A 55,478-nucleotide genomic window follows, 5' to 3' on the forward strand; every position below is an offset into this window, starting at 1 on the left:
CTTACGCTTTCTTAACGTTTCCGGGACTTGTAGACGCTAAACTGTCGGCGCATTCAGACAGGAGTCCCTCTTTTGGAAAGATTCAAAGGCGCGCTGATGATCGCCTTCCTGCGCCTTTTCGCCCTGCTGCCCTGGCCATTGGTCCAGCGCCTGGGTGGATTCATCGGCTGGTGCATGTGGAAGCTGCCGACCCGCGCCAGCAAGGTTACCCGCATCAACCTCGCCCACTGTTTCCCCGAACTCGATGCCGCCGGCCTGGAGCGGCTGTCGCGCGAGTGCCTGCGCGGCATCGGCAAGACCCTGACCGAGAGCGCCTGCGCCTGGATCTGGTCGCCCCAGCGTTCCCTGCGCCTGGTGCGCGAGGTGGAAGGCATGGACGTCCTGCAGGAAGCCCTGGCGTCCGGCGATGGCGTGGTGGGCATCACCAGCCACCTGGGCAACTGGGAGTTGCTCAACCACTTCTATTGCTCCCATGCCAAGCCGATCATCTTCTATCGGCCGCCCAAGCTGAAGGCGGTGGACGACCTGCTCAAGCGCCAGCGGGTCCAGCTGGGCAACCGCGTGGCGCCCTCCACCCCGGAAGGCATCATCAGCGTGATCAAGGAAGTCCGACGCGGCGGCGCTGTGGGGATTCCGGCCGATCCCGAGCCGAGTCGCAGCGCCGGCCTCTTCGTGCCCTTCCTCGGCACCACCGCCCTGACCAGCAAGTTCGTGCCCTCGCTGCTGGCGCGCGGCAAGGCCCGCGGGGTGTTCTTCCATGCCGTGCGCCTGGCAGACGGCAGCGGCTACAAGGTGATCCTGGAGGCCGCGCCGCCGGCCATGTACGACCCGGACCCGGAAGTCTCGGTGGCCGCCATGAGCGAGGTGCTGGCCGGCTACGTACGGCGTTATCCGACCCAGTACATGTGGAGCATGAAGAGGTTCAAGAATCGCCCGGATGGCGAGGAGAAGTGGTACTGAGGTCTTTCGCCCGGGTCCTGCCCAGGCGCTGAGGGGCAGGCGGTGGTCCTACGACCTATCGCTCGGCGCTTCGCCAGGACCGTTCGGTCGGCGCGCGGCTGACAGCCGCTGGGCTTTGCCGGAAGCTGACCGGACCTCTAGGGAACGCCCAAGCCAGGGAGTCAGGCGATGAATTCGCGCGATCAGCGCCAACATACCCGTACCCCACTCAAGTGCCGGCTGTGGATCGCCTATCCGGATGGCGAGATCGTCGGTGAGACCCGCGACCTGTCCGATGGTGGCGTCTATGTGGTGCATCCCGAGTTGACCCGGCTACCGCAGGGCACCCGCGTGGTCGGCCAGGTACTCGACCTGCCGATCGAGGCGCCCAAGGTGACCATGGAAGTCATGCGCACCGACGCCGACGGCGCGGGCCTCAGGTTCCTGCGCGATCAGGACTGAGCGCGGCGCGCCAGGCGCTTGAGAAACACCGTCATTTCCTTTTCCGCCTGCTTGTCGCCCTTGGCCTGCGCCGCCTGCAGGCCCTGGGTCCAGGCCGCCTCGGCGCTGGCCAGATCGCCGCTCCCCTCATGGGCCTTGCCCAGCAGCTTCCAGGCCGCCGAATAGGCCGGATCGAATTCGACGCAGCGCGCCAGGTGCTCGATCGCCCGCGCCGGCTCCCCGGCATCCAGATAGCCCTTGCCCAGACCGAACCTGAGCAGGGCGTTGTCCTGGCCGCGAGCGAGCATCTTCTCCAGGGATTCGAGCATGGCGGGATTCCTACTTGGCGATCTTGATCAGTTTGCAGTAATAGAAGCCGTCGTGGCCGTCGGGCTGCGGCAGGAGCTGGCGGCCATGGGGCTGGGCGAGGCCCCAGGGGGCGAGGATATCCAGTTCGCGGGCGCCCGGGGTGCGGGCGAGAAAGGCGGCGAGGTTGTCGCTGTTTTCTTCCGGTAGCACCGAACAGGTGGCATAGACCAGGATGCCGCCCACCTCCAGCGTCGGCCAGAGGGCGTCCAGCAGTTCGCCCTGCAGCTGCACCAGGGGCGCGATGTCGCTGGCCTGGCGGGTCAGCTTGATGTCCGGATGGCGGCGGATCACCCCGGTGGCGCTGCAGGGGGCGTCCAGCAGGATGCGCTGGAAGGGCGTGCCGTCCCACCAGTCGGCCACGGCGCGGCCGTCGGCGGCCAGGGTGCGGGCGGTAAGGCCCAAACGGGCCAGATTCTGCTCGACCCGCTGCAGACGGCCGGCATCGGCGTCCAGCGCCACCACCTCGGCCAGCCCCGGTTCGCGTTCCAGCAGGTGGCAGGTCTTGCCACCGGGCGCGGCACAGGCGTCCAGCACCCGCTGGCCAGGCGCCAGTTCCAGAAGTTCGGCGGCCAGCTGGGCGGCTTCGTCCTGCACGCTGAGACGCCCCGTGGCAAAGCCCGGCAGGGCGGTGACGTCCTGGGGCTGCAGCAGGCGGATGCCGTCGGCGCTGAAGGCGCAGGGCACGGCCTCGATGCCGGCGGCGGCCAGATCGGCCAGATAGCTGTCGCGACTGCCCTGACGGCGATTAACCCTGAGAATCAGTGGCGGATGCAGGTTGTTGGCCGTGGAGACGGCTTCCCACTGCTCCGGCCAGCGTGCCTTGAGCGTCTTCTGCAGCCAGCGTGGATGGGCCAGGCGCGCGGCCGGATCATGCTCCAGGCCTGGCAGCAGGCTGTCGTATTCACGCTGGGCGCGGCGCAGCACGGCGTTGAGCAGACCCTTGGCCGAGGATTTCTTCAGTTTGTCGACGCAGCCTACCGTCTCGCCGATGGCGGCATGGGCCGGGATGCGGGTATGGAACAGCTGGTAGAGCCCGATCAGCAGCAGGGCTTCGAGATCGCGGTCGCCGGCCTTGAAGGGTTTTTCCATGAGCTTTTCCGCCAGCAGCGACAGGCGCGGCTGCCAGCGGGCGGTGCCGAAGGCCAGATCCTGGGCCAGGGCGCGGTCACGCGGATCGACCTTGGCCAGTTGCTCGGGCAGGCTGCTGCCCAGGGAGGCACGTCCGGCAAGGACCGCCGCCAGGGCGCGGGTAGCCGCCAGTCGCGGATTCATAGACCCAGCACCTGACCGGGGGCGAAGCGCTCGCGACGGGCGTTATAGAGATCGGCGAAGCCCAGTGGCTTGCCACCGGGCAGCTGCAGGCGGGTCAGGCGCAGGGCACCCTCGCCACAGGCGACCAGCAGGCCGGAGCGATCGGCATCCAGCACCATGCCCGCCACACCCTGCCCTTCGGCCAGTTCCGCGGCCCAGACCTTGAGTGGCTCGCCGGCCAGGGCGGTGTGGCACAGCGGCCAGGGATCGAAGGCGCGGATACGGCGCTCCAGTTCCGCCGCCGGACGACCCCAGTCCAGCCGGGCCTCGTCCTTGTTGAGCTTGTGGGCGTAGGTGGCCAGGTTGTCGTCCTGCGCCTCACCCGGCAGACTCCCGTCGGCCAGACCCGGCAGGGCCTGGACCACGGCAGCGGCGCCCAGGGCGGCCAGGCGATCGTGCAGGCTGCCTCCGGTGTCCGTGGCGGTCAGCGGCGTGGTCACCTTGCTCAGCATGGGGCCGGTATCCAGACCGGCTTCCATGCGCATCACGGTGACCCCGGACTCGGCATCGCCGGCCTCCAGGGCGCGTTGGATGGGCGCGGCGCCGCGCCAGCGCGGCAGCAGCGAGGCATGGCTGTTGATGCAGCCCAGACGGGGGATGTCGAGCACCGCCTGGGGCAGGATCAGGCCGTAGGCCACCACCACCAGCAGATCGGGTTCCAGCGCCGCCAGGGTGGCCTGGGCGGCGGGATCGCGCAGGGTCGGCGGCTGCTGCACGGGGATGCCGTGGCTCAGCGCCAGCTGCTTGACCGGACTCATGGCCAGTTTCTGGCCACGCCCGGCGGGGCGATCCGGCTGGGTGTAGACGGCGGCGATGGGATAACCGGCGTCGATCAGCGCCTGCAGGTGCACGGCGGCGAATTCCGGGGTTCCGGCGAAGACGAGGCGAAGGGATCTGGACATGGCGGACCTGGCGGAAAGGGCGAGCGGCGGACGCCGATGACGCCGTCCGCCAGGGCGATCAGGCCTTGTGGCGCTGCTGCTTTTCGAGCTTCTTCTTGATGCGATCGCGCTTGAGCGGCGACAGATAGTCGACGAACAGCTTGCCGTCGAGGTGATCGATCTCGTGCTGGATGCACACCGCCAGCAGGCCGTCGCATTCCAGCTCGAACGCCTTGCCGTCGCGGTCCAGGGCCTTGACCCGGACGCGCTCGGGGCGGCAGACCTTTTCGTAGAAACCGGGGATCGACAGGCAGCCTTCCTGGTACTCGCCCAATTCCTGGGTGAGCGGCTCGGCCTCGGGATTGATGAAGACCAAGGGTTCGCTCTTGTCTTCGCTGACGTCGATCACCACCAGGCGACGATGGACGTTGACCTGGGTGGCTGCCAGACCGATGCCGGGCGCTTCGTACATGGTCTCGAACATGTCTTCGATGGTCTGGCGCAGGGCGTCGTCCACCGTGTCGATGGGCTTGGCGACGGTGCGCAGGCGGGGATCGGGGAATTCGAGGATGTCTAGGATCGCCATGGCGTTGAGGGCACTTGTGGAATACAGTCAAGGGGCGCTGCTAAGATGCCGCAGCGTTGTTTCCACCCGGCTCGGGCTGGTCCCGAACGGTGGATGACGTCGGTCGACGGGGATGAGCGCCTGCGCCGCCCGGTGCCGACAGAGGTGGCGATCAGGGCACGACTGGGGCGATTCCCCGACGTTTGCGTGAAGACGGTTCTTCAAAGCTAAGTGTAAAGGGATTCGACGCATGAGGAAATCTTTGTTCGCCCTGCTGCTGGTTGCAGGGGGCGCCCTGCAGTCGGCGTACGCAGCGGTCACCCTGCGTCAGGATCACCCGGAAAGCTATACCGTGGTCCGCGGCGATACCCTCTGGGACATCTCCGCCAGATTCCTCAGCAAACCCTGGGAATGGCCGGAGATCTGGCAGGCCAATCCGCAGATCAAGAATCCCCACCTCATCTATCCCGGCGATACCCTGGTGCTGAGCTATGTCGACGGCCAGCCGCGCCTGCAGCTCAACCGCGGCGCCTCGCGCGGCACGGTCAAGCTGTCACCCACGGTGCGCAGCACGCCCATCGCCGAAGCCATCCCGGCCATTCCGCTGGAAGCGGTCAACAGTTTCCTGCTGCAGAATCGCGCCATCGATTCGGCCGAACAATTCCAGGCGGCGCCCTATGTGGTGGCCGGCAACGCCGAGCGCGTGGTGAGCGGCGCTGGCGATCGCATCTATGTGCGCGGCAAGCTGCAACCGGGCGTCTCGGCCTATGGCATCTATCGCCAGGGCAAGACCTATGTCGATCCCAAGACCGGTGCCTTCCTCGGCATCAACGGCGACTTCATCGGCAGCGCCGATCTGGTTACCCAGGAAGGGGACATCGCCACCCTGCGGCTGACCCGGACCACCCAGGAGGTCCGCCTGGGCGACCGGCTGTTCCCCACCGAGGAGCGGCTGGTGAATTCCACCTTCATGCCCAGCGCGCCGGCGCGTGACATCAGCGGCCTGATCCTCGACGTGCCCCGTGGCGTCACCCAGGTCGGCCAGTTCGATGTGGTGACCCTGAACAAGGGCACCCGCGATGGCCTGACCGAAGGCAATGTGCTGGCGGTCAACAAGACCGGCGAGACGGTGCGCGATCGCATCACCGGCGAGCTGGTGAAGATCCCCGACGAGCGCGCCGGCCTGCTGATGGTGTTTCGCACCTACGACAAGATCAGCTACGGCCTGATCCTGACCGCCACCCGCCAGCTGGAAATCATGGACAAGGTGCGCAACCCCTAACCCCTCCCGGGTCGCCAGGACGGCGACCGGCCACCCCTCAAGGATGACACCATGGCCAGCTTCTCCCCTGCCGAGCTGGACGCCCGGCTTCGCCTGCATGCCCTGCCGGAACTCGGCGCGGTGCGCCAGCGCCTGCTGCTGGATGCCTTTGGCAGCGCCGCTGCCGCCCTCAGTGCCCCCGCCTCGGCCTGGCGCGCCCTGCGCCTGCCGGCGGTGGCCGCGGATGCCCGTCGCAGCCCGGCGACCCGCGAGCGGGTCGATCAGGCGCTGGCCTGGCTGGACGGCTCCGAACGCCACCTGCTCTGCCTGGGTGACGAGCGCTATCCGGCGTTGCTGGCCGAGATCGCCGATCCACCCCCGCTGCTGTTCGTCGAAGGACAGGTCGCGTTGCTCGAACGGCCGCAACTGGCCCTGGTCGGCAGTCGCCAGGCCAGTGCCCAGGGGCTGGACAATGCCCGGCGTTTCGCCCACAGCCTGGCCGCGGCCGGCTTCTGCATCACCAGTGGCCTGGCGCTGGGCATCGATGGCGCGGCGCATCAGGGCGCCCTGGAGGCCGGCGGCGGCACGGTCGCCGTGCTGGGTACCGACTTGCGGCAGCTCTATCCGCGCCGGCACCTGGGTCTTGCCCGGCGCCTGCTGGCCGAGGGTGGCGCGCTGGTTTCGGAGTTGCCGCTGGACTGCACGCCCCAGGCGGCCAACTTCCCGCGGCGCAATCGGATCATCAGCGGTCTCAGCCTGGGTACCCTGGTGGTGGAGGCCAGCCCCTCCAGCGGTTCGCTGATCACCGCGCGGCTGGCTGCCGAGCAGGGCCGCGAAGTGTTCGCCCTGCCCGGCTCCATCCATCATCCCGGCGCCCGCGGCTGTCATCAGCTGATCCGCGAGGGCGCGCAACTGGTGGAGAGCGTGGAACACATCCTCGACGCCCTGCAGGGCTGGCGCAGCCTGGCCCCGCTCGCCGCGGCCGCGGCAGTGGAGGATCATCCCCTGCTGCGCCACCTGACCGCCGGACCGCTCAACAGTGAAGAGCTGGCGCGGCTCTGCGGCCTGTCGCTGCCGGAGGTCCTGGTCCAGCTGACCGAGCTGGAGCTGAAAGGCCGGGTGGTGGCGCAGCAGGGCAGCTGGAGTCGTCTCGGCTAGCGGCGGATGACTGGCATCGGCAGCGCGCTCGGGTAGACTTCAGGGATTTGGCGGAGGCTAGGCGATGCATAACAGCTGGCGAGTGCGGCAGGCGGCGCGAATCGTGCGCGAGGGGGGCGTCCTGGCCTACCCCACCGAGGCCGTCTGGGGCCTGGGCTGCGATCCCTGGGATCAGGCCGCGGTCTATCGCCTGCTGATGCTCAAGCGGCGGCCGATGGAAAAGGGTCTGATCCTGGTGGCCGACAACATCCGCCAGTTCGACTTCCTGCTCCACGATCTGCCCGAGGCCTCCCTGGCCAAGCTGGCCAGCACCTGGCCAGGACCCAACACCTGGCTGGTGCCGCACCACAATCGCCTGCCCGGCTGGGTGACCGGCGCCCACGCCACCGTGGCGTTGCGGGTCTCCGAGCATCCCCTGGTGGGCGAACTCTGCGCCCTGACCGGGCCGCTGATCTCCACTTCGGCCAATCCCGCCGGCCGCCCGGCCGCGCGCACCCGGCTGCGGGTCCAGCAGTACTTTCCCGATAACCTGGACGGCATCCTCATGGGCGAACTGGGCGGGCGCAAGAATCCCAGCGTGATTCGCGACCTGGTGACCGGCAAGGTTTTCCGGCCCTAGGCCCTAGGTCAATCGAGCAGCTGGCGCAACAGCCGCGCCAGTGCATCGATCTGGAACGGCTTGGCCAGCGAGAGCTCGCCATTCGGGGTCGGCCGCTCGGCGTGACCACTGACGAACAGCACCGGCAGCTCCGGCCAGCGCTCGCGCAGACGCCCTGCCAGCTCGGCACCGTCGAGATCCGGCAGGCCGAGATCGGTGATCAGCAGGTCACAGGGCAGATCGCCGTCGACCAGGGTGAGCGCCGCCGAGGCACTGGCGGCGGTGCGCACGCGATAGCCCAGCTCGGTGAGCATCTCGCGTAGCAGCAGTCGCACCGAAACATCGTCTTCCACCAGCAGCAGGCGTTCGCCCCGACTCTGGGCGATGGCCGCCTGGGGCGTGTCGCTCGCCGCCGGCCGCTCGGGTGGGGCGCAAGGCAGCCAGAGGCTGACGCGGGTGCCACTGCCCATTTCGCTCTCCAGGGTCACATGGCCACCCGACTGCTTGATGAAGCCATAGAGCATCGACAGACCCAGGCCGGTGCCCTGGCCAATGGGTTTGGTGGTGAAGAAGGGATCGAAGGCGCGATCCACCACCTCGGCCGGCATGCCGCTGCCGGTGTCGGCGATGGTCAGGCGCACATAATCGCCTGGCGGCAGGTCATGCTCGGCGGCCAGGTCGGTGAGGTGATCGACGGCGGTTTCGAGAGTCAGCTGGCCGCCCTCGGGCATGGCATCGCGAGCATTGATCACCAGATTCAGCAGGGCGTTCTCCAGCTGGTTGGTGTCGGTGCGCGCCGGTGGCAACTGCAGCGCGAGGCTGCTGCGCAGGCTGATGCGTTCGCCCAGGGTGCGCTGGAAGAGTTCTTCCAGGGACAGGATCAGGTCATTGACGTTTACCGGCCGTGGATCCAGCGTCTGCCGGCGGGCGAAGGCCAGCAGGCGATGGGTCAGGGCAGCGGCGCGGGTGGCGGATTGCTCGGCGGTGTCCAGGTAGCGCTGCAGGTTGTCGTGGCGCCCCTGATCCAGGCGGCGGCGCAGCAATTCCAGGGAGCCGCTGATGCCGGTGAGCAGGTTGTTGAAGTCATGGGCGATGCCGCCGGTGAGATGGCCGATGGCTTCCATCTTCTGCGCCTGGCGCAGCGCGGCCTCGGCGTTCTGCAGGGCCAGGGCGGCGTCGTGCTCGACGGTGACGTCGCGACCGAAGACATAGATGCGTCCGTCGTGATCGGCGGTGGCCTTCCACATCATGTGGCGCCAGTGACCGTCGCGGGTGCGCAGGCGCCCGGGCAGATCGCTGAGCACCTCGCCGTGGCGCAGGGCGGCCAGGCGCGGAAATACCGGCGGATCGTCCGGATGCTCCAGCGAGGTCGGCGGCTGATGACGCAATTCCTCGTCGTCCCAGCCCAGGGTCCGGCCCCAGGCGGGATTGCGGCTGAGCCAGCGTTGCCCCTGGATGACGCCGAGCAGGTCGTCGGCGACCCGCCACATGCGGTCACGCTCGACGGTGCGTTCGTGGACGCGCTGTTCCAGCAATTCGGCCAGGCGCCGCAGGCGGTGCTCGGCCATGCGGATCTCGCTGACGTCGGTGTGCACGCCCACCCATTCGCAGACCACGCCATTCTCCCGCACCGGCAGGGCGCGCACGCTGAAGGTGCGCCATTGACCATCGCGACAGCGCAAGCGGTGCTCGTCGTGGAAATCCACCTGCTGCTGCACCGCCAGGCGCCAGCGACGCAGGGTGCGGGGGGCATCCTCGGGATGCAGGGCATCGGCCCAGCCGTCCTGCTGATACTGCGCATAACTCTGCCCGGTCAGGGTGCTCCAGGCGAGTTGTTCGCCGAGCAGATGGCCCTGGGCGTTGCTGGTCCAGACCACTCCCTGCACTGCCTCCACGGCATTGCGGAAGCGCTGGTTGGACAGGTGCAGCGCGGCTTCGGCCTGCTTGCGCTGGGTGAGATCCACCACCACCAGACTCACCGACAGCGCCTGGCCGACTTCCGACTGCAGCGGTGAGCCGTGCAGGCTGACCCAGACCACCGTGCCGTCGGGGCGCAGGAAGCGCTGGTCCAGCTTGAAGCTGTCGCCCCGCTCGCGCAGGGTGTCGAGGTGGCGCTCCAGGATGGCCCGATCCTCGGGATGGGTCTGGGCCTGCAGGGTCTGCTCCAGCACCCCGACCTCGTTGCGATCGAGCATTTCGCAATAGCGACGATTGGCGAGCAGGATGCGCCCGCGGGCGTCGGTCTGGCAGATGCCGACCGCCGCCTGGTTGATCAGGCTGGCCAGGCGCGCGCTGTGTTCGCGCAGGGCGGTTTCCGCATCGACGCGCTGCTGGACGTCGTCGAACAGGGTGACCGAGGCGATCACCTCGCCGGTGGCGGAGCGGACCGGGGCGCTGGAGACCTCCAGCAGCCGGATGCTGCCGTCGGGTCGCCGATAGCGCATCAACTCGGGCGCCACCGCCTGGCCGCTGCGCAGCACCCGTACCGTGGGATAGTCGTCCACCGCATAGGGCTGGCCATTGGCGTGCAGGGCGCCGATGGCGCCATAGCGTTCGTCCAGCGTCTCGCCGGCCGGACGTCTGCCCAGCAGGGTATCGACGCGGTCGTTGAGCATCACCGCTTCTTCGCTGCCGGCCTCGGTGATGGAGATACCCAGGGGCGCCTGCTGCAGCACGCTGGCCAGCAGCCCCTGTTCCAGCGACAACCGCCGTTCGAGGTGGCGGACCTGGTCCTGGGTCTGCTGCCGCATGAGCAGGGCGCCCAGCAGCAGGGCCAATTGATCCAGCACCAGCCGGGTATCCGCCTCGACGGCGCCGCCCAGTTGCAGATAGCCCAAGGGCTGAGTGGCAGGACCGAAGGGGATGAGCAACTCACCCACCGGCGGACTGCCCGCCTCGGCCACGGACAGCAGCCGCGCCTGGGGATCGTCAGCCAGGTCCCGCAGGGCCTGGGTGGCGCACAGTCGCAAGGCGGCCAGATCCGTGGTGCCGCCGAGGCGCCGTGACCATTCGCCGAGCGCCTGCAGGCGTTGCGGCAGCTCCCGCTCGGCGCTGCGCCGAGCGGCGAAACGCGCACGGCTCGCTGGGGCCTGCCAGACATGCAGCAACCAGCCCACGGCGACATCGGCCCGGCGCAGCGGCACCAGATGCAGGTCGAGGCGTACCAGGTAACCGTCGCGGTGGCGCAGGCCCTGGGTCTGGCAGCGTTCGAGGGCGGTCAGCCAGCCGTCGGCCGGCGGCTCCGGGAGCAGCAGGCCGACGATGGATTCACCGAGCCAGTCCTGCGCCGTCCAGCCCAGCAGCCGGGCGACGTTCGGACACCACTGCCCGATCCGCCCTTCGGCGGTCAGGGTGATGAGCGCCGTGTCCGTGGCGGTGTCGAGCAGGCTGGCGAGGGGGCTGGAGATAGGCATGACGAGGGCAGCGATCCGGCCGATTCTGGAAAGAACGTCGAGGCCGAGGCGACCTGACTGTCCGAGATAGACCGGCGTTTACCCCCGTCGTGCCGCCTGGGTGCGGGAAACTTAATGGCCGTCACGATTTACCCGGCCAGGCATCCGGGTGCTTCGCCTCAGGGCAGCAGGATGGTCGAGCCGCTGGTCTCGCGACCCGACAGCGCCCGGTGCGCCTCCTGCACTTCGGCCAGTGGATAGCGTCGGCCGATGTCCACCTGGATGCGGCCATCGCTGATCAGCTCGAACAGCTGATCGGCCATGTCCTGCAGGGCTTCGGGGGAGGCGGCGTAGGTGGCCAGGGTCGGCCGGGTCACATAGAGCGAGCCCTTCTGCGAGAGAATGCCCAGATTGACCCCGGTGACCGCGCCGGAGGCGTTGCCGAAGCTGACCATGAGACCGCGTGGGGCCAGGCAGTCCAGCGACATCTCCCAGGTGTCCTTGCCGACGCCGTCGTAGACCACCGGCACCTTGGCGCCCTCGGTCAATTCACGGACCCGCGCCGGGACGTCTTCCTGGCGGTAGTCGATCACCGCCCAGGCACCCAGCGCCTTGGCCTTTTCCAGCTTTTCCGGGGAGCCGGCGGTGCCGATCAGACGCACGCCCAGAGCCTTGGCCCACTGGCAGGCCAGGGAGCCGACGCCCCCGGCCGCGGCATGGAACAGCACGGTGTCGCCGGCCTGCAGCGGATAGGTCTGGCGCAGCAGGTATTGCACGGTCAGCCCCTTGAGCATGACCGCGGCGCCCTGTTCGAAGGAGATCGCCTCCGGCAGGTGCACCAGATGCCGCTCGGGCAGCACATGGACCTCGGCATAGGCGCCCAGCGGCCCGGTGGCATAGGCCACGCGATCGCCGGCCTTGAAGCGGGTGACGGCGCTGCCGACCGCTTCCACCACCCCGGCACCCTCGGTGCCCAGGCCCGAGGGCAGCGCCGGCGGCGGATAGAGGCCGCTGCGGTAATAGGTCTCGATGAAGTTGAGGCCGATGGCGTGGTTGCGCACCTGCACCTCGTCGGGGCCGGGCGCGGCGGGTTCGAAATCCACAAGTTCGAGTACTTCGGGACCACCGGTGCGGCTGAACTGGATGCGCTGGGCCATGCTTGCGTGTCTCCTGGTTGGAGCCCTTGGCCGGGCTCTCTTGGGGTGAGCCTTCATCCAAGCCGCAACCGCGGGCCACGTCAACCGGTCGGATACGGGTGTTATGCTCTGCGCCCTCCCCGCCTGTTGTGGAAATCCTTGCGATGAATCCCTCCCTGGAGGCCGTCAAGGCCTATCTGCTCGATCTGCAGGAGCGCATCTGCGCCGCACTGGAAGCCGAGGATGGCAGCGCAGCTTTCGCCGAAGACGCCTGGACCCGGCCGACCGGCGGTGGTGGCCGCACCCGGGTGATTGCCGACGGCGCCCTGCTGGAAAAGGGCGGCGTGAACTTCTCCCATGTGCATGGCGACAGCCTGCCGCCCTCGGCCAGCGCCCATCGTCCGGAACTGGCCGGGCGCAGCTTCGAGGCCATGGGTGTCTCCCTGGTCATGCACCCGCGCAATCCCCATATCCCCACGGCTCACGCCAATGTGCGCTTCTTTCTCGCCGAGAAGCCCGGCGAGGCGCCGGTCTGGTGGTTCGGCGGCGGTCTCGACCTCACCCCCTACTACGGCAACGAGGCCGACTGCGTGCACTGGCACCAGGTCTGCCATGACGCCTGCGCGCCCTTCGGCGCCGACGTCTATCCGCGCTACAAGGCCTGGTGCGACCGCTATTTCCATCTCAAGCACCGGGGCGAGCCGCGCGGCATCGGCGGTCTGTTCTTCGACGACCTGAACGATTGGGACTTCGACACCTGCTTCGCCTTCCAGCGCGCCATCGGCGATGCCTTCGTCGACGCCTACCTGCCCATCGTCCAGCGCCGCCGCGACCAGCCCTACGGTCAGGCCGAGCGGGAATTCCAGGCCTATCGCCGCGGCCGCTACGTGGAATTCAACTTGGTCTATGACCGTGGCACCCTGTTCGGCCTGCAGTCCGGCGGGCGCACCGAGTCCATCCTCATGTCGCTGCCGCCCGAGGTGCGCTGGGGCTATGACTGGAAACCCGTGCCCGGCTCGCCGGAAGCGCGGCTGACCGATTTCTTTCTCACCGACCGCGACTGGCTCGCGCTCGCCCCGACGCCCGCAGGATAGAGCCCATGGATCGCTACGCCGTCTTCGGCAATCCCATCGCCCACAGCAAGTCGCCGCTGATCCACAGCCTGTTCGCCGACCAGACCGGGCAGCGCCTGCACTACGGGACGCTGCTGGCGCCGCTGGACGGCTTCAGCGAAAGCGCCCGCAGCTTTTTCCAGAGCGGCCTGGGCGCCAATGTCACGGTGCCCTTCAAGGAAGAGGCCTATCAGCTGTGCGATGAACTCACCCCGCGCGCGCGGCGGGCCGGGGCGGTCAACACCCTCAAGCGCCAGGCCAATGGTCGCCTGCTCGGCGACAACACCGACGGCGCCGGCCTGGTCCGGGATCTCACGGTCAACGCCGGTCTGCAGCTGGCCGGCCAGCGCGTCCTGGTGCTGGGCGCCGGCGGCGCCGTACGCGGCGTGCTGGAGCCGCTGCTGGCCTGCAACCCCGGACAACTGGTGCTGGCCAATCGCACCGAACTCAAGGCGGTGCAACTGGCGCGGGAGTTCGCCGAGCTGGGGACCATCGAGGTGGCCGCCTTCTCCACCCTGAGAGAGCCCTTCGACGTCATCATCAACGGCACCTCGGCCAGTCTCGGTGGCGGTCGCCCGCCCCTGTCGGAGGCGGTCATCGGCCCGCAGACGGTGACCTACGACATGATGTACGGCAAGGATCTCACCCCCTTCAACCGCTGGGCGCAGGACGAGGGTGCCTTCCACACCCTGGACGGCCTGGGCATGCTGGTGGAACAGGCCGCCGAGGCCTTCGAACTCTGGCGCGGCGTGCGTCCCGACAGCGCCCCGGTACTGGCGGAGTTGCGGCGGCAGCTGGGTTAATCCCGCGACGCTGTTGGGCTTCGCTGCGCTCAGCGCCAACCTACGGGAGCCTCGTCGTAGGTTGGGCTGAGGCGGTTCTATCGCCGAAGCCCAACGAGCAGGGGCACGAGGCCAGAGATACCGGCCACGCCTGGGCGACGCCGAAGCCGATTTCGACTACCAGGAACATTGCCAGCAAGGGACTGGCGCCCTGGTACAGCGCCCAGGCCTGCCAGAGGGCGAATAGGCCCCTGGCCACGGCGTCGTAGCGTCCCAGCAGCAGCGAAGGCCTGACCAGGCGCAGCACAGACCAGACGCACACCAGGGAGCCCAGCAGATTGCCCAGCAGCAGGGCTTCCGGCGGGAACTCCGCCAGGGGCGCCAGGCCCAGTGCCTGGCCGAGATCGTCGAGCTGCCGCAGCAGCCAGGCGAGACTCCAGGGGGTGGCGAAGGGCGCGGTAACCAGCAGATCATAGAGGGCGCTGGCACGGACCAGCCGCAGATAGGGCGCAAGCTTCCACATGGACGGACTTCCTTGAACGAGAGGAAGTCCAGTGTCGACCCTGGAGCTAGGTCCAGGGTCAAGGAGAACGGATGCGTATCGGCACCCTCGCCCAGGCCACCGGCCTGAGTCGCGACACCCTGAGATTCTACGAGCGCCAGGGGCTGCTCAAGGCGCGGCGGCGGGCCAACGGCTATCGTGACTATCCGCCTGAAGCCGTGGAATGGCTGGGCTACATCCGTACCGCCCAGCGACTGGGTTTCAGCCTGCAGGAAATCGCCGCCAACCTGGAGGACGTCGAGCGCGCTGCCGATCCCGATGCCTATTTGCAGGAACTGCTGCGCGACAAGCTCAGGGTCATCGAGGCGCGCATCGACGAATTGCAGGCGTTGCGTGGGGTGCTATATTCGCGCCTGGGTGAAGCCTGTCCGCTGCGGGGTTGGCAGATCGCGGCCGACGCGACCGCTCCTAGGGGCTGGGTCATAACAGCTGATCGCGATCGGGTCGGAGATGTGGAAGATGACCCCCCGCTCGGATAGCCCCGTCTTCCTTTGGGAGAGGGTTGTGGTGAGGGTGAGCCTCGCGCCACGAAGTCACCTGTGGAAAAGGCTGCGCCGTTTTCCACGCTACGGCGCTCGCTCTGCGGCTGAGGCGGCTTTGTCTCCGAAGCCAACGAATGCGGACGCCTAGGCACCCTCCTCCCCATAGCCTTCGGCCAGATGCTGGTCCTTGAGCTTCACGTAGTTGCCGGCGCTGTAGGTGAAGAAGGCGCGTTCCTTCTCCTCCAGCGGGCGGATCTGCTTGACCGGGCGGCCGACGTAGAGGTGGCCGCCTTCCAGCCGCTTGCCTGGCGGGACCAGACTGCCGGCGCCGATCACCACGTCGTCCTCCACCACCGCGCCGTCCATGACGATGCTGCCCATGCCCACCAGCACCCGGTCGCCAATCGTGCAGCCGTGCAGGGTCACCTGGTGGCCGACGGTGACGTCGTTGCCGATCAGCAAGGGATAGCCGTCCGGATTGAAGGGGCCGGCGTGGGTGATATGCAGCACGCTGCCGTCCTGGATGCTGGTGCGGGCGCCGATGCGGATGCGATGCATGTCGCCGCGGATCACTGTCAGCGGCCATATCGAGCTGTCTGCGCCGAGCTCGACATCACCGATTACCACCGCGGTGGCATCGACGAAGGCGCGTTCGCCCAGGTGCGGGGTCTTACCCTGGAAGGTCCTTATGGTCACGATAGATACCTTTTCTCGTCGGAAGGGTCTTGAGACCTATTAGGATGGGCTCCATATATAACTGTCAAAGCCATCGCCCCGAGGGGAACGCCGTGAGCGCCAGCAATCCGCTGCTTCAGTCCTACGACCTGCCGCCCTTTTCCGCCATCAAGCCCGAGCACGTCGAGCCGGCCATCGATACCGTCCTGGCCGAGAACCGTGCCGCCCTGGCCAAGTTGCTGGAGACGCAGAAGGAACACCCCACCTGGGCCGGCCTGGTGCTGGCGATGGACGAGCTGAACGATCGGCTGGGCCAGGCCTGGAGCCCCATCGGCCACCTCAACGCCGTGTGCAACAGCGCCGAGCTGCGCGCCGCCTATGAGGCCTGCCTGCCCAAGCTGTCGGCCTATTCCACCGAGATCGGCCAGAATAAGGACCTCTTCCAGGCCTACAGCCGCCTGGCCGAAAGCGAAGAAGCCAAGGGCTTCGACGCCGGCCAGAAGACCACCCTGGAACACGCCCTGCGTGACTTCCGTCTGTCCGGCATCGACCTGCCGCCGGCGGAGCAGCAGCGCTATGCCGCCATCCAGGCGCGCAAGTCCGAGCTGGGCAGCAAGTTTTCCAACCAGTTGCTCGACGCGACGCAGGCCTGGACCAAGCACCTCACCGATGAAGCCGCCCTCGCCGGCCTGCCCGAGTCGGCCAAGGCCCAGCTGCAGGCCGCTGCCCAGGCCAAGGAGCTGGACGGTTGGCTGGTGACCCTGGAATTCCCCAGCTACTACGCGGTGATGACCTACGCCGATGACCGCGCCCTGCGCGAGGAAGTCTATGCCGCCTACGCCACCCGCGCCTCCGAGCAGGGCCCCAACGCCGGCCAGTTCGACAACGGCCCGGTGATGGAGGAATTGCTCGATCTGCGTCAGGAACTGGCACGTCTGCTGGGCTACGCCAACTATGCCGAGCTGTCGCTGGCCACCAAGATGGCCGAGAGCAGTGATCAGGTGCTGGGTTTCCTGCGCGACCTCGCCGTGCGCTCCAAGCCCTTCGCCCAGCGCGACCTGGAAGAACTGCGTGCCTTCGCCGCCGAACAGGGCGTGCAGGATCTGCAGAGCTGGGACACCGGCTATTTCGCCGAAAAGCTGCGCCAGCAGCGCTATTCGCTGTCCCAGGAAGAGGTCCGCGCCTGGTTCCCGGTGGACAAGGTGCTCTCCGGCCTGTTCGCCACGGTGCAGAAGCTCTATGGCATCGAAATCGCCGAATTGCGCGATTTCGAGAAGTGGCATCCGGACGTGCGCCTGTTCGAGATCAAGGAAAACGGTACCTCCATCGGCCGCTTCTACTTCGATCTCTATGCCCGCGCCAACAAGCGCGGTGGCGCCTGGATGGACGGTGCCCGCGACAAGCGTCGCGATGCCCAGGGCCGGCTGATCGATCCGGTGGCCTACCTGGTCTGCAACTTCACCCCGGCCAGCCCCGGCCAGCCGGCGCTGCTCACCCATGACGAGGTGACCACCCTCTTCCATGAATTCGGCCACGGCCTGCATCACCTGCTGACCCGCGTCGAGCACGCCAGCGTCTCCGGCATCAACGGCGTGGCCTGGGATGCGGTGGAGCTGCCCAGCCAGTTCATGGAGAACTGGTGCTGGGAGCCCGAGGGCCTGGCGCTGATCTCCGGTCACTACGAGACCGGCGAGCCGCTGCCCCAGGCGCTGCTAGACAAGATGCTGGCGGCGAAGAACTTCCAGTCCGGCCTGATGATGCTGCGCCAGCTGGAATTCTCGCTGTTCGACTTCGAATTGCATGCCAGCCACGGCGACGGCCGCAGCGTGCGCGAGGTGCTGGAAGGCATCCGCGACGAGATCTCCGTGGTACGGCCGCCGGCCTACAACCGCTTTCCCAACAGCTTCGCGCACATCTTCGCCGGCGGTTATGCCGCGGGTTACTACAGCTACAAGTGGGCCGAGGTGCTGTCCGCCGATGCCTTCGCCAAGTTCGAGGAAGAAGGCGTCTTCAATCCGCAAACCGGTCGGGCCTTCCGTGAAGCCATCCTGGCCCGCGGCGGCTCCCAGGCACCCATGGTGCTGTTCGTCGACTTCCGCGGCCGCGAACCCAGCATCGATGCCCTGCTCCGCCATTCCGGGCTGAGCGAGGAGGCGGCGTGAGCGAGCCGATCCGCAAGAGGTTCATCGCCGGGGCGGTCTGCCCGGCGTGCCAGGCGCAGGACACCCTGAAGATGTGGACCCAGGACGGCACGCCCAACCGCGAGTGCGTCTCCTGCGGCTACAGCGACACCCTGGACGAGCGCGGCAATTCGGTCCCCAAGGAATTGCCGACGCGGGTCAACATCAGTGCGCTCAAGCCCAAGAAGCCCGATCCCAAGGTGCAGGCCGTGCAGTTCTTTCCCAATCCCAAGCTGAAGAAGCCGGAATAGGGAAAGGCGACCTCCGGAAAAGCCGCGCCCGGTCATTCAGGCGCGGCTTTTCCGTTTCCAGGCTGGGGAAAATCGCTCCGCGCAGGGCTTGAGTGCAGGCGAAAATGGACGTCAGCATAGGGGGGTCCCAGGCTTTATCCACAAAAAGCGGATTCGATAGCCAGCCGATCATCTTTTTAAGATATTGATAATAAAGGATTTTTATTTGGTCCCTAACAACGTTTGGGGATTTATCACGGAGTTATACCGCTTTTATCCCCGATTTATCCACAGGCTATAAGTCCGGGAATGACCCGGGAGTCTTTTTCAGTAACCAGACTCCAAGTGGATAACCGCTGCCATCGTCTTCTACGAGGAAGCCGCCGATGCGTACCCTTCTTTCCACTGCAGCCCTCTGTCTGATCGGCAATCTGGCCCTGGCCGCGCCTCCGGATCACGGACCCGGCGGGCCCAAAGGTCCGCACGGACCGGGCTGGCAGGAACAGGGTGGCCCCCATGGCCAGGGACCGGGGCCCGGGTCGCGCGGCCCGGGTCGCCCGGGTGCCGGACCGGCCGCCGGTGGACCGCCGGATCTGGGACCGGCGCGGGAGCGCATCCAGGCACTGCGCGGCCAGATCGGCCGCGGTGGCGACCTGCCGCCAGGACTGCGTCTGGAACGCGGGCACCCTTTGCCTCCCGGGTATGGCCGACCGCTGCCGCCGGGTATCGCCCGCCAGCTGCCGGATTATCCGGGCTACGAATGGCGCCGCCTGGGGACCGACATGGTGCTGGTCGCCGTGGGCACCGGGCTCGTCTACGCCATTCTGCAGGGCGTGCTGGACTAGCCTGACCAATTCTTTTACCGGCAGCCCCCGGACACTGCCGAGTTCACCGCAGGCTCTGGCGCGGTCTCCTCGCGCCGGTTGACCCGACGTAGACCGCCAGCGCGCCGGCGCAGGCGATAAATGGCGAAAGGCCTCTGGCACAGTGCCAGCCCGGATTTCAGTAGAATAGCCGCCGCGCACGGCCGCCTTCCGCCTCCAGACGGTAGGGAAACCGGGCCGCTCCGCATCGGTCTCAACGCCCACCGCTCGCCAAGGATTTCCCATGAGAGCTCTGCCCCGTCTGCTGCCGCTGGCCCTGTTCGCCCTGCTCGTGGGGCACAACGCCCCGGCCCGCGCCGAACCCGGTCTGTTCAATCTGCTGGTCGGCAGCTACACCGCGGGCAGCAGCCAGGGGCTGTATGTCTATCGCTTCAACAGCCGCAATGGTCAGATCGATGGCCCGCTGCGCATCGTCAAGGCGTCCAACCCCTCGTTTCTGACCCTGTCGCGGGATGGCCGGACCCTGTTCGCCGTCAACGAGAATGGCCGGGGTTCGAGCGGCGACAGCATCGGGCGGGTCACTTCCTATCGTTTCGAACCCGGCAATGGCCGCCTGCAGCAGATCAGCCAGGTCAAGAGCCTGGGCGACGAGCCGACCCATTCCAGCCTCAGCACCGACGGCAAGTTCCTGTTCGTGGCCAACTACTCCAGCCTGCCGGAGGGCTCGCTGGCGGTGCTGCCGATCCAGGACGGCGGCGTGCTCAGTCCGGTGGCGCAGATCGAATTCCACCAGCCCAGCGAACAGCACCCGCGCCAGCAGTCCAGCCATGTGCACGCGGCGGTGACGACCCCGGACGGCCGCTTCGTCTTCGCCCCGGATCTGGGCGCCGACAAGGTATTCGTCTATCGCTATCTGCCGCAGCAGCCGGAGCGACCGCTGGTGGCCGTCGAGACGCCCTTCGTGCCGGTGCCGGAAGGTAGCGGGCCGCGCCACCTGGTGTTCAGCGCCGATGGCCGCTACGCCTACCTGACCCTGGAGCTGGCCGGCCAGGTGATGGCCTTCGCCCATCAGGACGGCATGCTACGGCAGTTGCAGAGCTACAGCCTGACACCCCAGGAATTCACCGGCGAGCGGGATGCCGGGGCCCTGCACCTTTCCGGCGACGGACGTTTCCTCTATGTCGCCAGCCGTGGCACGGACAACCAGCTTGCCGTGTTCGCGGTGAATCCCGACGGCACCCTGACCTTTGTCGAGCGCCATCCGGTCAATGGCCTGTCGCCGCGGGAATTCGCCATCGATCCGTCCGGGCGGTACCTGCTGGTGGCCAACCAGAAATCCAACCAGCTCAAGGTCTTCGCCCGGGATCCCGACAGCGGCAAGCTCGGCGATGAACTGCAGAGCCTGGACGTCGGTGCTCCGTCCGACCTCAAATTCGTCGCGGTACCCTGATGACCCACTTCGACCGTCTGCACCATGTGGCGCTGATCTGCGCCGACTACGAACGCTCCCGGCACTTCTATACCGAGATCCTCGGGTTGCCGGTGATCGCCGAGACCTATCGCGAGGCCCGGCGCTCCTGGAAGCTGGATCTGGCAGTGGGCACGCATGCCCAGCTGGAGCTGTTCTCCTTTCCCGATGCCCCGCCCAGGCCGTCGCGCCCGGAGGCCCAGGGCCTGCGCCACCTGGCTTTCGCCGTGGCCGACCTGGACGCCACCGTCGCCCACCTGCAGGGCCATGGCGTGGTCACCGAGCCGATCCGTACCGACGAGCTGACCGGCAGGAGATTCACCTTTTTCGCCGATCCGGACGATCTGCCACTGGAAGTCTACGAGCGCTGAGTTCGGCTCAGGTCGCCAGCCGTGCGCCGGCCAGGGACTCGCGCGGCATCTCCAGCTCTTCCAGCAGCCAGTCGAGAAAGCGCTGCACCAGCCGCTGGCGCCGCTTGCGCTCGGGCAGGATGGCGTAATAGCCATAGCGCGAGGTGGCCAGTCCGGCGAAGGGGCGACAGAGCAGTTCCTGCCGCAGCAGATCGTCCACCAGGTGACGCCAGCCGATCGCCAGCCCCTGGCCGGCGATGGCCGCCTGGATCACCAGGGTGTAGTTGTCGAAGCTCAGCACCGCGCCGGACGGCGCCGCGGGCAGGGGCGCCAGGTCCAGCGCCGGCAGCAGGGTCTTCCAGTCGTACCAGCGGCTGTTGGGCGCCGCCTTGAGATGTAGCAGCGGCCAGCGCCCCAGCTCCATGGCGGGCAACGGCGGCTGCCGACCCTGGAGCAGGCGCGGACTGCACACCGGAAAGACCTCTTCGCGAAACAGCGGCCAGGCTTCGCCATGCTTGAAGCGGCCGTCGCCGAAGCCCAGGGTGATGTCGATCTCCGGACCGGGCAGCGGCACCCGGTCGCTGGTGACCAGGCTGACGTCCAGCTCCGGGTGGCGGGCATGGAAGCGCGGCAGGCGCGGCAGCAGCCAATAGGCGGCGAAGGCGAAGTCGGTAGCCACCTGCAGGACTTCATGGGCAGGCCGGGCGGTAACCAGCCGCACCCCCTCGTCCAGGGTGGCGAGACCGGCCTCGACGTATTCCTGCAGCAGCCGTCCGGCCTCGGTGAGCAGGATGCCGCGATGGACCCGGTCGAAAAGGCGGACCTGCAGCTGGGCCTCCAGGCGCTTGATCTGCTGACTGATGGCCGGCTGGGTGGTGCCCAGTTCGCTGGCCGCCGCGGTAAAGCTCAGGCGGCGCGCCACCACCTCGAAGGTGCGCAGGCTGTCCAGCGCCAGGGCAGGGCGGTCGGCTGGGAGGGTGGCGTCCAAAAGGGCTTTCCCGTGGCGATCAGACATAAGTCCAGCTTATCCGAAACATCACTCCAGATGGCCTTCACGCAGATTTTTCGGCATCGGATGATGGACTACCCATAAGCAACCTTGATCCTAGCGGAGACGCTCTTGTCCAAGCCGATGAACATCCTCTTTCTCATGGCCGACCAGATGGCGGCGCCCATCCTGCCGCTGTACGACCCCGCCTCGCCGATCAAGCTGCCGAATCTGCAACGCCTGGCCGAGCGCGCCGTGGTGTTCGATTCCGCCTATTGCAACAGCCCGCTGTGCGCACCCTCGCGCTTCACCCTGGTGAGCGGCCAGCTGCCCTCGAAGATAGGCGGCTACGACAACGCCGCTGATTTCGCCGCCGACATCCCTACCTATGCTCACCACCTGCGGCGCCTGGGCTATCGCACGGCGCTGTCGGGCAAGATGCACTTCTGCGGACCGGACCAGTTGCACGGCTACGAAGAGCGGCTGACCAGCGACATCTATCCCGCCGACTACGGCTGGGCGGTGAACTGGGACGCGGCGGACGTGCGCCCGAGCTGGTACCACAACATGTCCTCGGTACTGCAGGCCGGACCCTGCGTGCGCACCAACCAGCTGGATTTCGACGAAGAGGTGGTCTTCAAGGCGCGTCAGTACCTCTACGATCACGTGCGTCGCGGCGATGACCAGCCGTTCTGCCTGACCGTGTCCCTGACCCACCCGCACGATCCCTACACCATTCCCCGCGAATTCTGGGACCTGTACAACGAGGTCGACATCCCGCTGCCGGAAGGCGCCATTCCCCAGGCCGAGCAGGACCCCCACAGCCAGCGCCTGCTCAAGGTGATCGATCTGTGGGACAAACCGCTGCCCGAGGCCAAGATCCGCGACGCCCGCCAGGCCTACTACGGTGCCTGCAGCTATGTCGACGCCCAGGTCGGCCATCTGCTCAAGACCCTGGAAGAGTGCGGTCTGGCCGACGATACCGTGATCGTCTTTTCCGGCGACCATGGCGACATGCTCGGCGAGCGCGGACTCTGGTACAAGATGCACTGGTTCGAGATGGCCGCGCGGGTACCGCTGCTGATCCACGCGCCCGGCCGTTTCGCCCCGGCGCGGGTGCAGGCCTCGGTATCGACCATGGACCTGCTGCCGACCTTCGTCGAGCTGGCCGGCGGCCAGCTGCCGGAGGAGCTGCCGCTGGACGGTCGCTCGCTGCTGCCGCACCTGGAAGGCCGGGCAGGGCACGATGAGGTCATCGGCGAATACCTGGCCGAGGGCACCGTCAGCCCGCTGCTGATGATTCGTCGCGGCGCCTATAAGTACATCCATTGCGAACTGGATCCGCCGCTGCTGTTCGATCTGCACAACGATCCGCTGGAGCGCGAAAACCTGGCCGCCAGCCCCGACTATGCCGAGCTGCTCGCCAGCTTCCAGGCCGAGGTCCGCCAGCGCTGGGATCTGGCGCGCCTGCACGGCGAGGTGCTGGCCAGCCAGCGGCGGCGGCGCTTCGTCGCGGCGGCCCTGGAGCAGGGCGAGCGGACCAGCTGGGATCACCAGCCCTTCGTCGATGCCAGCCAGCAATACATGCGCAATCACATCGACCTCGACGACCTGGAGCGTCGCGCCCGCTACCCTCAACCCTGAACCGCTAACTGGAGCACGGCCATGAAACACGGAATCATCGCTACCTTCACGCTGGCCCTGGTCAGCCTGTCGGCCCAGGCCGAGGACCAGGCCTGCGCAACGGTTCGCCTGGCCGATCCGGGCTGGAGCGACATCGCCGCCACCAACGCCCTCACCGGCGCGATCCTGAGTGCGCTGGGCTATACCGGCAAGGTCGAGACCCTGGCGGTGCCGATCATCTACGGCGGCATGCGCAACGGGCAGGTGGATGCCTTCCTCGGCAACTGGATGCCGGCGCAGCAGGCGCACTATGACCAGTTCGTGAAGACCGGGCAGGTCACCGAGCTGGCGCAGAATCTGGTCGGGACCGAATTCACCCTGGCGGTGCCCACCTATGTCTGGGAAGGCGGGGTGAAGAGCTTCGACGACCTGGCCAAGCACGCCGACCAGTTCGGCAAGAAGATCTACGGCATCGGCGCCGGCGCGCCGGCCAACCAGTCGCTGCAGAAGATCATCCAGGACAACGAATTCGGCCTGGGCGGCTGGCAACTGGTGGAGTCCAGCGAGCAGGCCATGCTGTCCCAGGTCGGGCGGGCGGTGAAGCGCGACAAGTGGGTGGTCTTCCTTGGCTGGACGCCGCATCCCATGAACGTCGACTACCCGATCAAGTACCTGACCGGGGGCGACAAGTATTTCGGTACCGCCGGCACGGTGAACACCCTGACGCGCAAGGGCTACGCCGAACAGTGCCCCAATCCGGCCCGGCTGCTGACCAACATGAAGTTCACCCTGGACATGGAAAACGCCGTCATGAGCGCCGCGCGGGACAAGGGCGGCAGCTACGACACCGCCGCCAGGGCCTGGCTCAAGGCCCATCCCCAGGTGCTGGAGCCCTGGTTGCAGGGGGTCACCACCCGCGACGGCCAGCCCGGCCTGCCGGCGGTACAGAAAGCGCTCTGACCGCTAATTCTCCAAGCGCTACTTGAGCCCGAGTCGCCGCGCCAGGCGGGCGAGGTTGGCGCGGTCCAGCCCCAGGGCGGCGGCGGCCAGGGTCCAGTTCTGCCCATGCTGTTCCAGGGCCAGGGTAATGGTCTGCCGCTGGAAGGCCTCCGTGGCTTCGCGCAGGGAGGCGGCGGGCAGGGCGGGATCCTCGTCGGGCAGGGCCGTGCTGCCCAGTGGCAGGCCGAGCTGATCGCTGTCCAGGGTCAGGATGCCGCCGCGTTCCTCGCTGCCGGCATGGGCCTTGAGCGCCGCCCGGCTGATGAGGTGAGAGAGTTCGCGCACGTTGCCCGGCCAGTCGTAGGCCAGCAGGGTCCGTTGCGCCGCGGGGGTCAGCCGGAGGCCGCGCAGGCCCAGGCGGGCGCGATTCTGCTCCAGGTAGAAACCGGCCAGGAGCAGGACGTCGCGGCCACGCTCGCGCATGGCCGGCACGGCCAGCGGATAGACGCTCAGGCGATGGTAGAGATCGGCACGAAAGCGCCCGGCACGCACGCAGTCGGCCAGGTCGCGATTGGTGGCGGCGATGATGCGCACGTCCACCTTGAGATCGCGATCCGAGCCCAGCCGCTGCAACTGGCCGCTCTGCAGCACCCGCAGCAGCTTGGCCTGCACCGTCAGTGGCAATTCGCCGACTTCGTCGAGAAACAGGGTGCCGCCATCGGCCAGTTCGAAGCGCCCGCGGCGTTCGCTGATGGCCCCGGAAAAGGCACCGCGCACATGGCCGAAGAGTTCGCTTTCCACCAGCGCCTCGGGCAGGGCCGCACAGTTGAGGCTGATCAGCGGCCGCTGCTGGCGCAGCGAGCGCGCGTGCACGGCTTCGGCCACCAGCTCCTTGCCGACCCCGGTCTCGCCGGTGATGAGCACGGTCAGATCGCTGGCCGCCACGGTCTCGATCTCCTGGCGCAGGCGCAGGCTGGCCGGACTCTGGCCGATGAGTTCGCGAGGCCGCTGGTGCCCCACCGATTGCTGATAGGCCACGGTCAGCTCGTGCTCGCTGACGATGCGCGCGGAGAGCTGGCCGATGCGCTCGGCGGCGGCCACGGTGGCGGCGGCCAGCCCGGCAAAGGCCGCCAGGGTGGTGAGATCCCCGGGCTGGGCGTTCTGCGCCTGCAGCGAATCCAGGGTCAGCAGGCCCCAGAGCTGGTCCTGCACATAGAGTGGACAGCCCAGGCAGTCGTGGACCTCCAGATGCCCCTGCACGCCTTCCACCAGCCCATCGTAGGGATCGGGCAGGTCGCAATCGAGGGCGAAGCGGGTGGGCGCGCGACTCGCCAGCAGCAGCGCCAGGCGCGGGTGCTCGCCGACCTTGAAGCGGCGGCCCAGGGTATCGGCCGCGAGCCCGCGCACCGCCAGGGGCACCAGCACCTCGCCATCCAGGCGCAGCAGGGCCACCGCATCAAAGGGCAGGACCTGGCGCAGGGCGTCGAGCAGGTTGGCATAGCGCTGCTGATCGGGCAGGTCGCGGGCCAGATCCGCCACCAGTGGCACCATGGCTTCGAGCAGGGTGGTACGGGTCAATTTGACCTCGGCGAGTCATAGGGACCTGGTCATTATGACCAGGTCCCCGGATAAAAGACTGATCTAGCGCAGTTTTTTGGTTGGCACGACTCGTGATACGACCAGGGCAGTCCTGTTTGGAGATCCCTGCCATGCTGTCATCCGACCAAAAAGCCATCATCACGGCTACCGTCCCGCTGCTGGAAACCGGCGGTGAAGCCCTGACCCGGCATTTCTACGCCAAATTGCTGGGCGACAACCCCGAGATCCGCCCGCTGTTCAACGGCGCCCACCAGGCCAGTGGCGCCCAGGCGCGGGCGCTGGCCCGGGCGGTACTCATGTATGCCCGCTACATCGACCGGCTGGACACCCTGGGACCGCTGGTGGAGCAGATCGTCAACAAGCACGTCTCGCTGCAGGTGCAGCCGGATCACTATCCCCTGGTGGGCATCGCCCTACTGCAGAGCATCCGCGAAGTGCTGGGGGCCGAGGTGGCCACCGATGCCGTGATCGACGCCTGGGCCGCCGCCTATGGCCAACTGGCCAATCTGCTGATCGGCGCCGAGGAACACCGCTATGCAGCCCAGGCCGAGGCGCCCGGTGGCTGGCGTGGCGGGCGGCCGTTCCGCATCGCCCGGATCGAGCCGGAAAGCGAAGAGATCAGCTCCTTCTACCTGGAGCCGGTGGACGGCCTGCCCACCAGCATCGCCCAGCCCGGCCAGTACCTGGGGCTGAGTGTGATCCTCGATGGGGTGGAATACCGGCGCAACTATTCGATCTCGGCGGCCAGCGATGGCCGTGGCTACCGGATCAGCGTCAAGCATCAGCCGGGTGGGGTGGTCTCGCGCTTCCTGCACATCGATGCCCATGAAGGCAGCGTACTGCAGGTCTTCGCACCGGCCGGTGAATTCGTCCTGCAGGATTCCACCCGGCCGCTGCTGCTGATCGCCGGCGGGGTCGGCATCACGCCGTTGCTGCCCATGGTGTCGGCGGCGCTGCCCAGCGGGCGACCGATCCAGCTGATCCACTGCACCCGCCACGTCGGGGTGCAGGCCTTCGGCCACTGGCTGGAAGAGCAGGCCGCCCACCATCCGCAATTGCAGCTGTACTTCTGCTACAGCGAGCCGGTGGCGGAAGAGGCCTACGCTTCGCGGCTGGACCGGGCGCGCCTGCAGCGCTGGTTGCCCAAGGGTCGCGACCTGGACGCCTACGTCCTCGGCCCGCAGCCCTTCATGGCCCAGGTGCGGCGTGATCTGCTGGAGCTGGGGGTGCCGGAGCAGCAGATCCGTCACGAGTTCTTTGGTCCCGCCACAGATCTCTGAAAGCAGAAACGCCCACGGTCTGGCGATCGTGGGCGTTTCTTCGAGAGCCAGGGTGCCGTCTCTGAGCGGCGCCCTGCCGTCAGCGACCTAGCGACGCTGGTAGACGATTTCCTTGCTACCACCTTCGCAGCTGCCCACCACCTTGGCGGAGGCGCTGGCGCTGCCCTTGTCCACCACCTCGAGACTGTAGTGCGCTACCTGCTTGGCCTGCAGCTTGGCATCGATATCGGCCTTGACCGTGTCGCACGAGGTGCCAGCGGCGAAAGCACCGCTGCTCAGGGCCAACAAACCGAGGGTAATCACGACTCTACGCATCTTGCCTGTCCTTTTGCGAGGGAGGGAGGTCTTGAGTATCTACTCAGCTGGCTTCGATACGGAAGCCGATCTTCAGGGTGACCTGATAGTGCGCCACCTTTGCGTCCTGGATGTGACCGCGGATTTCACCCACTTCGAACCATTCCAGGTTCTTCACCGACTTGGACGTCTCGGCGAGGGCATTATTAATGGCGTCCTCGACACTGGTGGTGGAAGAGCCAACGATTTCCAGCTTCTTGTAGGTGTGATGATCGGACATGAAAATCTCCTGGGTCAGCAATGACGGGCGCTGCAGCGGATAACCGGCAACGCGTTGACCGGTGTCGCGGTCGACTCGCCGGGAAGGGTGCTTCTGACATTTGAGGCCGCGAAAGGCCCCGATAAGTTCACTGCCCAGGCTCTCGCCCACCGCTTTGCAGCACTTTCCAACGCCTCGGTAGTCACATTTCCTGAATCCGTCCATCCCAGGAGGTTGTCATGGCCCGTAACACCGATTACCAGGCGTCAATCGCCAGCATCGAGAACGAAATCAACAGCCTGCTCGACTCGCTGGCATCGCTGAAGAAGAACGCTGCACGCGAATCCCGCAGCAGCCTGAATTCCTTCAAGAGTACCGCTCGCGAAGCCCTGCATCATTCGGGCGATTCGCTGGAAGAAGTCTATGACGACGTGCGTCGTCTGACCCGTCAGTACGGTCGCGCCGCCAGTGGCGTGGCTCGCGAACATCCCTGGGCCACCGTCGGCATTGCCGCTGGTGTGACCGTCCTGGTCGGCTGGGCACTGCTGCGCGGCGACCACTGATCGTGGCAGTCCGAGGCATCCCAAGGGATGCCTTGGGCGCTAGCGCTCGGCCAGCTCGTTTCTGAGCCAGGCCGCCAACCGCTCCACCCGCTCATCCGCCAGCCGACCCGGCGCCCATAGCGCCAACTCCGCACCGGTCGCGGCGAAGCCCCAGGGCGCAACCAGCCTGCCCGCCTTCAGATCCGCCGCCACCAGTGGCTCCGGCGCGATCGCCACGCCCAATCCCGACAGCGCCGCCTCCAGCAGGTAATAGAGGTGCTCGAAGCCCTGCCCGTAATCCAGCACCGGCGCCTCCAGGCCCTGGGTGGCAAACCACTGTGGCCAGGCCTGGGGCCGTGACAGGGTGTGCAGCAGACGTTCGGCCAGCAAGGCCTGCAGGTCGCCTTCCCTGAGCCGCAGATAGGCCGGGCAGTAGGGACTCAGCACCGGCCCGATGCGCTCGGGCGCCAGGTGATAGGGCAGCACGTCCTGTGGCGGCGCCGTCTCGGTGAACAGCAGGCTGGCGTCCAGGCCGGCGGCGGCCAGCGGGGTGTCGTCGGTACGGGTCGAGAGGTGCAGGTGTAGCTCCGGCAGGTCGCGATTGAGGCGATCCAGCCGCGGAATGAACCAGCGCGCCACCAGGCTGCCCGGGCAGCCCAGCACGAACGGCCCCCGGCGACTGCCGGCCTTGAGTTCGGCGCTCACCTCACGCAAGCGCTCGAAGACCTCGCCACTCACCTCGCGCAGGCGCAGCCCCGCCTCGGTCAGCGCCAGCCCCCGGCCTTCGCGGCGAAACAGCGCCACCCCCAACTGTTCCTCCAGGGCACGGATCTGGCGACTCACGGCGCCATGGGTCACGTGCAGTTCGTCCCCGGCGCGGCTCATGCCACCCAGACGGGCGGTGGCCTCGAAGGCGCGCAGGGCATTCAGCGGGGGCAGGTCGCGGGGATCGCTCATCTGTGAGATTTCCTGACGGGTCATCGCGATCTTATCGATTTATCAGCGGCACTCAAGCAGGTAAGGTAGATCCATCTTCGCAGGAGAATCCCATGACCCAGTTTGCTTATCGCCAGGGCCCCGACGCTCAAGGCATGTTCGGCCAGTTCGGTGGTCGCTATGTCGCCGAAACCCTGATGCCGCTGATCCTCGATCTGCAGCGCGAATACGAGACCGCCATGGAGGATCCGGCGTTTCTCGAGCAGCTGGCCTACTTCCAGCGCGACTACGTCGGTCGGCCCAATCCGCTGTACTTCGCCGAGCGCCTGACCGAGCACTTCGGCGGTGCCAAGATCTATCTCAAGCGCGAAGAGCTGAACCACACCGGCGCGCACAAGATCAACAACTGCATTGGCCAGATCCTGCTGGCCAAGCGCATGGGCAAGACCCGCATCATCGCCGAGACCGGTGCGGGCATGCACGGCGTGGCCACCGCTACCGTCGCCGCGCGCTTCGGCCTGCCCTGCGTCATCTACATGGGCAGCACCGACATCGATCGCCAGCAGGCCAACGTCTTCCGCATGAAGCTGCTGGGCGCCGAGGTGATTCCGGTCACGTCCGGTACCGGCACCCTCAAGGACGCCATGAACGAGGCGCTGCGCGACTGGGTGACCAACGTCGCCGACACCTTCTACCTGATCGGCACAGTGGCCGGTCCGCACCCCTATCCGGCCATGGTCCGCGATTTCCAGGCGGTGATCGGTCGCGAGACCCGCGCGCAGATCCTGGAGAAGGAAGGACGCCTGCCTGACAGCCTGATCGCCTGCGTCGGCGGCGGCTCCAATGCCATGGGCCTGTTCCACGAATTTCTCGATGACCAGGACGTCGCCATCATCGGCGTCGAGGCCGGCGGCCACGGCGTCGACACCGACAAGCATGCCTCCAGCCTCAACGGCGGGGTACCCGGGGTGCTGCACGGTAACCGTACCTTCCTGCTGCAGGACGACGATGGTCAGATCATCGACGCCCACTCCATTTCCGCCGGCCTGGACTATCCCGGCATCGGCCCGGAGCACGCCCACCTGCATGACGTGAAGCGCGTGGAATACGTACCGATCAACGACGACGAGGCGCTCAAGGCCTTCCACCAGACCTGCCGTCTGGAAGGCATCATCCCGGCGCTGGAAACGGCTCACGCCCTGGCCGAGGCCTACAAGCGCGCGCCGCACCTGCCCAAGGACCACCTGATGGTGATCTGCCTCTCGGGCCGCGGCGACAAGGACATGCAGACCGTGATGAGTCACCTGGGAGACAAGCTATGAGCCGCCTGGAAACCCGCTTCGCCGCGCTGAAGGCCGAGGGCCGCGCGGCCCTGGTCACCTACACCACCGCCGGCGATCCGGACTACGACACCGCCCTGGCCATCCTCAAGGGGCTGCCGGCGGCCGGTGCCGACGTCATCGAGCTGGGCATGCCCTTCACCGATCCCATGGCTGACGGCCCGGCCATCCAGGCCGCTGCCCTGCGGGCCCTGCAGGCGGGCCAGAATCTGGCCAAGACCCTGGAGATGGTGCGCGACTTCCGCCGCGGGGAAGGCGAGACGCCGCTGGTGCTGATGGGCTACTACAATCCCATCCATCGTTATGGCGTGGAGCGCTTCCTGGCGGAAGCCGCCGAAGCGGGCGTGGATGGCCTGATCGTGGTCGACCTGCCGCCCGAGCACGACGCCGAGCTGGCGCTGCCGGCCCAGGCCGCCGGCATCGACTTCATCCGCCTGACCACTCCGACCACTGATGACGCCCGCCTGCCGCGCGTACTCAACACCAGCTCAGGCTTCGTCTACTACGTGTCCGTCGCTGGCGTGACCGGTGCCGGCTCGGCCACCACCGAGCACGTCGAGGCCGCCGTGGCGCGCCTGCGCCGTTTCACCGACCTGCCCCTGGCCGTCGGCTTCGGCATCCGTACCCCCGAGCAGGCGCGGGTGATCGCCCGCATCGCCGATGGTGTGGTGGTGGGCTCGGCGTTCGTCGACCAGATCGCCAAGGCTGCGTCCTCGGGTGCTGCCATCGACGGCGTGCTTGGCCTCTGCAAGCAGCTGTCGGACAGCGTACGCACCGCGCGCTAGGCCTTCGCCAGCTCTCCAAAAGACCGCTTCAGGCGGTCTTTTTTTATGCCTGGACAACCTGCAAGCTGTGCATAACCCTGTGGGCAGTCTGTTCGCTTTCAACGAAGAGCCGCGTGCCAGAAGGGCTGGACGGGTACTCGGCCTGTTGATCGAATCCGTTACGGCTTGATCCGCCGAGTCAGGCTGCGAACACCGGATCGCTTTGCCGTCATTGCCTGGCAGGTAAAGGCTGTGGATAAGCCCTGGGCAAGTTGTCAGCAACCGATCAGGCGATTGCTCGGGAAAAATTGCTCAATAAATAGCCACTTCGATTCAGGTCACTCGAACGACCGAAAGCGGACCCGGCCTCCGGGTTTTCCCACATCTGCTGTGTGCGTGCCTGTGGAAAAGATGTGGGACCTGACCTGTACGCCATGCCTGGCAAGGCCTGCAAAGGATCGTACAAAAAATGATCAATCCACTTTCGGCTGTTTTCCACAACCCACAATAGAGCTGCATAGGGCTGTGGATAGGTTGTTCGTCTAGTGCCAGAGGCCAGAGCTGGCGCGGCTTACAGAGAATCGATCAAATAATGACCAGTTTTTCGGGATATTCCCAAGTCAAGGGATTTCTGCTGCCATCCCAAGGAGTTATCCACGTCTGTTCAGCGCCGGACTCAGCAATCGTCGCTAAAAGCCTTGTGGATAACTCTGTTGATTTTCTGTTTGGAAGCCTGTGCATGATCGATATGGCCTAGCGCAGCGTCACCTGCTGGCGCAGGCCTGCGGCGTGCAGGGTGAAGGCGCATTCCTCGAAGGTGGCCATGCGCATGCGCAGCGGCGGATTGTTGCTGTAGCCGTATTGTTCGGTGGGCATGCCGATGAAATTGGTGTCCAGCTGACTATTGCTGTTGCTGTCGTGGATGACCGATACGGCATAACGCCCGGGCGGTAGCTCGAAGCGCTGCTCCTGGGCACCCGCCTGCGCGGCGAGATGGGCCTGGGCCACCGGTGTCTTGTGCTCCTTCCAGGCCGCTTCGCTGTCGAACACCGCCAGCAGCAGCTGGCCCCCCGAGGCGTCGACCGTCTCGACCCGCACCTGCAGTTCGGCGGCGTGCAAGAGACCGCTCAGACAGAGACCAGCGACCAGCAACAGAGACTTCATGGGCATTCCTTCAGCAGGGAGAGGGCGTCAGCCGCAGCAGCTCGGCCGGCTGTTCGAAGAAGAGATCGGGGCGCTGCGCGCGCAGTGTCGCCGGGCAGCCATAGCCCCAGGCCACGGCCGCGCAGCCCAGACCGGCGCGGCGCGCGGCCTGGAGGTCGCGTAGCTCGTCGCCCACATAGAGCGCATCGGCCGGCGCGACACCCTGGCGGCGCAGCAGGCGGGTCAGGCGTCGGGCCTTGCCCAGCAGGGGGATGTCGAATTCGCCAGCGGGGAACAGACGTCCGGCCTGGGGCAGTACCTGGTGGACGGCCGCGGCGGAATTGGAGGTCGCCAGGCCCAGCTGCAGGCCGCTGGCCTGCAAGCGGTCGAGGGTGGCGGGAATCTCGGCGAAGGGCAGGACCTGATCGCCCCGCTGGGCCAGCAGCCGGCGATAGTGCCGGGCGATGCGTGGCACCTGCCAGAGAGGGATCCCCAGGCTGTCGAGCAGACCGGTCAGGGAGGCGGCGCGCAGCCGGGGCCACTCGTCGGCGGTTGGCTGGCGAAAGCCATGGGTTCGCGCCAGCTCGCCCAGGCAGCTCAGGAGAAAGGGCAGGCTGTCCGCCAGGGTGCCGTCGAAGTCGAAGATGACGTAGCGATAGCTCATGCGAGAGAGGCGCGGTGGGCGAAGGCGCCAGCGTAGCGGTCGCCTCCCGGTTTTGCCACCGCGACGGGATCCGGCAGGGGTGTCCCTGCCGGACAGGTCACACGCGGAAGCGGCGGATCTGGCCGTTGAGCTCCACTGCCAGCTCGGAGAGCTGCTGGCTGGCGGCGCGGGTCTGTTCGGCACCGGCGGCGGTCTGCACCGACAGATCGCGGATGCGCACCAGGTTGCGATCCACCTCGCGGGCCACCTGGGCCTGCTCTTCGGCGGCGCTGGCGATCACCAGGTTGCGCTCGTCGATGCCCGACACCGACTGGGCGATGGCGGCCAGGGCGGCGTTGGCCGACTGCGCCTGCTCGCGGGTCTGGCGCGCCTGGTCGGCGCTGGTCAGCAAGGCATCGACGGTCTGCCCGGTACCCTGCTGGATGCTGCCGATCATGCCTTCGATCTCGCGGGTGGATTCGCCGGTGCGATGGGCCAGGGCGCGGACCTCGTCGGCGACCACGGCGAAGCCGCGACCGGCGTCACCGGCACGCGCGGCTTCGATGGCGGCGTTGAGCGCCAGCAGGTTGGTCTGTTCAGCGACCGAGCGGATCACGTCCAGCACCTGGCTGATGTTGCGGGTCTGCTCGGCCAGCTGGCGGGCCTGTTCGCTGGCACCCAGCACGTTCTCGGTCAGCACCTCGATGGCGCCCAGGGTATCGCCCAGCTGCCGCTGGCCCTGGCGCGCGGTATCGGCGGCCTGACGCGATTCGGACGAGGTAGAGGTGGCGTTGCCGGCCACTTCGTCCACCGCCTGGCTCATCTCGGTGACGGCGGTGGCCGCCATCTCGATCTCGCTGTTCTGCTGTTGCAGGCCGTGGGCGCTCTCCTGCATGACTGCGGTCATTTCCTCGGCGGCGGAGGCCAGCTGGGTAGCGGAATGGCCCAGGTGCCCCAGGGTGTCGCGCAGATTGGTCTGCATCTGCTGCATGGCCTGCAGCAGCTGGGCGGCTTCGTCGTGACCGCGGGTGTCCAGGGTCTGGGTCAGGTCGCCGCTGGCGATGGTCCGGGCGGCGGCGACGGCCTCGGCGATGGGCCGGGTCATGCTCAGGGTCAGGCGCCAGGCCAGCAGCACGGTCAGACCCAAGGCCAGGGCGATGACCATCCAGGTAATGGAAGTAGCCTGGGCATAGGTGTCGCCGGAGTGCTGGGAGGCCGCCTTGATGTCTTCCTGGTTGATCTTGCGCAGGGCTTCGGTGCGCTCGTTCATCTGCACGCCGAGCTGGGCCATGCTGGTCTGGATCAGGCTGCGGGCCTCGTCGAGCTTGCCGGCGCCGATGAGGTCGGCCAGTTGCGCGGTGTAGCGGACATAGTCGCCATGGATCTGGCGCAGGGCATCGAAGGCCTGGCGCTCGCGATCGCTGCTGACGAGTTTTTCATAGCGACTGAAACCCGCGCCGATGTCGGCATTGATGCTGTCGATCTTCTTGCGCGTGTTGGCGGCGGTGGCGGCGTCCGGAATGGCCAGCAGGCGCAGCACCTCGACCCGGGTGCGGGCCAGTTGCAGGGCAAGGTTGTCGGCTTCGACGATGCTAGGCACGTTGTTGGTCTCGATCACCTGACCCTGGGCCCGGATCTGCGACAGTTGCAGCAGGCCGAACAGGCCCAGACTGGCGACGAGGATGGCCAGCAGGCCGAAACACAACACACTGCGAATGGCGAGGGAGAAGGAACGAAAGGTCACGGCGGCAGCCCCGGTGAAGAATGAGGCTCCCTTTAACGGCTAGGGCCGCCGTGACTTGATGGTCATTCGTCTTAAATCTGATCTTCGCGCAGAGGACGGCGACGGGCGAGCAGGGCTGGCCAGTCGCCATCCTCGATCACGGCTAGAACTGGAAGCGCCGCACCTGGCCGCTGAGGGTCGCTGCCAGCGCCGCCAGTTGCTGGCTGGAGGCGCGGGTCTGCTCGGCACCCGCCGCGGTCTGCACCGACACGTCGCGAATGCGTACCAGGTTGCGGTCGACTTCGCGCGCCACCTGGGCCTGTTCTTCGGCAGCGCTGGCGATCACCAGATTGCGCTCGTCGATGCCTGCGACCGACTGGGCGATGACGGCGAGGGCGGCATTGGCGGATTGCGCCTGCTCGCGTGTCTGGCGCGCCTGGTCGGCACTGGTCAGCAAGGCATCGACGGTCTGGCCGGTACCCTGCTGGATGTTGCCGATCATGCCCTCGATCTCACGGGTGGACTCACCGGTGCGATGGGCCAGGGCGCGCACCTCGTCGGCCACCACGGCGAAGCCACGACCGGCCTCGCCCGCGCGCGCCGCTTCGATGGCGGCGTTCAGTGCCAGCAGGTTGGTCTGTTCGGCGACCGAGCGGATCACGTCCAGCACCTGGCTGATGTCACGCGTCTGGGTTTCCAGCTCGCGAGCCCGGGCGCTGGCACCGAGGACCTGCTCGGTGAGGGCCTCGATGGCGGTAAGGGTATCGCCCAGCTGACGTTGCCCCTGAACCGCGGTATCGGCAGCCTGGCGCGAATCATTGGAGGTGGAGGAGGCGTTGCCGGCGACCTCCTCGATCGCCTGGCTCATTTCGGTGACGGCCGTCGCCGCCGACTCGATCTCGTTGTTCTGCTGTTGCAGGCCGGTGGCGCTTTCCTGCATGACCGCGGTCATCTCCTCGGCGGCGGAAGCCAGCTGGCTGGCCGAGTCGCCGATATGCCCCAGGGTCTCGCGCAACTGGCCCTGCATCTGCTGCATGGCCTGCAGCAGCTGCGCCGCCTCGTCGTGGCCACGGCTGTCCAGCGCCTGGGTCAGATCTCCCGTCGCGATGGTGCGGGCCGCCGCTACCGCCTGGGCGATGGGGTTGGCCACGCTGCGCGTCAGGCGCCAGGCCAGCAGGCCGGTGAGGGTGAGGGTTACCAGGATGGCCAGCCAGGTCACGTTGTTGGAGCGCGCATAGGCTTCATCGGCATCCGCGCTGGCGGCGTGAATGTCCTGCTCGACGGCCTGACGGAGCGTCTCTATGCAGGCGTTCATCCGCGTACCCAGCGGACCCATGCTCTGCCGCACCACCTGGCGCGCCTGGTCGAGCTGACCCGCACCGGCCAGATCGGCGATTTGCTGCACGCCCTGCATGTAGCTCTGCTGCACCTGGCGCAATTCGTCCAGCGCGGAGCGGCTCTTCGTCGACAGCAGTTCGTGCTGATAGCGGCCGAAGATGGCCTGGACCTCGGTGCTCAGGCCGTCCAGCTTCTGGCGGGTGCTGGCCAGGGTCTGGGCATCGGGCATGGCCAGCAGACGCAGGGTCTCGATGCGCGTACGGGCCACCAGCAGACTCAGATTGTCGGCCGCGATCAGGGTCGGGATGTAGCGCTGCTCCACCTGATGACCCAATTGACGGATCTCGGACAGCTGATACCAGCCGAAGAGTCCGAGCGCCGCGACGAGGACCGCCAGGATGCCAAAGCACAGCAGGTTGCGGGTAGCGATGGACAAGGATCGAAGAGTCATGACGGCCTGCTGGGAGGAGGGTTCGGAATGCGAACAGGGTCACAACTTTAGGTGATGATTTGGCGAAAAGGCTCTAGGACGGGTGCGGTAAAAGCTCGCACTACAGGAAAGGTCGGACATTTGCAGACTTCCGTGGAGCCCTTGCGGCTCCACGGAAGGATCTTCTCAGCGACTCGTCAGTCGCCGCTGACCTGACGCAGGTGCGCCGCCGGTGCTTCTTCTCCGAGGTTGTTGAGCAGCCGCTCGCTGTACCAGTCGATGAAGTTGATCACGCCGAATTCGTAAGTCTTTGAATAGGGACCCGGCTGATAGGCCTTGGAATTGATGCCGCGCTGGTTCTCCTCGGCCAGCCGGCGATCCTGGTCGTTGGTGGCATCCCAGACCTTGCGCAGGTTGACCGGATCGTAGTCGACGCCCTCCACGGCATCCTTGTGCACCAGCCACTTGGTGGTCACCACGGTCTCGGTCGGACCCAGCGGCCAGACGGTGAAGACGATCATGTGATCGCCCATGCAGTGGTTCCAGGAGTGCGGCAGGTGCAGGATGCGCATGGAGCCCAGGTCCGGGTCCTTGATGCGCCCCATGAGTTTCTTGCAGCCGGGCTTGCCGTCCATGGTCATGGACACGGTGCCGGCGAGCAGCGGCATGCGCACGATGCGGTTGCGCAGGCCGAAGCTGGCATGGGCGTAGGGGATGTTGTCGGCGTCCCAGCGACTGGTGCAGGCGGCGACCTGATCCTTGAACGCCTGGGAGGCGCGCGGATCGGTGACGTCGTCCCACTCCAGCAGGGTATTCAGCAACTCGGGATGGGAGCCGCTGCAGTGGTAGCACTCGCGGTTGTTTTCCAGCACCAGCTTCCAGTTGGCCTGCTCGACCAGGTCGGTGCGCACCGCGACCTTGGCATTCTCCATGTCGTACGGCTCCATGTAGTGCTCGAGCGTACGCAGGAAGTCGTCTATGGCCGGTGGCTCATCGGCCAGGGAGATGAAGATGTAGCCGCCGGCGGTCTTGACGTGGATCGGCTTGAGGTTGAAGTCGGCCATGTTGAAGTCGGCGCCCATCTCGCTGCCGGCGAACAGCAGGCGGCCGTCCAGCTCGTAGGTCCACTGGTGATAGGGGCAGACCAGCTTGGCGACCTTGCCCTTGTCGCTCACGCAGAGGCGCGAACCTCGGTGGCGGCAGACGTTGTGGAAGGCATGCACCTTGCCCTCGGCACCGCGGACCACCAGGATGGGATTGTCACCCAGCTGCAGGGTGATGAAGTTGCCCTTGGTGGGGATCTCGCAGGTCATGCCGGCGATCAGCCATTCCTTGCCGAAGATCTCCTGCATGTCGATCTGGAACAGGCGCTCGTCGTTGTAGAACGGCTGGGGCAGGGAGTAGGTGCGCTCGCGGGTGCGCAGCATCTCGGCCGTGGCCTTGCGGGCCGGATCGAGAGGGTCGCCCAAACTCAAGGTGCTGACGTCCATCGTACATCCTCGTGGCCACCGCGGCGGGTGGCGAAAGTGGTTGGTCACGGTACTGCAAGGCTATTGGCCGACGGGGCAGGGCCGCCGAATGACCCTAGGTTTCGCCCGTCGCGCGCTATTCAGGTTCGGCTTGGGGCGGAGTGTGGGGCCGGAGCCGGGAGGGGGCCTTGCTCATGGGCGACATGGCCGACGCTGTTCACGACGCCCCAGCCCTTGCCACTGCTGGGCCGGTCGCCATCGACATGTGGATGTCGCGATTGGGAAAGTGGCGGTCGTGGGGCCCTCCCAGAATCGCCGCCAATAGCCCCAGTGGCAGTCGAGGTGCGTCATGAATACCTTCCTCAATCCCGTAACCACCCAGACCTGGACCAATGGCCGCCACCCCGTGCGCTGCGTCAAGGTCATCCAGGAAACCTGGGACGTACGCACCTTCTGCTTCACCGCCGAAATCCCGCTGATGTATTTCTTCAAGCCGGGCCAGTTCGTGACCCTGGAGCTTGAGATCGACGGCCGCCAGGTGATGCGCTCCTACACCATCTCCAGCTCGCCCTCGGTGCCCTACAGCTTCTCCATCACCGTCAAGCGCGTGCCGGGTGGCCAGGTGTCCAACTGGCTGCATGACAACCTCAAGGTCGGCGACAACCTGGCGGTGCACGGTCCGGTCGGGCTGTTCAACGCCATCGACTATCCCGCCGACAAGGTGCTCTACCTCTCCGGCGGCGTCGGCATCACCCCGGTGATGTCCATGGCGCGCTGGTTCTACGACACCAACGCCAGCGTCGACATGGTCTTCGTGCACAGCGCCCGGACCCCGCGCGACATCATCTACCAGGGTGAGCTGGAGCACATGGCCGCGCGGATCGACAACTTTGCCCTGAACCTGGTGTGCGAGCGCACCGAGCACGGTGAGTCCTGGGCCGGTTTCCGCGGCTACTTCGACCGCCGCATGCTGGAGCTGATGGCACCGGACTTCCGTGAACGCGAGATCTTCTGCTGCGGCCCCACGCCCTACATGAATGCCGTCAAGGCCATGCTCCGCGAGCTGGACTTCGACATGACCCGCTACCACGAGGAATCCTTTGGCGCGACGCCGCCGGAAGCCAAGGTCGAGGCCGCCGAACAGGCCGAAGCCGCAGCCGACCTGCCGCCGATTCCCCTGGAAGCCCAGTGCCTGATCTCCTTCACCGAGAGCGACAAGAGCGTCAGCATCGGCCCGGGCGAAACCATCCACGGCGCCGCGGCCAAGCTCGGCCTGCACATTCCCAAGGCCTGCGGCATGGGCATCTGCGGCACCTGCAAGGTGCTCAAGAAGAGCGGCGAGGTGGTCATGGACCACAACGGCGGCATCACCGAGGAAGACGAAGCCGAAGGCTACATCCTGTCCTGCTGCAGCATTCCGCAGGGGGATGTGCAGATCGAGTTCTGAGGGCGTAGGTTGGGTTGAGCGCAGCGAAGCCCAACACACCAAAGCGCCAGCTTGAGCCCTGTAGCGTGGACAACGGCGCAGCCCTGTCCACACTCCTTCACCCGCTAGACTCTAGGCCGGCTGCCGCTCGCCGTAGCGCTGCTCCAGATAGGCGATGATGTCGTCCGACTCGTACATCCATACGCTCTGGCTGCCTTCGTCGATCCGCAGGCAAGGCACCTTCACCCGACCACCGCCCTGTTCCAGCTCGGCGCGCAATTGCGGGTCCTTCTTGATGTCCTTGAGGCGGATCGGCAGGTTCAGCCGATGCAGCGCCCGCCGCGTCTTCACGCAGAAGGGACAGGCCTGGAACTGGTAGAGCGACAGATTCGCCAGCTCCGCCTCGATGGCCGCCTGGGCCTGCTCAGGGCGCTGGAGCTTGCGCGGCCGGGTTACCAGATCCAGGCCGACGATCACCTGGCCGAGGCCGTTGCGTAGCAGATTGATCAACGGGATTCACCTTGAGGGGTCGTTCGAGCCGGGCAGTTTACCCTATCGTCCCAGGGCTGCCGCTCCGCCAGTCGTTACGGAACGTCACCCGCAGCGCAGCGCTCTACAAGAGGGATTAATTCCTCAATGGAGACCTGTTGCATGCCGCTGTCTTCCGCAGAGCGCGAAGCCTTTCGCCAGCTCGCTGCCGATCTTCCAGGTGTCGATCTTCCGGTCTATGAACAATTCGCCAAGGACCCGCTGGACCCCATCATCGGTCTGGGCGATCCCGATGCGCCCCTGGGCTTCTTCGGTCGCGATCCGGGGCGGGACGAGGTGAAGTATGGCGAACCCTTCATCGGCAGCGGCGGCCAGATCGCCCGCAAGGTCCTCTACAAACACCTGCACGGCCAGCCCCCGGCCGACTTCGAAGCCACCCGCAGCCTGAGCCAGCAGTTCTTCTGGGCCAACACCGTGCCCTACAAGCCGCTCGGCAACAAAGCCTGGTCGGAACGGGTGAAAAAGACCTTCCACCCCCTGATGCGCCGCCTGCTGATAGAGCATTGGCATGGCACCCAGCTCATCACCCTCGGCCGCGAAGCCTTCCTCTGGTTCGGCATCGGCCAATCCAAGGAAGAGCGCGCGCGCCTTGAAGCCTTCTGGAAAAGCGAAGATCGCTTCGAAAGCAGCATCGAGGTTTCCCTGGAAACGGAGGATGGCACGCGCAAGACGCTGACGCTCTATCCACTGCCGCACCCGTCGCCGTTGAATCAGACGTGGTATACGAGGTTTCCGGGGTTGTTAGAAAGTAGAATAAAAAAACTCGTATAGGGTTATAACGTAAGCGTCCGGCGAAATCACCTTCCGAACTCCCGCTTTAAGGGCGAGCGATTCACTACTACAGTTCTAGCCGGGCAGGCTCAAGTGCAGCAAGGGGAAGGGGCGGCCCTCGCCATCCAGCGGAGAACGACCTGTTTGAACAAACCCGTAATGTAAATAGAACCCTACCGCTTCAGGGTTCTGTTCATTCACATCAACACTCATCTGACTGCGCAAACTGCGGGCATGATCCAGCAGTGCGCGGCCAATCCCTTTCCCTCGAAGATCTGGTTCGATGAAGAGCATCTCTACGTGGTTTTCATTGAGCCCGATGAACCCTAGCGGGCAGTCCTCGGCATCTACCGTAACCCATAATTCAACAGCGGGTAGGTAAATATCGCGGAGCTGAGGAAGCAATGCCTGGATATCGGATTCTTGCAGGAAGTGATGTGTGGCGCGAACGGAGCGCAGCCAAATGTTGAGCAGTTGCGGATGGTCGGCGTTAGTAGCCTGACGAATGATCATAGAATCATCCTTTACACTTGATATCGGAAATGAGGCGCGCTAGTAGATAGTGACCGTAAAAGTGTCGGCAACTTGTATGACCGCTTCGCGAGTTAACGCCTGGGCGGTTCACGGCAGAGGTAGCCGGAAAGGAGGGAGGAAGGACGATACTGGGAGGCTTTGGGAGTGTCAAAAAAAGTTACGGAAGGGAATGGTGGAAGCATACCTGACAGATGGTGGCCGGGCCGGTAGGGATCTCACGCGGGACGCTAGAACCGGATGATGTCAGGAGCTTACGGTGACTTACCCGGACGCTTACGTTATAACAAGATTCTTATGCCATCTTGGATGCCGAAATAAAAGGGTTCTGGTCTTTTGTATGCTCCTTGTTTGGGGTAGGTCTAGGTACCTTTCTTATAGGGTTTTTAGGAAAAACCCAGATTGAAAATCGCTTGAGGGCGAGTATAGAGCACGAGTATTCAAAGGATTTGGAATGCATCAAGGATGAGATAATTAGAGATCAAGTCAAGGCCATCGAAGAGTTAAAAAGAGAAATTCAAATCAGAGATAGAGCCGCAAAGATTGCTGATCTTTTATCGGAGTGGTTTTCATGTCCGGAGAGCCGAAAAAAGCTAAATTTGCTGACTTTCGAAGCTTTTTTGTGGCTTCCTGATGAAATTCTTGAGGACCTCTCTGCAGTGCTTTCACATTCTCCAGATGCGCCTGATGTCAGACAGGTCTTAAGCAAAGTAAGAAAGCATTTGCTAGAGCCTACAAATTTAGGCCCAGGAAAACTTATAATTTTCAAGGATGATGCTAGTAAATGTTCTTGCAAAAATGACCAAAAATTAAAAATTTTTTAAACACTCCTCTAAATAGTTTTAAAAGCATTAGATTCAATAGCTAAAGCCACCCATATTCCGCCATCGACAAGGGCTCTCCATCCCCGACGATGAAATGATCCAGCACCCGCACATCGACCAGTGCCAGCGCATCCTTCAGGCGCGTGGTGAGCAGGCGGTCGGCCTGGCTGGGTTCGGCGATGCCGGAGGGGTGGTTGTGGGTGAGGATGACGGCGGCGGCGTTGTGGGCGAGGGCGCGCTTGACCACCTGGCGGGGGTAAACGCTGGCGCCGTCGATGGTGCCGTGGAACAGAGCTTCGAAGGCCAGTACCCGGTGACGGGTGTCGAGGAACAGGCAGGCGAAGATCTCGTGGGGTTCGTGGCGCAGGCGGGCCTTGAGATAGTCGCGGACCTGCTGGGGGCTTTCCAGCGCGGAGTCGCGCCTGAGACTTTCGGCCAGGTGGCGGCGGCCCATTTCCAGCACCGCTTGCAGCTGGCTGTACTTGGCCGGGCCGAGGCCGAGGTGGGCGCTGAAGGCGGCGAGGTCGGCCTCCAGCAGGGCCCTCAGGCTGCCGAATTCCCCGAGCAGCTGGCGGGCGAGGTCCACCGCGGTTTTGCCAGCCACGCCGGTGCGTAAAAAGATAGCCAGCAGTTCGGCGTCGGTGAGGGCCTGGGCGCCCTGTGCCAGCAGTTTCTCCCGCGGCCGTTCCTGGGCCGGCCAATCCTTGATGCTCATGGGGCGCTCCCTGTCTGGCGGGGCGCCTGCGTCCTGCAGGCGCTGTGCTATCTTAACCGGATCATTCGCGGGTGCGCGCAGGCCTCGATTGGCCGTGCGATGCCCGTTCTAGACGGTTCAAGAACGGAAAGGCTATATGCAGCGGCTCCATCGTAAACGCATCGTGCTGGGCGTCGGAGGTGGCATCGCCGCTTACAAGAGCGCCGAGCTGGTGCGCCGCCTCAAGGATCAGGGTGCCGAGGTGCGGGTGGTACTGACCCGCGGCGGACGCGAATTCATCACGCCGCTGACCCTCCAGGCACTGTCGGGTCTGCCGGTGCATCTTGATCTGCTGGACCCGGCCGCCGAAGCGGCCATGGGGCATATCGAGCTGGCCCGCTGGGCCGATCTGGTGCTGGTCGCGCCGGCCACCGCCGATGTCATGGCGCGCCTGGCCCAGGGCGTGGCGGACGATCTGCTCACGACGATAGTGCTGGCCACTGATGCCCGGGTCGCCCTGGCACCGGCCATGAACCAGGCCATGTGGCGCGATCCGGCCACCCAGGCCAATGCCGAGCTCCTACGCAGCCGTGGCATCAAGCTGTTCGGCCCGGCCAGCGGCAGCCAGGCCTGTGGCGACGTCGGCCCCGGCCGGATGCTGGAAGCCACCGACCTTGCCCAGCTCGCCGCCGACTGCTTCCAGCGCCTCGACCTGACCGGTCGCCATGTGGTCATCACCGCGGGCCCGACCCAGGAAAATATCGACCCGGTGCGCTACATTACCAACCACAGCTCCGGCCGCATGGGCTTCGCCCTGGCGGAAGCGGCGGCGGAGGCGGGCGCGCGCGTCAGCCTGGTGAGCGGCCCGGTGCATCTGCCGACCCCCGATCGCGTCGAGCGCATCGACGTGATCAGCGCCCGCGACATGCTGGCCGCATGCGAGGCGCTGATGCCCTGCGACGTGCTCATCGCCTCGGCGGCGGTGGCGGACTATCGCCCCGAGGTCATCGCGCCGCACAAGCTGAAGAAGGACCCCACCCGCGGTGACGGTCTCCTGCTGGAGCTGGTGCGCAACCCGGACATCCTCGCCACCCTGGCGGGGCGCCCGAATCGGCCCTTCAGCGTCGGCTTCGCCGCGGAAACCCAGAATCTGCTGGAGTACGCCCAGCGCAAGCTGCGCGACAAGAATCTCGACCTCATCGTCGCCAACGACGTGGCCAATCCGGCCATCGGCTTCAACAGCGAAGACAACGCGGTCACCGTGATCGACCGTGGCCTGCACGAGATCCGCTTCGAGCAGACCAGCAAGGGCAAGATCGCCCGCCAGCTCATCGCTCTGATTTCCACCCATCTCAAAGATACCGCCCAGAACCATGCATAGCCTTCAAGCCAAGATCCTCGACCCGCGCCTGGGGCGCGATTTCCCGCTGCCGTCCTACGCCACTCCCGGTTCGGCCGGCCTCGACCTGCGCGCCATGCTGCAGGAGGATCTGGTGCTGGAGCCGGGGCAGACGGTGCTGATCCCCACCGGGCTCGCCATCCATGTGGCCGATCCGTCGCTGGCGGCGCTGATCCTGCCGCGCTCGGGCCTGGGCCATAAGCACGGCATCGTGCTGGGCAACCTGGTTGGCCTGATCGACTCGGACTACCAGGGCGAGCTGATGGTGTCCTGCTGGAATCGCGGCCAGACCACCTTCACCGTGAGCGTGGGCGAACGTATCGCCCAGCTGATGCTCGTACCTGTGGTCCAGGCGCACTTCGATATCGTCGAGAGCTTTACCGAGACCGAGCGGGGCGCTGGCGGCTTCGGACACTCCGGTACCCGCTGACGCCAGACACGCAAGGCGCGCCGTGACATAAAGGAGAAGAACGGCATGGCAAGGGGCAAGAACGGCAAGGATGTGCGCAAGGCGGCCCCGCGGGCCGCGGCTTTGCCCGGCCTGGGCGCGGGGCTGCTGCTGGCGCTCGCCGGCCTGCTGCTGGCCGCGCTGCTGCTGTGGTTTCTGGTGTTGCAGCCGCAGGGCGCGCGCAACCAGGAGCAGCAGGCGGACCAGGCGCTGCAGGCCCAGGCGGCCTCCCTCAATCAGCTGCTGGTTGGCCTGACCCGGCGGCTGCAGGGCGTCGCCGGGGATGCCCTGGTGCTGCAGGCCCTGCAGGGCGACGACCCGGCGGTGCGGGCGGCGGCCGAACGCCAGCTGCGCGAGCGCCTCGGCGTGGTCGATGTCCTGGTGGTGCCGGCCGGCATGCGCCAGATCGAAGACGATCGCCCCGGTCCCCTCAACTATGCCGCCCTCGATCTGCTCAAGCGCCTGGAAAGCGGCCAGCGGACCCCGCCGGAAGCCTATCGCGTGAGGGATCGCTGGCTGGTCTACAGCGCTCAGCCCATCCGCCGCGGCGATCAGCTGCTCGGCAGCGCCGTGCTGGTGGAAGCACTGCCGGACGTCTTGCAGAGCTGGGCCACGCCGCCGGCGAATGTCGGCCAATGGCGCCTGCTGCAGCAATTCCCCGGCAGCAGTGTGCAGGTGCTGGCCAGTGGCGGCAGCCCCGGTGATCCGGCGCTGATGCGGCGGCTCGCGACCGGCAGTCCGCTGTGGACACTGGAGCTGGCACCCGCCGCCGAGGCCGGTGCCGATACGCCCCTGGGTATTCCGCTGGTGGCGCTGCTGCTGGCGCTGTTTGGCGTGCTGACGGGCTTTTGGCTGTTTTCCCGGGAGCTGTCACGCCGGCTCCGTGACGACGTCCGCAGTCTGACGGCCTATGCCGAGGAACTTGAATCCAATCAGATAGCCAAAAGCCCGACTTTGCGCCTGGCGGTAATGGAACCCGTGGCCAAGTCGACGGCCCGATTGGCCGGCCGATCGGCCGGGTCGTCGCCGGACCTATATGCTGCGGCACCTAGCGATGCCGTGGCCAAGACCCTGGCGGAGTTTGCCGACAGAGGCCGCGCTCAGCAGAGCGAGCCGCTGTTCCAGACCACCGACATCCTCGATATCAGTATCCTCGACGAAGACCAGGATCTCCTGGGATTGGAGAAACCCCCGATGAGCACTACCCCGCAAGCCCCCCAACTCAACGCCAGCATCTTCCGCGCCTACGACATCCGTGGCGTGGTGGGTGACTCCCTGACCGCCGAAGCCGCCTACTGGATCGGGCGCGCCATCGGCTCGGAGAGCCTGGCGCGTGGCGAGCCCAACGTGGCCGTCGGCCGTGACGGCCGCCTGTCCGGCCCCGAGCTGGTCGCCCAACTGATCAAGGGCGTGGCCGACAGCGGCGCCAATGTCAGCGATGTCGGCATGGTGCCGACCCCGGTGCTCTACTACGCAGCCAATGTGCTCGAAGGCAAGTCCGGCGTCATGCTGACCGGCAGCCACAATCCGCCGGACTACAACGGCTTCAAGATCGTCATCGCCGGCGAGACCCTGGCCAACGAATCCATCCAGCGCCTGCGCGAGCGCATCGAGACCGGCGACGTGGCCAGCGGCCAGGGCCAGATCAAGCAGGTCGACGTGCTCAAGAGCTACGCCGACTACATCCGCAACGACGTGGTGCTGGCCAAGAAGCTCAAGGTGGTGGTGGACGCCGGCAACGGTGTCGCCGCGGTCAATGCCCCCCAGCTGATCGAGTCCCTGGGCTGCGAGGTCATCCCGCTGTTCTGCGAGGTGGACGGCAACTTCCCCAACCACCATCCGGATCCGGGCAAGCCCGAGAACCTGGAAGACCTGATCGCCAAGGTCAAGGAAACCGGTGCCGACCTGGGCCTGGCCTTTGACGGCGACGGCGACCGCGTCGGCGTGGTGACCAACGAAGGCAAGATCATCTATCCCGACCAGCTGCTGATGCTGTTCGCCAAGGACGTGGTCTCCCGTAATCCGGGCGCCGACATCATCTTCGACGTCAAATGCACCCGCCGCCTGAACAACCTCATCGCCGGCTACGGCGGTCGTCCCATCATGTGGAAGACCGGCCACTCGCTGATCAAGAAGAAGATGAAGGAAACCGGCGCTCTGCTGGCTGGCGAGATGAGCGGCCACGTGTTCTTCAAGGAACGCTGGTTCGGTTTCGACGACGGCATCTACAGCGCCGTGCGCCTGCTGGAGATCCTCAGCCAGGAGAAGAACAGCGCCCAGCAGGTGTTCGACACCTTCCCGGTAGACATCTCCACCCCGGAGATCAATATCCAGGTGACCGAAGAGAGCAAGTTCGGCATCATCGAGACCCTGCAGCGCGACGCCCAGTGGGGCGATGCCCAGATCACCACCCTGGACGGCGTTCGCGTCGATTACCAGAACGGTTGGGGTCTGGTGCGTGCGTCCAACACCACGCCGGTGCTGGTGCTGCGCTTCGAGGCGGAAACCCTCGAGGAGCTGGAGCGCATCAAGACGGTGTTCCGCAAGCAGCTGCTGGCGGTGGAGCCGGATCTGAATCTGCCGTTCTGACCTCGGGTCAGCGGTAGCACAGAGGGCGCCTAGGCGCCCTTTGTCTTTTCTTAGTCGACCTTGAGAGGTGAGCCATGACCCTGAGCCGCGAGGATGCCTCGCACGTCGCCGAGGTGCTGTCCGAGGCGCTGCCCTATATCCGCCGGTTCGTCGGCAAGACGCTGGTGATCAAGTACGGCGGCAACGCCATGGAGAGCGACGAGCTCAAGGCCGGTTTTGCCCGTGACATCGTGCTGATGAAGGCGGTGGGCATCAACCCGGTGGTGGTGCACGGCGGCGGTCCGCAGATCGGCGACCTGCTCAAGCGCCTGTCCATCGAGAGCCACTTCATCGACGGCATGCGTGTCACCGACGCCCAGACCATGGATGTGGTGGAGATGGTCCTGGGCGGCCAGGTCAACAAGGACATCGTCAACCTGATCAACCGCCATGGCGGCAAGGCCATCGGCCTGACCGGCAAGGATGCGGGCCTGATCCGCGCCACCAAGCTCAAGGTCAGCCGGCAGACGCCGGAGATGACCAAGCCGGAGATCATCGACATCGGCCATGTTGGCGAGGTCACCGGGGTCAACATCGACCTGCTCAACATGCTGGTGCGCGGTGACTTCATCCCGGTCATCGCGCCCATCGGCGTGGGTCCGGAGGGCGAGTCCTACAACATCAACGCCGACCTGGTGGCAGGCAAGGTGGCCGAGGCGCTCAAGGCCGAGAAGCTGATGCTGCTGACCAACATTGCCGGCCTGATGGACAAGCAGGGCCAGGTGCTCACCGGGCTGTCCACCGAGCAGGTCAATTCGCTGATCGCCGACGGCACCATCTACGGCGGCATGCTGCCGAAGATTCGCTGCGCGCTGGAGGCGGTGCAGGGCGGGGTGCAGAGCGCCCACATCATCGACGGCCGGGTGCCCAACGCGGTGCTGCTGGAAATCTTCACCGACGTCGGCGTCGGTACGCTGATTTCCAACCGCAAGCGCTAAGCGCTTTCGCCCGGACCAAAAACGGCGCCCCAGGGCGCCGTTTCCATTGCTGGCCCGGACTTACTGCTCCCAGCTGGCCTTGGGTAGGGTCAGGCCGTGCTGGCCATTGTAGGCCGCCCGCTTGGGCGACTCCCAGCCCTGCAGCAGCGCCTCCTCGACCCGGTAGATCTCCACCCCCAGCGGACGGCAGACCCTGAGCGGGTCCTCGGCATCGGGACCCCACATTGCCAGGGACAGATCGCCGCCCGGGCAGGTGGACAGGGCGCAGAGCACGTCGATCTCGGCGAAGAATTCCAGGTAGTCGCCGGGATTGGCCGGGCAGGCCTTCATGAAGTACAGGTCATCGTGGTTGAGGCCGGTGCACTGGAAGATGTTCAGCACATCGTGGACATCGAATTCGGTGAGGCCGTGGGGCAGTACCGCACGGGTCAGATTCGAATGGCAGTGGTGGTGGAAATCCTCGCCGGTGAGCATCTTGTTGACGTAGGGATCGCAGCGGGTGCCGAGCAGGTCATGCAGGCGGCCGCCATGTTCGTCGATGCCATAGCCCGCCAGGCTGTCGTCGGTGATGGTCAGCAGCGGACGCAGGAAGGGCAGGTTGGACCAGAGCCGGTCGTAGGTGCTGACGTGGGCACCCTGCAGTTGCCGGGTGCGCGCGGCCCACATCCGTTCGCGGGGATCCTCGGCGTTCCAGACGTTGAAGTCGCCGACCTGAGGCCCGTGCGGGGTGGTGACGCGGAACAGATGGCCGGCGGGGACCTTCCAGGCGCGACCGGTACGGATCGGGATCTCGAATTGCTCGATCAGGGTGCGTCCGTCCTTGCGTTCACGCAGCCGATCATAGAAGGCCTGATCGACCTGCAGGGCGGAGCCCTGGGTGGACTGGTAGGCAGCGGGGTAGTCCTTGTACATGGGAGGTCTCCTCGGTCAGAGCGGCCTGGCTGCGCTGAGCAGATCCAGCAGCCGGTTTTCGGAATCGTCGAGATAGCTGGCCATGGCATCGCCCGCCGCCTGGCGGTGCCCGGCGGCGAGCAGGTCGTGGATCTGGCGGTCGCGGGCTATCCAGGGCCGCTGGAAGTGCTCCTCGTCGGGCGCGAGGGAAAACAGCAGGCGCATCTGGGCGGCGACGGTGGCGAAGAATTCATCGAACAGCGGACTGCGCAACAGGCCGACGATGTGCTGATGGAAATGCAGGCTATGGGTGCCAAGAGCGCGCCAGTCTTCGCGCGACTGCGCCAGTTCGGCTGCCTCCAGGGCATCCAGCATCCGATCGGACTGGTATTCGCGCAGCGGGCGGCTGGTGAGGATGGCCTGCAGTTCCAGGGTGCGACGCACCTGGAAGATGTCGCGCACCTCGGCCAGGCCCAGGCGCCGCACCATGACCCCCTTGTGGCGAACATAGGTGGCCAGGCCCTCGCGATCCAGCTGGTGCAGGGCTTCGCGGATGGTGTTGCGCGAGGCGTTGTAGGCCTTGACCAGCTCACCCTCGACCAGCGCGGTACCGGGCAGCAGGCGGCCGCCGATGATGTCTTCGCGCATCTCCAGCAGCAGTTGAGCCCCCAGGGACAGCTCGCCCGCATTCTTGCCACTCATGGGTCTTCACGCTCGATTGTTCAACAATGTGTTGGAAACGAGCTTGCACGGCGTGTGCCAGAAATTAGCGGGGAGATTGAGGAAGTCCGTCGCGCTGCCCAGGTGGCGCGAGGTGGAGGTGACCGCAGGTAGCGGGTTTGGCAGGGCTCAGCGATCCGCGGCCTGGGCCGCTTCCAGGCGCTGCATGCGCGCACGGTCGGCGTCGAAGGCGGCGCTGGTGCTGGTGCGCATTTCGGCGTAGCGCTGCAGATCGGTCTGCAGACGCACCTGATCGGCCGCCGCGGCGTCGAGGCGTGCCTGCAGATCCGCCGGGAGCGCCTGGCCATTGCGCTGCTGCACCGCCGCCTGCTCCATCAGCTGGCTTTGCAGCTGACGCGTGGCCTCCAGGTTGGCCTTCTTGATCTGCAGCACCCCGTCCAGCTCGGCCAGCTTGCGCGCCTTGGCGCGGTCGACGTCCTCGACATTGCTGTAGAGCTTGCGCAACTGGCCATCGACCAGGGCCTGCTGGCGCTCGAGCGCCTGGCGATCGAGTTCCGCGGCGGGCAGCGCCGGCGCGACCTTGCGGATCATCCGGCCCTGTTCGTTGAGCACGTCGTAGCCCTTGCCGGCGTACTCCGGTGGCACGCCCTGGCGATCGATGACCAGGGTGCCGTTACGGTCCAGGTAGCGGTACAGCTCGGCCGCCTGGCCGGCCAGCGGCAGGGCGATGAGCAACAGGCTGGCAGCGGCGCGACGTACGACCATGGCCGTCTCTCCTGGGGCTGACGGCTAGATGCCGTATTGGGCGCGATAGTCCTGGACGGCGGGCAGATGACGCTTGAGCTCGGCATCCTCGGCCAGGTATTCGAGCACCTGATCCAGGGCGACGATACTGAGCACCGGAATGCCGTAGTCACGCTCGACTTCCTGGATGGCCGACAACTCGCCGCGGCCACGCTCCTGGCGATTCAGGGCGATGAGCACCCCGGCCGCGCTGGCACCCTGGCCTTCGATGATCTGCATGACCTCGCGGATGGCGGTGCCGGCAGTGATGACGTCATCGATGATCAGCGCCCGACCGGTCAGGGGCGCGCCCACCAGCAGGCCACCTTCGCCGTGGTCCTTGGCTTCCTTGCGGTTGAAGCACCAGGGCACGTCGCGGCCATGGTGCTCGACCAGGGCCACCGCCGTGGCCGCGGCCAGGGGGATACCCTTGTAGGCCGGGCCGAAGAGGACATCGAACGGCAGATTGGCCTGGACCAGCGCATCGGCGTAGCAGCGGCCGAGCTGGGCCAGCGCCGAACCGCTGTGGAACAGGCCGGCGTTGAAGAAATAGGGGCTGATGCGACCCGATTTCAGGGTGAATTCACCAAAGCGCAGAACTCCGCGCTCGATGGCGAAACGAATGAAATTACGCTGGTACGCCTGCATATAAGTCCTTGCGCGGCTTGTATTTAGCTAAACCGGTTTAGCTCGGGTATCATACATCCACGATTTTTTGGGGGCCATTTATGCGGATCATCAGCTTGAACGTCAATGGTATTCAGGACGCTGTGGAGCGGGGCCTGCTGCCTTGGCTCAAGGCGCAGAATGCCGACGTGATCTGCTTGCAGGATACCCGCGCCTCTTCTTACGACATGGACGACCCGGCCTATGCGCTGGAGGGTTACATCCTCTATGCCTGCGACGCCGAAGTGCCGTCCCAGGGCGGTGTCGCGCTCTATACGCGGGTCCAGCCCAAGGCGGTGATCAGCGGCCTGGGCTTCGAGTCCTGCGATCGTTTCGGTCGCTATCTGCAGGCGGACTTCGACAAGGTCAGTATCGCCACCCTGCTGCTGCCTTCGGGCAAGCGCGGCGATGAAGATCTGAACATGAAATTCAAGTTCATGGACGACTTCACCCACTACCTGAACAAGCAGCGCCGCAAGCGCCGCGAGTACATCTATTGTGGCTCGCTGTACGTGGCGCACCAGAAGCAGGACGTGAAGAACTGGCGCGACTGCCAGCAGATCCCCGGTTTCCTGGCCCCCGAGCGCGCCTGGATGGACGAGGTGATCGGCAACATGGGCTACGTGGATGCCCTGCGCGAAGTGAGCCGCGAAGGCGACCAGTTCAGCTGGTGGCCGGACAGCGACCAGGCCGAGCACCTGAATCTGGGCTGGCGCTTCGACTACAACATCCTCACTCCGGGTCTGCGCCGCTTCGTCCGCTCGGCGCGCCTGCCGCGGCAACCGCGCTTCTCCGAGCATGCGCCGCTGATCGTCGACTACGACTGGACCCTGAGCATCTGATCCATGCGGTGTCCGGAAACGAAAAAACCAGCCCAAGGGCTGGTTTTTTGTTGGGTGGCTATTTCACCAGGATCACCGGCAAGGGCACCTGGTGCACCACGCGATGGGCCACCGAGCCGAGCAGCAGGCCACTGAGCGAACCCAGGCCGCGGGTGCCCATCACCACGGTGTCCACCTCCAGGCGCCGCGCCGTCTCGCCGATGGTCTCGGCGATGCCGCCGAAGCCGACGTGGGTCTGGGCCTCGATACCGGCTTCGAGCAGGGCCGGGCGCGCCCTGACCAGGATATCCTCGGCCTTGTCCTGCAGGCTGCCGCGCCACTCGCGCAGGATGCGGTCGTCGAAGGGCGCGCCATAGATCTCCGGCTCGTTCTGCACGTTGAGCAGGTGCAACTCCAGCGTCAGCCCGGCCTTCACCAGGTCGAGGATATAGCGCAGGGCGTTGTCGGCGCTGGGAGAACCATCGTAGGCGACCAGGACAGTGTGCATGGGGCATCTCCACGAGAGGGGTATGCCTTCATGCTAGACCCTGGCTGTCAGGGTCGCTTGATCCCGATCAAGCCCGCAGCCTCAATGGCCCACCCAGTTGCGCGCGCCCTTGGGAATCACTTCGGATTCGTCCAGCTTGCTGGCGAACATGCTCACGGCTTCCACGGCGTCGCTGGCGCCATCGCGGATCTGCACGATCACCGCGCCGGCCTGGTCCGCCAGCTCGACGCCCTTGACCGCGCGCCCCTGGGTGCTCTCCATGCTGGCCACCGCCTGCTGGGTTTCGTTGAGAATCCGCCCGATCATCTCGGCAATCTCTGCCGTGGCGCTGCTGGTGCGTCCCGCCAGCTGACGAACCTCGTCGGCGACCACGGCGAAGCCACGGCCCTGGTCACCGGCGCGGGCCGCTTCGATGGCGGCGTTGAGCGCCAGCAGGTTGGTCTGGTCGGCGATGCCGCGGATGGTGTTGACGATGGCGGTGATCTGCTCCGAGCGCTGACCCAGCTGGCCGATCACCTCGGCGGAGGCGCTGACGTTGTGCGCGATCTCGCGCATCTCGCCGGCGGCGGCCTGGATGATCCGGGTGCCGTGCTCGGCGACCTTCTCGGTCTCGGCGGAGATGTGATAGGCCCGCGAGGCGCTGCGGCCGTCGCTTTCGTGCTTTTCCACCCGCTCGCTGATGTCGCTGGCGTACTTGACCACCTTGTACAGCCGGCCGGTGGCGTCGTACACCGGGTTGTAGCTCGCTTCCAGCCAGATCACCCGGCCATGCTTGCCCAGGCGCTTGAACTGGCCGCGAAAGAATTCACCGGCGTTGAGGCGGCGCCAGAAGTCGGCGTATTCGCTGCTGTTGACCAGGGCCGGCTCGCAGAACAGCCGATGCTGCTGGCCCTGGATCTCCTTCAGGCTGTAGCCCAGGGTGGCCAGGAAGTTGTCGTTGGCGTCCAGGATGCGTCCGTCCAGGTCGAACTCGATGCGCGCCAGGGCGCGGTCCAGCGCCTTGAGCTTGCTTTGGGCTTCGCTGTCGCGCTCGACCTGGGCGGTGACGTCCAGGGCGTACTTCACCACCTTGGCGATCTTGCCGCTGCTATCGGCCAGCGGGTTGTAGCTGGCTTCCAGCCAGAGCGTACGGCCCTGGGCGTCCAGGCGCTGGAAGGCGCCGGAGACGAAATCGCCACGCTTCAGACGCGCCCAGAAATCGCCATAGTCGCGACCCTGGACCACGCTGGCCGGGCAGAGACGACGATGGTGCTGGCCGACCAGGGCGTCGGCGCGATAGCCGGTCAGGCGGAGGAAGTTGTCGTTGGCGCGCAGGATGGTGCCGTCGAGATCGAACTCGATCACCGCCATGGAACGCTCCAGGGCCTGGGTCAGGCCCTGATTGGCATGCTGCTCGGCTTCCAGCCGAGCGATGGTCTTCTTTAGATGCGCATTGAACATGGCAGAACTCGCTGGCTGGGGCAAAGGCGTAACCAGCCTATCGGCGCCAGGAGAGCCGACTTGATAGGACCCGGCGAACGGCAGAACTCGCCCGTTGAGCGGCTGTCGCAAACGCGCCGGCCCGGGGCGTAAACAGGCATCTTGGGGTCAGGGGCGGGGCCTACCATCGCGGCAAGGGGGTGGTTTTCACCGCCACAGACTTTAGGAGCGCCGCGATGTTCAGCAAGCAGGACCAAATCCAGGGCTACGATGATGCGCTGTTCGCCGCCATGGGCGAGGAAGCGCGGCGCCAGGAGCATCACCTGGAACTGATCGCCTCCGAAAACTACACCAGTCAGCGCGTCATGGAAGCCCAGGGCAGCGTGCTGACCAACAAGTACGCCGAAGGCTATCCGGGCAAGCGCTACTACGGTGGCTGCGAGCATGTCGACAAGGTCGAGCAGCTGGCCATCGAGCGCGCCAAGCAGCTGTTCGGCGCCGACTACGCCAACGTCCAGCCGCACTCCGGCTCCCAGGCCAACTCGGCGGTCTACCTGGCGCTGCTGCAGCCCGGCGACACCATCCTCGGCATGAGCCTGGCCCACGGCGGTCACCTGACCCACGGCGCCAAGGTCAGCTCCTCCGGCAAGCTCTACAACGCGGTGCAGTACGGCATCAACACCGACACCGGGCTGATCGACTACGACGAGGTCGAGCGCCTGGCCCAGGAGCACAAGCCCAAGATGATCGTGGCGGGCTTCTCCGCCTACTCCAAGACCCTGGACTTCCCGCGCTTCCGCGCCATCGCCGACAGCGTGGGTGCCCTGCTGTTCGTCGACATGGCCCACGTGGCCGGTCTGGTCGCCGCCGGTGTCTATCCGAACCCGGTGCCCTTCGCCGACGTGGTGACCACTACCACCCACAAGACCCTGCGCGGCCCCCGTGGCGGCCTGATCCTGTGCAAGGCCAACGCCGACATCGAGAAGAAGCTCAACGCCGCGGTGTTCCCGGGCGCCCAGGGCGGCCCGCTGATGCACGTCATCGCCGGCAAGGCCGTGTGCTTCAAGGAGGCCCTGGAGCCGGGCTTCAAGACCTACCAGCAGCAGGTGATCAGGAACGCCCAGGCCATGGCCGGCGTGTTCAAGGCACGCGGCTACGACGTGGTCTCCGGGGGTACCGACAACCACCTGTTCCTGGTCAGCCTGATCAAGCAGGGCATCACCGGCAAGGACGCGGACGCCGCCCTGGGTCGCGCCTGCATCACCGTGAACAAGAACGCCGTGCCCAACGATCCCCAGTCGCCCTTCGTGACCTCGGGTCTGCGCATCGGTACCCCGGCCCTGACCACCCGTGGCCTGGGCGTCAGCGAAAGCGAACGCGTCGCGGGCTGGATCTGCGACATCCTCGACCACCTCGGCGATGCCGATGTGGAAGCCCAGGTGGCGCGCCAGGTGGCTGCGCTGTGCCGCGACTAC

Annotated in this window: 54 protein-coding genes and 5 pseudogenes (1 of these 59 only partly in view); 28 read left to right on the plus strand and 31 right to left on the minus strand. The window is 66.2% G+C overall.

All coding sequences use genetic code 11. The features are described from left to right. The first annotated feature begins 72 nt into the window (after window positions 1-72). Window positions 73-960: a lysophospholipid acyltransferase gene (locus tag QE444_RS02975; RefSeq protein WP_187980760.1), complete on the plus strand. Its 888-nt coding sequence runs from the start codon at window positions 73-75 to the stop codon at window positions 958-960. Between the two features lie 168 nt (window positions 961-1,128). Next, window positions 1,129-1,401, plus strand: coding sequence for a PilZ domain-containing protein (locus QE444_RS02980; RefSeq protein ID WP_017641486.1), 273 nt, complete (start codon window positions 1,129-1,131; stop codon window positions 1,399-1,401). Here the strand turns inward: QE444_RS02980 and QE444_RS02985 are convergent. Genes QE444_RS02985 through def form a run of 4 tightly spaced genes read right to left on the minus strand, consistent with a single transcriptional unit; the run spans window position 1,392 to window position 4,527 of the window. Then, window positions 1,392-1,709, minus strand: coding sequence for a tetratricopeptide repeat protein (locus QE444_RS02985; protein WP_133860235.1), 318 nt, complete (start codon window positions 1,707-1,709; stop codon window positions 1,392-1,394). The genes QE444_RS02980 and QE444_RS02985 overlap by 10 nt on opposite strands. Window positions 1,710-1,719: 10 nt before the next feature. Further along, window positions 1,720-3,021 (minus strand): 16S rRNA (cytosine(967)-C(5))-methyltransferase RsmB, encoded by a 1,302-nt coding sequence (rsmB, locus tag QE444_RS02990; protein ID WP_309737321.1) that lies wholly within the window; start codon window positions 3,019-3,021, stop codon window positions 1,720-1,722. Next, window positions 3,018-3,962 (minus strand): methionyl-tRNA formyltransferase, encoded by a 945-nt coding sequence (fmt, locus tag QE444_RS02995; RefSeq protein WP_273860972.1) that lies wholly within the window; start codon window positions 3,960-3,962, stop codon window positions 3,018-3,020. Before fmt ends, rsmB begins: the two co-directional genes overlap by 4 nt. Before the next feature lie 58 nt (window positions 3,963-4,020). Continuing rightward, window positions 4,021-4,527 carry a peptide deformylase gene (gene def, locus QE444_RS03000; RefSeq protein WP_273860971.1) on the minus strand — a complete coding sequence of 169 codons (507 nt, stop codon included), beginning with the start codon at window positions 4,525-4,527 and terminating at the stop codon, window positions 4,021-4,023. 229 nt (window positions 4,528-4,756) lie between these two features. On the opposite strand from def, the gene QE444_RS03005 reads away from it, so the two are divergent. From QE444_RS03005 to QE444_RS03015, 3 genes are all read left to right on the plus strand, one after another. Next, window positions 4,757-5,788, plus strand: a complete 1,032-nt coding sequence (locus QE444_RS03005) for a LysM peptidoglycan-binding domain-containing protein (RefSeq protein ID WP_187980767.1) — start codon at window positions 4,757-4,759, stop codon at window positions 5,786-5,788. Window positions 5,789-5,839: 51 nt separating this feature from the next. Continuing rightward, window positions 5,840-6,925 carry a DNA-processing protein DprA gene (dprA, locus tag QE444_RS03010; protein WP_309737322.1) on the plus strand — a complete coding sequence of 362 codons (1,086 nt, stop codon included), beginning with the start codon at window positions 5,840-5,842 and terminating at the stop codon, window positions 6,923-6,925. A 64-nt stretch (window positions 6,926-6,989) separates the two neighbouring features. Then, on the plus strand, window positions 6,990-7,544 hold the full coding sequence (locus QE444_RS03015) for an L-threonylcarbamoyladenylate synthase (RefSeq protein WP_133860240.1): 555 nt from the start codon (window positions 6,990-6,992) through the stop codon (window positions 7,542-7,544). Between the two features lie 8 nt (window positions 7,545-7,552). On the opposite strand, the gene QE444_RS23475 is transcribed toward QE444_RS03015, so the two are convergent. The 4 genes and pseudogenes from QE444_RS23475 to QE444_RS03025 form a co-directional block, all read right to left on the minus strand. Further along, on the minus strand, window positions 7,553-7,993 hold the full coding sequence (locus QE444_RS23475) for a response regulator (protein WP_405046455.1): 441 nt from the start codon (window positions 7,991-7,993) through the stop codon (window positions 7,553-7,555). 21 nt (window positions 7,994-8,014) lie between these two features. Beyond that, window positions 8,015-8,254: pseudogene (locus QE444_RS23480) on the minus strand (ATP-binding protein); the annotation flags it as partial. Window positions 8,255-8,452: 198 nt separating this feature from the next. After that, a pseudogene (locus QE444_RS03020) lies at window positions 8,453-10,936 on the minus strand (PAS domain S-box protein); the annotation flags it as partial. Between the two features lie 158 nt (window positions 10,937-11,094). After that, window positions 11,095-12,072, minus strand: a complete 978-nt coding sequence (locus QE444_RS03025) for an NADPH:quinone reductase (RefSeq protein ID WP_158891453.1) — start codon at window positions 12,070-12,072, stop codon at window positions 11,095-11,097. A gap of 143 nt (window positions 12,073-12,215) precedes the next feature. On the opposite strand from QE444_RS03025, the gene hemF reads away from it, so the two are divergent. Both hemF and aroE read left to right on the plus strand, forming a co-directional pair. Next, entirely contained in the window at window positions 12,216-13,145 is a 930-nt protein-coding gene (hemF, locus tag QE444_RS03030; RefSeq protein ID WP_187980769.1) for an oxygen-dependent coproporphyrinogen oxidase, read from the plus strand. A 5-nt stretch (window positions 13,146-13,150) separates the two neighbouring features. Then, a complete protein-coding gene (gene aroE, locus QE444_RS03035; protein ID WP_309737324.1) occupies window positions 13,151-13,966 on the plus strand; it encodes a shikimate dehydrogenase in 816 nt (271 codons plus the stop codon). A gap of 40 nt (window positions 13,967-14,006) precedes the next feature. Here the strand turns inward: aroE and QE444_RS03040 are convergent, their stop codons facing one another. After that, on the minus strand, window positions 14,007-14,468 hold the full coding sequence (locus QE444_RS03040) for a hypothetical protein (protein ID WP_309737325.1): 462 nt from the start codon (window positions 14,466-14,468) through the stop codon (window positions 14,007-14,009). 71 nt (window positions 14,469-14,539) lie between these two features. Between QE444_RS03040 and QE444_RS03045 the strand changes: the two are divergent. Further along, a pseudogene (locus tag QE444_RS03045) lies at window positions 14,540-14,881 on the plus strand (MerR family transcriptional regulator); the annotation flags it as partial. Window positions 14,882-15,133: 252 nt separating this feature from the next. On the opposite strand, the gene QE444_RS03050 reads toward QE444_RS03045, so the two are convergent. Next, on the minus strand, window positions 15,134-15,685 hold the full coding sequence (locus QE444_RS03050; protein ID WP_280310075.1) for a gamma carbonic anhydrase family protein: 552 nt from the start codon (window positions 15,683-15,685) through the stop codon (window positions 15,134-15,136). Between the two features lie 44 nt (window positions 15,686-15,729). Between QE444_RS03050 and prlC the strand changes: the two genes are divergently transcribed. The 5 genes from prlC to QE444_RS03075 all read left to right on the plus strand — a co-directional run bounded on the left by prlC (window position 15,730) and on the right by QE444_RS03075 (window position 20,737). Then, window positions 15,730-17,826 (plus strand): oligopeptidase A, encoded by a 2,097-nt coding sequence (gene prlC, locus QE444_RS03055; protein WP_187980772.1) that lies wholly within the window; start codon window positions 15,730-15,732, stop codon window positions 17,824-17,826. Continuing rightward, entirely contained in the window at window positions 17,823-18,095 is a 273-nt protein-coding gene (locus QE444_RS03060) for a YheV family putative zinc ribbon protein (RefSeq protein ID WP_158890069.1), read from the plus strand. Before prlC ends, QE444_RS03060 begins: the two co-directional genes overlap by 4 nt. 365 nt (window positions 18,096-18,460) lie before the next feature. Then, the gene (locus QE444_RS03065; RefSeq protein ID WP_273860964.1) at window positions 18,461-18,919 is read left to right on the plus strand and encodes an anti-virulence regulator CigR family protein; all 459 of its coding nucleotides are present in this window, start codon (window positions 18,461-18,463) and stop codon (window positions 18,917-18,919) included. A gap of 262 nt (window positions 18,920-19,181) precedes the next feature. After that, a complete protein-coding gene (locus QE444_RS03070; RefSeq protein WP_309737326.1) occupies window positions 19,182-20,348 on the plus strand; it encodes a lactonase family protein in 1,167 nt (388 codons plus the stop codon). After that, entirely contained in the window at window positions 20,348-20,737 is a 390-nt protein-coding gene (locus tag QE444_RS03075; protein WP_064307108.1) for a VOC family protein, read from the plus strand. Before QE444_RS03070 ends, QE444_RS03075 begins: the two co-directional genes overlap by 1 nt. 7 nt (window positions 20,738-20,744) lie before the next feature. On the opposite strand, the gene QE444_RS03080 is transcribed toward QE444_RS03075, so the two are convergent. Then, window positions 20,745-21,731 carry a choline sulfate utilization transcriptional regulator gene (locus QE444_RS03080; RefSeq protein WP_273860963.1) on the minus strand — a complete coding sequence of 329 codons (987 nt, stop codon included), beginning with the start codon at window positions 21,729-21,731 and terminating at the stop codon, window positions 20,745-20,747. Window positions 21,732-21,848: 117 nt separating this feature from the next. Between QE444_RS03080 and betC the strand changes: the two genes are divergently transcribed. Together betC and QE444_RS03090 are read left to right on the plus strand one after the other, a co-directional pair. Then, a complete protein-coding gene (betC, locus tag QE444_RS03085; RefSeq protein WP_309741907.1) occupies window positions 21,849-23,348 on the plus strand; it encodes a choline-sulfatase in 1,500 nt (499 codons plus the stop codon). Between the two features lie 21 nt (window positions 23,349-23,369). Then, window positions 23,370-24,287, plus strand: coding sequence for a choline ABC transporter substrate-binding protein (locus tag QE444_RS03090; RefSeq protein WP_187980775.1), 918 nt, complete (start codon window positions 23,370-23,372; stop codon window positions 24,285-24,287). Between the two features lie 18 nt (window positions 24,288-24,305). Here the strand turns inward: QE444_RS03090 and norR are convergent, their stop codons facing one another. Beyond that, window positions 24,306-25,844 carry a nitric oxide reductase transcriptional regulator NorR gene (norR, locus tag QE444_RS03095; protein ID WP_273860962.1) on the minus strand — a complete coding sequence of 513 codons (1,539 nt, stop codon included), beginning with the start codon at window positions 25,842-25,844 and terminating at the stop codon, window positions 24,306-24,308. Between the two features lie 131 nt (window positions 25,845-25,975). Here norR and hmpA point away from each other — a divergent pair, with 131 nt between their 5' ends. Beyond that, complete coding sequence (hmpA, locus tag QE444_RS03100) at window positions 25,976-27,145, plus strand: NO-inducible flavohemoprotein (RefSeq protein WP_309737328.1); 1,170 nt, start codon at window positions 25,976-25,978, stop codon at window positions 27,143-27,145. A gap of 87 nt (window positions 27,146-27,232) precedes the next feature. On the opposite strand, the gene QE444_RS03105 is transcribed toward hmpA, so the two are convergent. Together QE444_RS03105 and QE444_RS03110 are read right to left on the minus strand one after the other, a co-directional pair. After that, window positions 27,233-27,460 carry a DUF1161 domain-containing protein gene (locus tag QE444_RS03105; protein ID WP_273860960.1) on the minus strand — a complete coding sequence of 76 codons (228 nt, stop codon included), beginning with the start codon at window positions 27,458-27,460 and terminating at the stop codon, window positions 27,233-27,235. A 43-nt stretch (window positions 27,461-27,503) separates the two neighbouring features. Continuing rightward, window positions 27,504-27,719, minus strand: coding sequence for a dodecin (locus QE444_RS03110; RefSeq protein WP_017641514.1), 216 nt, complete (start codon window positions 27,717-27,719; stop codon window positions 27,504-27,506). Between the two features lie 218 nt (window positions 27,720-27,937). Here QE444_RS03110 and QE444_RS03115 point away from each other — a divergent pair, with 218 nt between their 5' ends. After that, complete coding sequence (locus tag QE444_RS03115) at window positions 27,938-28,261, plus strand: YqjD family protein (RefSeq protein ID WP_007160170.1); 324 nt, start codon at window positions 27,938-27,940, stop codon at window positions 28,259-28,261. 39 nt (window positions 28,262-28,300) lie between these two features. Here QE444_RS03115 and QE444_RS03120 read toward each other — a convergent pair whose 3' ends face one another. Further along, the gene (locus tag QE444_RS03120) at window positions 28,301-29,197 is read right to left on the minus strand and encodes a LysR family transcriptional regulator (protein WP_309737329.1); all 897 of its coding nucleotides are present in this window, start codon (window positions 29,195-29,197) and stop codon (window positions 28,301-28,303) included. Between the two features lie 92 nt (window positions 29,198-29,289). Between QE444_RS03120 and trpB the strand changes: the two genes are divergently transcribed. Next, on the plus strand, window positions 29,290-30,498 hold the full coding sequence (gene trpB, locus QE444_RS03125) for a tryptophan synthase subunit beta (RefSeq protein ID WP_133860257.1): 1,209 nt from the start codon (window positions 29,290-29,292) through the stop codon (window positions 30,496-30,498). After that, complete coding sequence (gene trpA, locus QE444_RS03130) at window positions 30,495-31,301, plus strand: tryptophan synthase subunit alpha (protein WP_133860258.1); 807 nt, start codon at window positions 30,495-30,497, stop codon at window positions 31,299-31,301. The genes trpB and trpA overlap by 4 nt, the downstream gene beginning before the upstream one ends. Window positions 31,302-32,033: 732 nt before the next feature. Here the strand turns inward: trpA and QE444_RS03135 are convergent. From QE444_RS03135 to gbcA, 6 genes and pseudogenes are all read right to left on the minus strand, one after another. After that, window positions 32,034-32,444, minus strand: coding sequence for a DUF2141 domain-containing protein (locus QE444_RS03135; protein WP_280310056.1), 411 nt, complete (start codon window positions 32,442-32,444; stop codon window positions 32,034-32,036). A 10-nt stretch (window positions 32,445-32,454) separates the two neighbouring features. Continuing rightward, a complete protein-coding gene (locus tag QE444_RS03140) occupies window positions 32,455-33,087 on the minus strand; it encodes an HAD hydrolase-like protein (protein ID WP_282286081.1) in 633 nt (210 codons plus the stop codon). Window positions 33,088-33,184: 97 nt separating this feature from the next. After that, the gene (locus QE444_RS03145; protein WP_309737331.1) at window positions 33,185-34,810 is read right to left on the minus strand and encodes a methyl-accepting chemotaxis protein; all 1,626 of its coding nucleotides are present in this window, start codon (window positions 34,808-34,810) and stop codon (window positions 33,185-33,187) included. Window positions 34,811-34,952: 142 nt separating this feature from the next. After that, complete coding sequence (locus tag QE444_RS23485) at window positions 34,953-36,008, minus strand: methyl-accepting chemotaxis protein (RefSeq protein WP_405046456.1); 1,056 nt, start codon at window positions 36,006-36,008, stop codon at window positions 34,953-34,955. A 30-nt stretch (window positions 36,009-36,038) separates the two neighbouring features. Continuing rightward, window positions 36,039-36,578, minus strand: a pseudogene (locus QE444_RS23490) (MCP four helix bundle domain-containing protein); the annotation flags it as partial. Between the two features lie 176 nt (window positions 36,579-36,754). Beyond that, window positions 36,755-38,047: a glycine-betaine demethylase subunit GbcA gene (gbcA, locus tag QE444_RS03155; RefSeq protein WP_187980785.1), complete on the minus strand. Its 1,293-nt coding sequence runs from the start codon at window positions 38,045-38,047 to the stop codon at window positions 36,755-36,757. Between the two features lie 328 nt (window positions 38,048-38,375). On the opposite strand from gbcA, the gene QE444_RS03160 reads away from it, so the two are divergent. Next, complete coding sequence (locus tag QE444_RS03160) at window positions 38,376-39,473, plus strand: hybrid-cluster NAD(P)-dependent oxidoreductase (protein WP_187980786.1); 1,098 nt, start codon at window positions 38,376-38,378, stop codon at window positions 39,471-39,473. A 111-nt stretch (window positions 39,474-39,584) separates the two neighbouring features. Here QE444_RS03160 and QE444_RS03165 read toward each other — a convergent pair whose 3' ends face one another. Further along, complete coding sequence (locus QE444_RS03165) at window positions 39,585-39,962, minus strand: glutathione S-transferase N-terminal domain-containing protein (RefSeq protein ID WP_158890691.1); 378 nt, start codon at window positions 39,960-39,962, stop codon at window positions 39,585-39,587. 141 nt (window positions 39,963-40,103) lie between these two features. Between QE444_RS03165 and QE444_RS03170 the strand changes: the two genes are divergently transcribed. Further along, entirely contained in the window at window positions 40,104-40,772 is a 669-nt protein-coding gene (locus QE444_RS03170) for a uracil-DNA glycosylase family protein (RefSeq protein WP_309737333.1), read from the plus strand. Between the two features lie 75 nt (window positions 40,773-40,847). On the opposite strand, the gene QE444_RS03175 is transcribed toward QE444_RS03170, so the two are convergent. Then, complete coding sequence (locus QE444_RS03175) at window positions 40,848-41,285, minus strand: acetyltransferase (RefSeq protein ID WP_309737334.1); 438 nt, start codon at window positions 41,283-41,285, stop codon at window positions 40,848-40,850. 323 nt (window positions 41,286-41,608) lie between these two features. On the opposite strand from QE444_RS03175, the gene QE444_RS03180 reads away from it, so the two are divergent. Then, window positions 41,609-42,127: a hypothetical protein gene (locus tag QE444_RS03180; protein WP_309737336.1), complete on the plus strand. Its 519-nt coding sequence runs from the start codon at window positions 41,609-41,611 to the stop codon at window positions 42,125-42,127. A gap of 40 nt (window positions 42,128-42,167) precedes the next feature. Here QE444_RS03180 and radC read toward each other — a convergent pair whose 3' ends face one another. Next, complete coding sequence (gene radC, locus QE444_RS03185) at window positions 42,168-42,842, minus strand: DNA repair protein RadC (RefSeq protein ID WP_309737337.1); 675 nt, start codon at window positions 42,840-42,842, stop codon at window positions 42,168-42,170. A gap of 136 nt (window positions 42,843-42,978) precedes the next feature. Between radC and coaBC the strand changes: the two genes are divergently transcribed. The 4 genes from coaBC (at window position 42,979) to argB (ending at window position 48,234) form a co-directional block, all read left to right on the plus strand. After that, complete coding sequence (gene coaBC, locus QE444_RS03190; RefSeq protein WP_309737338.1) at window positions 42,979-44,202, plus strand: bifunctional phosphopantothenoylcysteine decarboxylase/phosphopantothenate--cysteine ligase CoaBC; 1,224 nt, start codon at window positions 42,979-42,981, stop codon at window positions 44,200-44,202. Next, the gene (gene dut, locus QE444_RS03195) at window positions 44,195-44,650 is read left to right on the plus strand and encodes a dUTP diphosphatase (RefSeq protein ID WP_208693289.1); all 456 of its coding nucleotides are present in this window, start codon (window positions 44,195-44,197) and stop codon (window positions 44,648-44,650) included. Before coaBC ends, dut begins: the two co-directional genes overlap by 8 nt. 1,212 nt (window positions 44,651-45,862) lie before the next feature. Further along, entirely contained in the window at window positions 45,863-47,257 is a 1,395-nt protein-coding gene (gene algC / locus QE444_RS03200; RefSeq protein WP_218568701.1) for a phosphomannomutase/phosphoglucomutase, read from the plus strand. A gap of 74 nt (window positions 47,258-47,331) precedes the next feature. After that, window positions 47,332-48,234, plus strand: coding sequence for an acetylglutamate kinase (gene argB, locus QE444_RS03205; RefSeq protein WP_133860148.1), 903 nt, complete (start codon window positions 47,332-47,334; stop codon window positions 48,232-48,234). A gap of 60 nt (window positions 48,235-48,294) precedes the next feature. Here argB and QE444_RS03210 read toward each other — a convergent pair whose 3' ends face one another. The 4 genes from QE444_RS03210 to pyrE all read right to left on the minus strand — a co-directional run bounded on the left by QE444_RS03210 (window position 48,295) and on the right by pyrE (window position 51,237). Further along, complete coding sequence (locus QE444_RS03210; RefSeq protein WP_309737339.1) at window positions 48,295-49,146, minus strand: DUF1989 domain-containing protein; 852 nt, start codon at window positions 49,144-49,146, stop codon at window positions 48,295-48,297. Window positions 49,147-49,161: 15 nt separating this feature from the next. Beyond that, a complete protein-coding gene (locus QE444_RS03215; protein WP_309737340.1) occupies window positions 49,162-49,827 on the minus strand; it encodes a GntR family transcriptional regulator in 666 nt (221 codons plus the stop codon). A gap of 147 nt (window positions 49,828-49,974) precedes the next feature. Continuing rightward, window positions 49,975-50,571 carry a DUF4124 domain-containing protein gene (locus QE444_RS03220; RefSeq protein ID WP_309737341.1) on the minus strand — a complete coding sequence of 199 codons (597 nt, stop codon included), beginning with the start codon at window positions 50,569-50,571 and terminating at the stop codon, window positions 49,975-49,977. A 24-nt stretch (window positions 50,572-50,595) separates the two neighbouring features. Continuing rightward, window positions 50,596-51,237, minus strand: a complete 642-nt coding sequence (gene pyrE / locus QE444_RS03225) for an orotate phosphoribosyltransferase (protein ID WP_158890670.1) — start codon at window positions 51,235-51,237, stop codon at window positions 50,596-50,598. An 80-nt stretch (window positions 51,238-51,317) separates the two neighbouring features. Here pyrE and QE444_RS03230 point away from each other — a divergent pair, with 80 nt between their 5' ends. Continuing rightward, window positions 51,318-52,097 carry an exodeoxyribonuclease III gene (locus tag QE444_RS03230; RefSeq protein ID WP_027598631.1) on the plus strand — a complete coding sequence of 260 codons (780 nt, stop codon included), beginning with the start codon at window positions 51,318-51,320 and terminating at the stop codon, window positions 52,095-52,097. Between the two features lie 58 nt (window positions 52,098-52,155). On the opposite strand, the gene QE444_RS03235 is transcribed toward QE444_RS03230, so the two are convergent. The 3 genes and pseudogenes from QE444_RS03235 to QE444_RS23500 form a co-directional block, all read right to left on the minus strand. Next, on the minus strand, window positions 52,156-52,584 hold the full coding sequence (locus QE444_RS03235; RefSeq protein ID WP_158973736.1) for a universal stress protein: 429 nt from the start codon (window positions 52,582-52,584) through the stop codon (window positions 52,156-52,158). Window positions 52,585-52,665: 81 nt separating this feature from the next. After that, entirely contained in the window at window positions 52,666-53,253 is a 588-nt protein-coding gene (locus QE444_RS23495) for a methyl-accepting chemotaxis protein (protein ID WP_405046457.1), read from the minus strand. Next, a pseudogene (locus tag QE444_RS23500) lies at window positions 53,254-54,024 on the minus strand (PAS domain-containing protein); the annotation flags it as partial. A 215-nt stretch (window positions 54,025-54,239) separates the two neighbouring features. On the opposite strand from QE444_RS23500, the gene glyA reads away from it, so the two are divergent. Then, window positions 54,240-55,478 carry the 5' portion of a serine hydroxymethyltransferase gene (glyA, locus tag QE444_RS03245; protein WP_183632297.1) on the plus strand. Its footprint extends 15 nt past the window's final position, so the window shows 1,239 of its 1,254 coding nt (coding positions 1-1,239); it begins with the start codon at window positions 54,240-54,242; the stop codon falls past the right edge of the window.

Source organism: Pseudomonas sp. SORGH_AS_0199 (genome assembly GCF_031453735.1).
Taxonomy (GTDB): Bacteria; Pseudomonadota; Gammaproteobacteria; order Pseudomonadales; family Pseudomonadaceae; genus Chryseomonas; species Chryseomonas aestiva.

Bases quoted from the DNA above. Each gene is read 5' to 3' on its own strand.
- QE444_RS03115 (WP_007160170.1), top strand. From the start codon at position 27,938: ATGGCCCGTAACACCGATTACCAGGCGTCAATCGCCAGCATCGAGAAC.
- QE444_RS03065 (WP_273860964.1), top strand. From the start codon at position 18,461: ATGCGTACCCTTCTTTCCACTGCAGCCCTCTGTCTGATCGGCAATCTG.
- trpA (WP_133860258.1), top strand. From the start codon at position 30,495: ATGAGCCGCCTGGAAACCCGCTTCGCCGCGCTGAAGGCCGAGGGCCGC.
- fmt (WP_273860972.1), bottom strand. From the start codon at position 3,962: ATGTCCAGATCCCTTCGCCTCGTCTTCGCCGGAACCCCGGAATTCGCC.
- QE444_RS03140 (WP_282286081.1), bottom strand. From the start codon at position 33,087: ATGAGCTATCGCTACGTCATCTTCGACTTCGACGGCACCCTGGCGGAC.
- pyrE (WP_158890670.1), bottom strand. From the start codon at position 51,237: ATGCAGGCGTACCAGCGTAATTTCATTCGTTTCGCCATCGAGCGCGGA.
- hmpA (WP_309737328.1), top strand. From the start codon at position 25,976: ATGCTGTCATCCGACCAAAAAGCCATCATCACGGCTACCGTCCCGCTG.
- QE444_RS02985 (WP_133860235.1), bottom strand. From the start codon at position 1,709: ATGCTCGAATCCCTGGAGAAGATGCTCGCTCGCGGCCAGGACAACGCC.
- argB (WP_133860148.1), top strand. From the start codon at position 47,332: ATGACCCTGAGCCGCGAGGATGCCTCGCACGTCGCCGAGGTGCTGTCC.
- QE444_RS03210 (WP_309737339.1), bottom strand. From the start codon at position 49,146: ATGTACAAGGACTACCCCGCTGCCTACCAGTCCACCCAGGGCTCCGCC.
- QE444_RS03090 (WP_187980775.1), top strand. From the start codon at position 23,370: ATGAAACACGGAATCATCGCTACCTTCACGCTGGCCCTGGTCAGCCTG.
- QE444_RS03235 (WP_158973736.1), bottom strand. From the start codon at position 52,584: ATGCACACTGTCCTGGTCGCCTACGATGGTTCTCCCAGCGCCGACAAC.
- QE444_RS03135 (WP_280310056.1), bottom strand. From the start codon at position 32,444: ATGAAGTCTCTGTTGCTGGTCGCTGGTCTCTGTCTGAGCGGTCTCTTG.
- QE444_RS03120 (WP_309737329.1), bottom strand. From the start codon at position 29,197: ATGAGCGATCCCCGCGACCTGCCCCCGCTGAATGCCCTGCGCGCCTTC.
- QE444_RS03005 (WP_187980767.1), top strand. From the start codon at position 4,757: ATGAGGAAATCTTTGTTCGCCCTGCTGCTGGTTGCAGGGGGCGCCCTG.
- gbcA (WP_187980785.1), bottom strand. From the start codon at position 38,047: ATGGACGTCAGCACCTTGAGTTTGGGCGACCCTCTCGATCCGGCCCGC.
- def (WP_273860971.1), bottom strand. From the start codon at position 4,527: ATGGCGATCCTAGACATCCTCGAATTCCCCGATCCCCGCCTGCGCACC.
- QE444_RS03215 (WP_309737340.1), bottom strand. From the start codon at position 49,827: ATGAGTGGCAAGAATGCGGGCGAGCTGTCCCTGGGGGCTCAACTGCTG.
- QE444_RS03105 (WP_273860960.1), bottom strand. From the start codon at position 27,460: ATGCGTAGAGTCGTGATTACCCTCGGTTTGTTGGCCCTGAGCAGCGGT.
- QE444_RS03040 (WP_309737325.1), bottom strand. From the start codon at position 14,468: ATGTGGAAGCTTGCGCCCTATCTGCGGCTGGTCCGTGCCAGCGCCCTC.
- QE444_RS03080 (WP_273860963.1), bottom strand. From the start codon at position 21,731: ATGTCTGATCGCCACGGGAAAGCCCTTTTGGACGCCACCCTCCCAGCC.
- trpB (WP_133860257.1), top strand. From the start codon at position 29,290: ATGACCCAGTTTGCTTATCGCCAGGGCCCCGACGCTCAAGGCATGTTC.
- algC (WP_218568701.1), top strand. From the start codon at position 45,863: ATGAGCACTACCCCGCAAGCCCCCCAACTCAACGCCAGCATCTTCCGC.
- dut (WP_208693289.1), top strand. From the start codon at position 44,195: ATGCATAGCCTTCAAGCCAAGATCCTCGACCCGCGCCTGGGGCGCGAT.
- radC (WP_309737337.1), bottom strand. From the start codon at position 42,842: ATGAGCATCAAGGATTGGCCGGCCCAGGAACGGCCGCGGGAGAAACTG.
- QE444_RS03110 (WP_017641514.1), bottom strand. From the start codon at position 27,719: ATGTCCGATCATCACACCTACAAGAAGCTGGAAATCGTTGGCTCTTCC.
- QE444_RS03175 (WP_309737334.1), bottom strand. From the start codon at position 41,285: ATGATCATTCGTCAGGCTACTAACGCCGACCATCCGCAACTGCTCAAC.
- QE444_RS03075 (WP_064307108.1), top strand. From the start codon at position 20,348: ATGACCCACTTCGACCGTCTGCACCATGTGGCGCTGATCTGCGCCGAC.
- QE444_RS03230 (WP_027598631.1), top strand. From the start codon at position 51,318: ATGCGGATCATCAGCTTGAACGTCAATGGTATTCAGGACGCTGTGGAG.
- QE444_RS03025 (WP_158891453.1), bottom strand. From the start codon at position 12,072: ATGGCCCAGCGCATCCAGTTCAGCCGCACCGGTGGTCCCGAAGTACTC.
- hemF (WP_187980769.1), top strand. From the start codon at position 12,216: ATGAATCCCTCCCTGGAGGCCGTCAAGGCCTATCTGCTCGATCTGCAG.
- QE444_RS02980 (WP_017641486.1), top strand. From the start codon at position 1,129: ATGAATTCGCGCGATCAGCGCCAACATACCCGTACCCCACTCAAGTGC.
- rsmB (WP_309737321.1), bottom strand. From the start codon at position 3,021: ATGAATCCGCGACTGGCGGCTACCCGCGCCCTGGCGGCGGTCCTTGCC.
- QE444_RS03015 (WP_133860240.1), top strand. From the start codon at position 6,990: ATGCATAACAGCTGGCGAGTGCGGCAGGCGGCGCGAATCGTGCGCGAG.
- QE444_RS03160 (WP_187980786.1), top strand. From the start codon at position 38,376: ATGAATACCTTCCTCAATCCCGTAACCACCCAGACCTGGACCAATGGC.
- dprA (WP_309737322.1), top strand. From the start codon at position 5,840: ATGGCCAGCTTCTCCCCTGCCGAGCTGGACGCCCGGCTTCGCCTGCAT.
- QE444_RS23475 (WP_405046455.1), bottom strand. From the start codon at position 7,993: ATGGGCAGTGGCACCCGCGTCAGCCTCTGGCTGCCTTGCGCCCCACCC.
- aroE (WP_309737324.1), top strand. From the start codon at position 13,151: ATGGATCGCTACGCCGTCTTCGGCAATCCCATCGCCCACAGCAAGTCG.
- QE444_RS03070 (WP_309737326.1), top strand. From the start codon at position 19,182: ATGAGAGCTCTGCCCCGTCTGCTGCCGCTGGCCCTGTTCGCCCTGCTC.
- prlC (WP_187980772.1), top strand. From the start codon at position 15,730: ATGGGCTCCATATATAACTGTCAAAGCCATCGCCCCGAGGGGAACGCC.
- coaBC (WP_309737338.1), top strand. From the start codon at position 42,979: ATGCAGCGGCTCCATCGTAAACGCATCGTGCTGGGCGTCGGAGGTGGC.
- QE444_RS03220 (WP_309737341.1), bottom strand. From the start codon at position 50,571: ATGGTCGTACGTCGCGCCGCTGCCAGCCTGTTGCTCATCGCCCTGCCG.
- betC (WP_309741907.1), top strand. From the start codon at position 21,849: ATGAACATCCTCTTTCTCATGGCCGACCAGATGGCGGCGCCCATCCTG.
- QE444_RS03170 (WP_309737333.1), top strand. From the start codon at position 40,104: ATGCCGCTGTCTTCCGCAGAGCGCGAAGCCTTTCGCCAGCTCGCTGCC.